This window comes from Methylobacterium sp. EM32, assembly GCF_040593685.1.
Classification (GTDB): domain Bacteria; phylum Pseudomonadota; class Alphaproteobacteria; order Rhizobiales; family Beijerinckiaceae; genus Methylobacterium.
This window is the reverse complement of record NZ_JBEXZS010000056.1, coordinates 1-57381: the sequence shown is the minus strand read 5'-3', so window position 1 is coordinate 57381 and position 57381 is coordinate 1. Positions and strand designations below refer to the sequence as shown.

Below are 57381 nucleotides of genomic sequence, written 5' to 3'. Positions count from 1 at the left end.
CCTCGCATCGATGGAGAAACTCGCCCGGCAGACCCTGCCCGACGGCATGAGCTTCGAATGGACCGAGATCGCCTTCCAGGAGAAGGCGGTCGGCAACACGGCGATCTACGTCTTCGCCCTCGGCGTGCTCCTGGTCTTCCTGGTGCTGGCCGCGCAGTACGAATCCTGGGCGCTGCCACTCTCGATCCTGCTCGTGGTGCCGACCGGCGTGCTCGCGGCCTTGGCCGGCGTGCAGTTCCGGGCTCAGGACAACAACATCCTGACCCAGATCGGCCTGATCGTGCTCATCGGTCTGGCTGCCAAGAACGCGATCCTGATCGTCGAGTTCGCGCACCAGATCGAGGAGAGCGAGCGCCGCGGGCCCGTGGCGGCGGCCGTCGAGGCGTGCCGGCTTCGCCTGCGGCCGATCCTGATGACCGCCTTCGCGTTCATCCTCGGCGTGGTGCCGCTCGCCTTCGCCACCGGCCCCGGCGCCGAGATGCGGCAGGCGCTCGGCACCGCGGTGCTGTTCGGCATGCTCGGGGCGACGATCTTCGGCCTGTTCCTGACCCCGGTCTTCTACGTGGTGATCCGCAACATCTCGATCCGGATCAACCGCTGGCGCGGGGTGGACGACCACCATGGCGAGCCGGAGCCGGCGCGGTAGCGCCCGCTCCGCGACACGCTGACGTCATTCGGCGCCCCCGGACGAACCCGTCCGGGGGCGCCGTCGCATTCTCCGCTCCCGTGATCGTTCGGAACCGATCTCTTCGACACCTGATCGCCGGCGCCTCAGGATGAGGTCGCGGGCGGACCAGGATCGTGTCCTCGAACGGTCGCGTCAGGCGCGACCGCTCAGCGGCGTCCGCCCTTCCATTGCGGCATCATCATCGTGAGCACGGCGCCGAGGATCATGAAGGCGCTCGTCGCCAGCATGCCGCCATTGGTGCTGTGCGTCGTTTCCCGGATCCAGCCGACGGCGAACGGGCTGACGAAGCCGGCGATCGCCCCGATGGAGTTGATCACGGCGATGCCCGCGGCCGCCTCGACGCCACTCAGGAACAGCGGCGGGAGGATCCAGAACAGGGCCGTCACGGTGTAGCACCCCGCAGCCGCCACGCAGAGCGCGATCAGCGAGGCGGTGACGTTGCCGGTAAACAGCGTGCTCGTGGCCAGGCCGAGGGCGCCGACCAGGAACGGGACGACCAGGTGCCAGCGGCGCTCGTTGTGCCGGTCCGAGCTCCGGGCGGTCAGCAGCATGCAGACGATCGCGACGCCGAACGGAATGGCGCTGAACAGGCCGATGGCGAGCGGACCCTTCACGCCTGCCTGCGCGATGAGCGTCGGCAGCCAGAACGACAAGCCATACTGCCCAATCGCTTGGCAGAATGCGATGATCGACAGCAGCGCCACGATCCCCGACAAGACGCCGGACAGGCCGGCAGGCTTGGCCGATTTCGGCGCGTCCCCGCGGATGTCGGCCTCGATGACGCTCTTCTCCGCCGCCGTCAGCCAGCGGGCCTTGGCGGGATTGTCGTCGAGGAAGAACAGGACCACGACGCCCAGGATCACGGAGGGGAGGGCCTCGATCAGGAACAGCCACTGCCAGCCGCGGAAGCCGCCGACGGTGTGGAACGTCTCGAGGATGTAGCCGGACAGCGGTCCGCCGATGAGCCCGGACAGGGGAATGGCGCAGATGAACAGGGCGACGACCCGGGCCCGCCGCACGGCCGGGAACCAGTAGGTGAGATACAGGATCACGCCGGGATAGAATCCCGCCTCGGCGGCGCCGAGCAGGAAGCGCAGCGTATAGAAGTGCCATTCGGTCTGCACGAAGGCGAAGGCACCCGAGATGAGCCCCCACAGGATCATGATGCGCGAGAGCGTCAAGCGCGCGCCGATGCGATGCATCAGCAGGTTGCTCGGGGTTTCGAAGAAGAAATATCCGATGAAGAAGAGCCCGGCGCCGAAGCCGTAGGCCGCTTCGCTGAATCCCAGATCGCCGAGCATCGTCAGCTTCGCGAAGCCGACATTCACGCGATCCAGGAATGCCGCGACGTAGCACAGCATCAAGAGCGGGATCAGCCGGAACATCACCTTGCGATAAGGATCGGGTGCGCTTTCGCCGGCAATCGGCGCGGTGTTCCGTGTAGTGTCCGTCATCATATCGTATGCCCCCTAGGTTATGGACGATTGTCCATTTTTGGCATCGGACCGCTGGCAATATTCGTGCCAGGATGGAAAGAAGCCGTACTTGCTTTTTGCTAGAAAAATACTTCTCATTAGCGAATGAACGGCAATATCGCGCCGACTCGACTGAGTCGGCGCGTTGCAAGCTATGCTATCGGTGATTGAATACGGGCAAGGAGGTGCCCCAACGGTTCAGTGTGCCTGGAACAGCCCGTCAAGGGACCGGAAGCCCTTGATCTCGATGGGATTGCCCGACGGGTCGCGGAAGAACATCGTCCACTGCTCGCCGGGCTGGCCCTCGAAGCGCACCATCGGCTCCAGCACGAAGGCGACGTTCTGGGCCTTCAGCCGCTCGGCGAGCGCCTTCCAGTCCTCGAGCTCCAGGGCGACGCCCAGATGCGGCATCGGCACCATGTGCTCGCCGACGCGCCCGGTGCTGGCCACCGCGAACGGCTCGCCGAGGTGAAGCGAGATCTCGTGGCCGAAGAAATTGAAGTCGACCCAGGTCGGCGCGCTCCGCCCTTCCTGACAGCCGAGCACGCCGCCGTAGAACCGGCGCGTCTCGTCCAGGTCGCGGACATTGTAGGCCAGGTGGAAGAAGCTGCGCATGATGTGTCCCATGGTTGCAGGTCGAGCGCCTGCGACGAGCCGGGCCTGCCCCGGTCGGACGTCCGTCGTCGGCGAGGTGCGGCGCGACCTGGCTGCCCGCCTCTTGTAGCCGCGCAGGAACAGCTGATAAGTTCAGTGTTGCCAGTTTCAGAGCCAGCTGGAGGCTTGGTGTGGAGACGCGGTTCCTGGAAACCTTCGTCGCCGTCGCCGAGCGCGGATCGGTCGCGGCGGCGGCCCGCGCCCAGGGGCTGACCGCGACGAGCGTGGCGCAAAGACTTCAGGCCCTGGAGGACGACCTCGCCGTCGGCCTGGTCACCCGCGTCGGGCGAGAGATCAAGCTGACCCCCGTGGGTGACCGCCTGCTGGACCAGGCGCGGCGCATCCTCGCCGAGGTCCAGGCGCTCAAGGCCGACGCCTCGGCGAGCATCGGCGACGCGCTCGTCGGAACCCTGCGCATCGGGGCGATCTCCACCGTGCTGACCGGGCTGCTCCCGGACGTTATCGGTCGCTGGGCCACCGAGCACCCGGGCCTCGACCTGCAGATCTCCCCGGGCTCGTCGGCCCTGCTGCACGAGGGCCTGATGGACGGCCGCTACGACGTGGTGATCGCGGCGGCGCCGCCCTTCGCCCTGCCCAAGACCCTCCGCTCGCATTGCCTGCGGGTGGAGCCCCTGATCTGCCTCTTTCCCGACCGCGTGAGCGTCGCGGCGCAGGCCGGCGAAGACGCGATCCGGCACATCCTGGCGACCGAACGGTTCATCCGCTACGACGTGTTGTCCTGGGGCGGCCGCCTCTGCGATGCGTATTTGCGCGACAGGCGCATCGGGACGCGGGACGTGTGCTCCCTGGACGCCCTGGAGGCGATCGCCCTCTTGGTCGAGCGGGGCGTCGGGGCGACCCTCGTGCCGGACTGGGCGCCGCCCTGGCCCGACGTTCCGTCCTGCCGGAAGATCGCGGTACCCGATCCGGCCTATGCGCGCCGGATTCAGCTGACCCATCCCGCCACGACGCGCTACGGCCACATCATCGACGCCCTGATGAGTGTCCTCGCCCCCGCCGGCCGGCGGGCTCACGCCCCGCGACCGACCCCTCCGGGCCCGGGCGGGACGCGGCCGTGAGGCCGCGACCCACCCCGGGACCAAGCGACGCGACGGGAGAGAGGCGATGTCCGATTTCGTCCCGGACCTGAGAACGATCCAGATCTTCTACTGGACGGCGGCCCTCGGCAGCTTCAGCGCCGCCGCCAAGCGGCTCAACACCACGCAGCCGGCGGTCTCGCACCGGATCGCCGCGCTGGAGCGCGCCTTCGGGCTCACGCTCATCAACCGCCTTCCGCGCAGCCTCAGCCTGACGCCCAAGGGCCACGAGCTGATGGGCTATGCCGAGCGCCTCCTGCGCCTGCACGGTGAGATGGTCGGCGCCATCACCGCGCCGGCGAGCCGCAGCGGCAGCCTGCGTCTCGGCGTGTCCGAGACCATCGTCCATACCTGGCTGACGGCGTTCATCGACGTCATGGGGCGGACCTATCCGGGCGTCGCCATCGACCTCGCGGTCGACGTCTCCCCCACCATGCGCGAGGCGCTGCTGCGGCGGGACCTCGACCTCGCGTTCCTCGTCGGCCCGGTCACGACCCCGAAGCTGGTGAACGTGTCCCTCGGCCAGTTCGCCACCGCCTGGATCGCCTCACCGAGCCTCGTGAGCGCGCCCGGCCCGATCGGGCTGGCGGAGCTCACGCGCCATCCCATCATCACCTTCCCGCCCAACACGACGCCCTACGCGCAATTGCGCGACCTACTGGTCCAGGCGGACCTGCCCCCGCCGCGCCTCTACACCAGCGCCTCCCTCTCGGCGATCATCCGCATGGCGATCGAGGGAACGGGGATCGGGGCCATGCCGGCGGACGCCGTCCTGCCCGAGATCGAGCGGGGCCAGCTGCGCGTGCTCGAGACCTCGGTCGGCCTCCCCGCCGTCGGCTTCGTGGCGGCCTACGAGAATGCCCCCGACAACCGGCTGAGCGCGGCAGCGGCGGAGATCGCCCGATCGGTGGCGGCCGACTGGCTTGCCATGAAGCGGGATCATGGACTCCCATGAACAATCATGATTTGCCATCATCTGCCCACGGGCTAGGCTTGCCGAAATCTTGAGCGAGAGAGGCCGACGATGACCCCTCATCCGACACGGGACGCCGCCGATCGGGCGTCCGCCACAGGCACCGACATCCGCCTCGCCTGCCGCAGCGGCGCCATCGCCGGGTGCACCGCCGGGATGGCGAACGGTTACGTGCAGGGCAACCTCGCGGTCTTTCCCGAGCGGATCGCGGACGATTTCCGCCTGTTCGCCGAGCGCAACCCGAAATCCTGCCCGATCATCGGCGAGTCCAGGCCGGGCCGCCGCGACATCCCGGAGCTCGGCCTCGATCTCGACATCGCGACCGACATCCCGATGTACCGGGTCTGGCGCGGCGGGGAGATGGTCGACGAATTGCCGGACGTGACCTCCGTCTGGCGCGACGACCTCGTGGCCTTCGTGATCGGCTGCTCGTTCTCGTTCGAGGCGGCGATGCTGGAGGCCGGCCTGCCCCTGCGCCACGTCGAGCGCGGCACGCATGTCGCGATGTACCGCACCAGCATCGCGTGCGCGCCGGCCGGACCGTTCGCCGGGCCGATGGTGGTGTCGATGCGGCCCCTGACCCCCGCCCAGGCCATCGAGGCGGTCCAGGTTACGGGACGCTACCCCCGGGTCCACGGCGCCCCCGTGCATCTCGCGCGGCCGGACCTGATCGGCATCGAGGACCTGGAGCGGGTCGATTACGGCGATCCGGTGCCCGTCGGCTCGGACGAGATCCCGGTCTTCTGGGCCTGCGGCGTCACCCCGCAATCCGTGATCGCCGCGGCGCGTCCCGACTTCGCCATCACCCACGCGCCCGGCTGCATGCTCGTCACGGATCGTCTCAACACGGAATTCGCGACGGGCTGACGATGACCGAGACCGAAACACGACGTCGGACCGACATGCCCCGTCTCCTCGATGCCGGCGAGGCCGCGCTGGTCGCCGAATTCGGCACGATCGTCGATCCGGCGATCAGCGACCGGGTCCTCGCCCTGGACGACGCCCTGGCCGCCCAAAACCTGCCGGGCATCCGCGAGACGGTTCCGACCTACCGCTCGCTGATGATCCACTACGACCCGCTGGTGCTCGACCGGGAGACCCTGGCGGGGCACGTCCGCGGCCTGACCGGCGGGACCATCCGGCGGGCCGCCGCGCCGGCCCGCTGGATCCTGCCCTGCTGCTACGACGCGCCCCACGGCGAGGATCTGGCGGCCGTCGCCGAGCTGATCGGGCGCACGCCCGCGCAGGTCGCCGCCCTGCATCAAGGGGGGACCTACCGGGTCTACATGTACGGCTTCGCGCCGGGCTTCGCCTATCTCGGCGGCCTGCCGGAGCCGCTGGCGGTCAAGCGGCGCCCGAGCCCGCGCCCGCCCCACCCGACCAACGCCGTGATGGTCGGCGGCGGCCTCGCGGCCGTGGCGACCGTGCCGATGCCGACCGGCTGGTACGTGCTCGGCGCCACGCCGTCGAAGCTCTACGCGCCCGAACGGGCGGAGAGCTTCTTCGTGCGGCCGGGCGACGAGATCCGCTTCGAGGCGATCGACGCCGCTTCCTATGCCGGCCTCGCCGCCCGGGAGGCGGCCGGCGAGCGGGTGGCACGGCGCGAGGAGGCGTCACGATGAGCGTGCTGACGATCGAGGCCGCCGGGCCGGGGGTGACCCTTCAGGACGGCGGCCGGCACGGCTATCTCCGGTTCGGCATCACGCCCGCGGGCGCGATGGACCCGCTGATGGCCGCCACCGCCAACCGGGCGGTCGGCAATCCCCTCGACGCCACGGCCATCGAGATCTCGACGGGCGGCCTGACCGTCGGCGCCGCCGACGGACCGCTGAGCCTCGCCGTGGTCTCGGCCGGTTTCCGCTCCGCCCTCGACGGCGAGGCGCTGCCCACCTCCTGCGCCCTGACCCTGGAGCCGGGGCAGACCCTGACCGTCCGGGCCGGCCGGGAGGGCGCCTGGGGCTACCTCGCCGTGGCGGGCCGCCTCGACGTGGCGCCGGTCCTCGGCTCGACGGCGACCCATACCCGCTCCGCCCTCGGGGGCCTCGACGGGCGCGGGCTCCAGGCCGGCGATCGCCTGCCGGTCGCCGGAGCCCGGTCGGGCGGCAGGGCGCCTGAGCGCCTGCTCGCGCCGTGGCTCGACCGGGACGCGTCGCGGATCCGCGTCATCCTCGGTCCGCAGGACGATTACTTCTCGCCCGACCAGATCGCCGCCTTCCTGACCCGCTCGTGGACCGTCTCGCCCCGGGGCGACCGCATGGCCTGCTTCCTCGACGGAACGCCGCTCACGCACGCGAAGGGGCACGACATCGTGTCCGACGGCGTCGCCAAGGGGGCGATCCAGGTGCCGGGCAACGGCCTGCCGATCATCCTGATGGCCGACCGCCAATCGACCGGCGGCTACCCGAAGATCGCCACGGTGATCGGCCCCGATCTCGGGCGGCTCGCCCAGCTCCAGGGCGGTGCGCAGGTCGTCTTCGCTGCAGTCTCGGTCGCGGATGCGGTCGCGGCGCGGCGGGCGGAAGCCGACGCCCTGCGCGGCGACGTCGCGCGCGAGCCGGTGGTGCGCACGGATTTCGCGGCGGAATTCCTGCTCGGCCTCAACCTGGTCGGCGGCGTCGTGGACGGGTTCGCGTAGTCGCCCGTCCTCGTCTCATCGACCTGCTTCCGTAATCCGACTGGCATTCCTGCCCGCCGCGGGAGGCAGCGACCTCCCGCGGCGGCCTCATCTCGCGGACCCGTTCAGTACCCCTGCGCACTCCCGGTATTCCGCCGCGGATCGTTGGCCCCGTAATACCGGAACGCTCCCACCGGCTGGCCGCCGAGCGTCGGCGCGCCGATCAGGATCGCCGCGAGGTGGTTGGCCGGCTGGGCCTGCCCGAATTTGTGGCCCATCCCCTCCAGGATCGCGCGGGTGTCCGGCGACAGGGCGAAGCGCTCGACATTGGTCACGTCGGGCATCCACTGGTTGTGCAGGCGCGGCGCGTCGGCGGCCTCCTGGATGTTCATGCCGTAATCGATCACGTTGAGGATGCTGTGCAGCACCACCGTGATGATCCGGCTGCCGCCGGGCGTGCCCGTCACCAGGACGGGCTTGCCGTCCTTCGTGACGATGGTCGGGCTCATCGAGCTCAACGGGGTCTTGCCGGGCGCCACCGCATTGGCCTCGCCCTGGAGCAGGCCGTAGATGTTCGGCACGCCGACCTTGGCGGTGAAGTCGTCCATCTCGTTGTTGAGGAGGACGCCCGTGCCCTCGGCGGTGATCCGCACGCCGAACCAGTCGTTGAGGGTGTAGGTCACCGAGACCGCGTTGCCCTGACTGTCGACGATCGAGTAGTGGGTGGTGTTGCTGCCCTCGTGCGGCGGCGTCCCGGGCTTGAGTTCGGCCGAGATGCCGGCTTTCTTCGGGTCGATCGCCGCGCGGATCTTGCCCGCATAGGCCTTGTCGGTCAGCTGCGCGACCGGGTTCTTCACGAAATCCGGATCGCCCAGATAGGCGTTGCGGTCGAGATAGGCGTGGCGCATCGCCTCGATCTCGTAATGGACGGCCTGCGCCGAGCCCCAGCCGAGCTTGGCCAGGTCGTAGCCCTCGAGGATGTTCAGCATCTCGCAGATCACCACCCCGCCGGAGCTGGGCGGCGGGGCCGAGATCACCCGGTAGCCGCGATAGTCGCACTCGATCGGCGGCAATTCGCGGGTGGCGTAGCGGTCGAGGTCGGCCTGGACGATGAGGCCGTCATGCTTGCGGCTCGACGCCGTCAGCGCGTCGGCGACCGTGCCCTTGTAGAACCCGTCCTTCCCCCGCTCGGCGATCGTCCGCAGCGTCCCGGCGAGGTCCTTCTGCACGAGCCGGTCGCCCACCCGGTAGGGCTGCCCCTGGTTGAGGAAGATCCGGGCCGAGGCGGGGTCCTTGCCGAAATCCTCCGTGGCGGTCGCCATTATGTCGACGTCGCCCTGGTCGAGGGTGAAGCCCTCCTCCGCCAGCGTGATCGCCGGGGCGATCAGCTCGGCGCGGGGCCGCGTGCCGTACTTCGCCAGCGCGTCCTCGAGGCCCGCCACGGTGCCGGGCACGCCCACCGCCAGGAAGCTCTTGGTGCTCAAGCCCTTGACGACGTTGCCGTCCTTAGCCAGGAACATGTCGCGGGAGGCGGCGAGGGGCGCCTTCTCGCGGAAATCCAGGAAGGTCCGGCTGCCGTCGGCGCGCTGGATCGTCATGAAGCCGCCGCCGCCGAGATTGCCGGCCGCCGGATAGACCACCGCCAGGGCGTAGCCGACCGCGACCGCCGCATCGATGGCGTTGCCGCCCCGCTTCAGCACATCCACACCGACCTGCGTCGCGTAATGCTGCGCCGTGACCACCATGCCGTGCTCGGCCGCGACCGGCGCCCGCGAGGCGGCGTGCGCGGCCTCCCGCGGGACCGCCACGACGAGGAATGCCGTGAGAAGTCCGATGCCGACCGAAACGATCCTGTGGCCTGAAGGAATCCACTGGCCCAAAGTAATCCTGTGCCCCATGAGCGTCCTGCCCCCTTGGTGATTCGCCGCTACGGTACACGACGAGGGCGCGCGGCTGTATCGCGCGCGCGATCGATCGGTGTGAGACCCTATCCCCTTCCGCGCGCCGCGCTCTAGCTGCGAGGGCAGACGCTCAGGGAGGCCTTCCATGTCGATGAACCGTCGCACCCTCATGGCCGGAGGCGTCCTCGCCGGCCCGATTCTCACGAGCGCGCCCGGCCTCGCCGGCGGCGGCTCCGCCCCCGCCGGCGACCTGCCGGGGGTCTACCGCTACCGCCTCGGCGAGGCGACGGTGACGGCCCTGCACGAGGGCGGGGTGAAGCGCCCCCTCGACGCGGGCTTCGTGCGCAACGCGCCCCTCCCCGAGGTGCAGGCGGCCTTGCGCCAAGCCTTCCTGCCGACCGAAACCCTGCCGATCACCTTCACGCCGCTCCTCCTCACCCTCGGGGGCAAGCGGGTGCTGGTCGATGCAGGCTTTGCCGATCAGGGTCCTCCCGGCACAGGCGGGGCGCTGCGCGGGCTGGCGCTCGCCGGGGTCGATCCGGGCACAATCGACGTGGTGGTGATCAGCCACTTCCACCCCGACCACATCCTCGGCCTCAAGCGGAAGGACGGCTCCGCCACCTTCCCGAACGCGCAGGTCCTGGTGCCGGAACCCGAGTGGCGGTTCTGGACCGAGGACGGCCGCGTGGCGAACCCGCCTGAGGCCCTGAAGGCCAATGTCGGCGCCGTGCAGAAGACGCTCAGTAGCGGCCTCAAGGTCGAGCGCTACGGGTGGGACAAGGAGGTGCTGCCGGGCCTCACGGCGCTGGGCACGCCGGGCCACACCCCGGGCCACACCTCGTTCCGGCTCGAATCCGGGGGCAGGCGGCTGCTGATCGCCTCCGACATCACCAACCACCCGGCCCTGTTCGTGCGCCACCCCGACTGGTCGGCCCTGTTCGACATGGATGCCGACCAAGCCCGCGCCACCCGCCACCGGATGCTGGCGCTCGCCGCCGACGAGCGGCTGCCGGTGGCGTTCTACCACGCTCCCTTCCCGGCTGCCGGGCACATCGCCCGCTCCGGCGGATCTTACGAGTTCGTACCGCTGCAATGGGGGCTGGACCTCGCCTGATCTTTTCGGACTGTGATTGGAACGGCTCGTTGTGCGGATTGACGAGGTCTCGGCGCCCTCGCAATAGTATGAAGATAAAAAAGAGGAAGAATGTGCGTACGTCAGTCACAGCCTATACACCTGACGGGAGGCGCCAGCTCCTCTCGTCAGGTGTGCATCCTGTTACGGATAGTATCATAAAAATATTACTTTAATCAACGCATATTATATAAAATATACTGTATTTCATATTAAATCTTGATATAATTTTCTTTGATTTTAATCAAGCCATAAGTTTTCCGGCTTGTATCGGCATGGAAGCGGAATATATTTTCTCCGCCATTGCTATTCCAGCCAGCATCGTTTAGCGCATGTAGTAATTTTTTCCCCATATCAACGTCTGCTCTCGTGCAAAACGTTATAGATAATGAATATTTGATATTGAATGGTGTATATTTTCCGTTATCTATATGACCAATATATCTCCATTCTTGTTCATTTGACCAATCCGTGTGCTTTGTCAGCATTCTCGATTCTTCCGAAGTTTGGATGATGGTGGACGTATCTAAGGTCGGCGGAATATCTCGATACTTCACTTTGGAGAGCGCACGAAGCGGACCACTTGTCGTAGCGAATTCCAGGCATACGCCCTTGTTATTATCCGCGTAATTATAGCACATCAGGGGTGAGCTTGCGCTTTCCGAAAATGAGAGGACTGTTATATTTTTTAAATCTATCTGTCGCTGCGATTGACGGAAATCTTCTGTTTGATTTTCAATTTGATTGGACATCATTCTGCAGGCCTGTATGAAATCACTCTCTGGAAGATTTTTTAGTTCTTCGAGCATTGCAACTATCTCCACACCGTGTATCTTTATCAGCTCATCCTTTGTCTCTTTAGAAATGGAATAGGCCCGCATATGTCGAAACATGCTTTTCAGCGCGTCATCAGTCACCGTCATTTTGACGTTGTAAAAGCCTTCGCATGGATCATTTAATTCGGAGAAAGTCGGCATATAGAACCTCTGCTCTCGAATTGTGTTAATTAGATTTTCCGAAAGTTTCGTATATCTGTATACTTTTCCTGGAATAGGGCGGGAAAGCAAAGAATTTTCAAGAGTTTTGATGCATTCCTCTTTGTCGAACGTTTTGTCGAACATTTTTCTTATGATATTCCAGACCATTTTGCTGACCTTCCCTTGAAATCCCATGCACAACGACATAACATAAAATAATATAACAATCTAGCGAGTCAACAATTTCGCATATAGCAATATATAAGTAGAAATATAGTTTTGAATGATATATCATTAAATTATATAATTTTTACTTGTATTATATACTCATTCAGAAAGCAAACTTAGACAATAAATCGGTACACAGATTTTCGCATCTAGGTATTGTGAAAGATTTCGTCGGTCTCGGGCGGGACTTGATGAGCGGCACCGCTCCGCTCCGCTGGATCGCATCCCTTCCGTCATAAACCGAGCGCATCCTCTGAAGTACGCTAAAGTAGGCAGCGAGGCGTTCGCGCACCATCGCCTCTCCGACAGTGAGCGCCGCGGAGGCGTCGGAGAACGTGGTTGTAGACGAGGAGCGGACGCTCCATGCTATGCCTCTCCCGACGCGGCCGGCGACGGCCCGGCGGCCGTTCGCGTCACGGGAGGCGTTGGGCGGGACCGTCTCTCAAGGTGGTCGGGACACCCCTCATGGCGCGGCGCTTCAACCAGATCGCCTTCATCGCGAGCCCGACGCCCGACGCCCGCCAGGCGGCCGAGCTCCTGATGCAGCGCTACGACCACGTGCCGCCCGAGGAGGCGGACGTGGTGGTGGGGCTCGGGGGCGACGGGCTGATGCTCCAGGCGCTGCACCGCTTCATGGGCACGGGCAAGCCGATCTACGGCATGAACCGCGGCACCGTCGGCTTCCTGATGAACGAGTTCCACCTCGACGACCTGATCGAGCGGCTGGAGGTGGCCCAGCGCAGCATCGTCCACCCGCTCCTGATGATCGCCACCGATGTCGGCGGCCTCACCCACACGGCGCGGGCGGTCAACGAGGTCTACATGCTGCGCCAGACCCACCAGACCGCCAAGCTGAAGATCTCGATCGACGGCCAGGTCCGCCTGCCCGAGCTGATCGCCGACGGGGTGCTGGCGGCGACCCCGGTGGGCTCGACAGCCTACAACCTCTCGGTCGGCGGGCCGATCCTGCCGATCTCGTCCCAGCTCATCGCGCTCACCCCGATCTCGGCCTTCCGGCCCCGGCGCCAGGGCAGCGTGCTCCTGCCCAACCACGTCCGCATCCGCATCGAGGTCAAGGACCCGGAATACCGGCCCGTGGCGGCGGTGGCCGACCACACCGAGTTCCGCCGCGTCGCCCGGGTCGAGACCCAGCTCGACCGCTCGACCGACCTCGTGATGCTGCACGATCCCGGCCAGGGCATGGACGAGCGCATCCTGCGCGAGCAGTTCGGCTGAGATCCACCGGACAAGACCCTACGGCAAGGCGGCGCACTGGCAGCCGGCCCATCCCCTCATAGATCCGTCGCCGGGGCCGGCCCTGCCCCGACGGAGCGCCCGGATGCCCGACCACCCCCTGTTCCCCACTGCCGCCCCGCTCCGCGCCCTCCGCCGGGCGGGCGCCCGATGAGCGAGGGTGTCCTGCGGGAGGACGATTACCGCAACCTCGCCGAGTCGCTGCCGCAGCTCGCCTGGATCGCCGAGGCCGACGGCGCCATTGTCTGGTACAATCAGCGCTGGTACGACTACACCGGTACCACCCTCGACGCGATGCAGGGCTGGGGCTGGCGCGCCGTCCACCACCCGGACCATCTCGACCGGGTCGAGGCGCGCTTCCGCCGCGCCTTCGCCACCGGCGAGCCGTGGGAGGACACGTTTCCACTCAAGGGCGCCGACGGGGTCTTCCGCTGGTTCCTGTCCCGGGCCCAGCCGTGGCGCGATGCCTCCGGGCGGATCGTGCGCTGGTACGGCACCAACACCGACATCACCCGGCGGCGCGCCACCGAGGAGCGCCTGCGCCACGCTCAGGACCGCTTCCGCGCCCTCGTCGACAGCGCCGCGGCGATCATCTGGTCGGCGGATGCCAACGGCGAGCTCTCGATCGGGCAGTGGCGCTGGACCGCCTATACCGGCCAGAGCGACGAGGAGTGCCAGGGCTGGGGCTGGGTCGAGGCGGTGCACCCGGACGACCGGGCCAAGGCCGCCGATGCCTGGTCCCGCGCCGTCGAGGCGCGCACGCCCTTCGAGATCGAGTACCGGATGCGCCGGCGCGACGGCGCCTGGCGCCACATGGAGGTGCGCGCCGCCCCGGTCATCGCCGAGGACGGGGCGGTGCGCGAGTGGGTCGGTATGCATGTCGACATCACCGCCCGCAAGGAGGCCGAGGCCGAGATCGATCGCGCCCGCCACGCCGCGGAAGCCGCCAACCGCGCCAAGAGCCAGTTCATCGCCAACATGAGCCACGAGCTGCGCACCCCGCTCTCGGCGGTGATCGGCTATTCGGAGATGCTGGCGGAGGAACTCGAGGATCTGGGCCAGGCCGAGCTGCTGCCGGACCTGCGCAAGATCGAATCGTCGGCGCGCCACCTCCTCGGCCTCATCAACGACGTGCTCGACATCTCGAAGATCGAGGCCGGCCGGATGACGGTGGCGGCCGAGGATTTCGCCGTCAAGGAGATGATCGGCGACGTGGTGGCGGCGACCGAGTCGCTGGTGGGGAAGAAGCGCAACCGCCTGGTCCTCGACATTCCCGACGGGATCGGCGCCATGCGCCAGGACCAGGGCAAGGTGCGCCAGTGCCTGGTCAACCTGCTCGGCAACGCCGCGAAGTTCACGGAGGGCGGCACCATCACCCTCTCAGCCCGGCGCGACGAGGAGGAGGGCGCCGAGTGGCTGACCTTCGCGGTGACCGATACCGGCATCGGGCTCACCGCGGAGCAGTGCGGGCGCCTGTTCGAGCGCTTTGCCCAGGCCGACGAATCGACCACCCGGCAATTCGGCGGCACCGGCTTGGGCCTCGCCATCACCCGCGCCTTCTGCCGGCGCATGGGCGGCGACATCGCCGTGACCTCGACCTACGGCGAGGGCGCGACCTTCACCATCCGGCTGCCGGCCGTGCTGACCGCCCAGGACGACGAGCCGACGCCGGAGGAGGTGCGGGCGCTCGACGAGGCGAAGGCGGAGGCCGCGCGCCACGACGTGGTGCTCCTCGTCGACGACGACCCGGCGGCGCGGGACCTGCTCTCCCGCTTTCTCGAGCGCGAGGGGTTTCGCGTCCGCACGGCGAGCGACGGCAAGGCGGGCCTGGCGCTCGCCCGGGCACTGAAACCCCGGGCGATCCTCCTCGACATCGAGATGCCCCGGATGGACGGCTGGTCGGTGCTGCACGCCATCCGCAGCGACGCGGACCTCGCCGCGACCCCGGTGATCATGACCTCGGTGGTCGCCGAGCAGGGCCTCGGCCGGGCGCTGGGCGCCACCGACTACCTCGTCAAGCCGATCGACTGGGACCACCTCAAGGGCTTGATGGAGCGCTACCGCCCGGCCGATTCCCCCGGCACGGTGCTGCTCGTCGACGACGACGCCGATGCCCGCGAGCGCCTGCGCCGCAGCCTATCCCGGGACGGCTGGACCGTGCGCGAGGCGGAGAACGGCGCCGTCGGCCTTCAGCGCCTCGACGAGGGCCGGCCCTCCCTGATCCTCCTCGACCTGATGATGCCGGTGATGGACGGCTTCGCCTTCCTCACGCGCCTGCGCGCCCGGCCCGACGGCACGGACGTGCCGGTGGTGGTGCTCACCGCCAAGGACATCACCCCGGCCGAGAAGGAGCGGCTGGGCCGCGACACCGAGCGGGTGATCGTCAAGGGCAGCGTATCGCTGAACGAGATCGGCCGCCTCTTGCGCAACATGTACGCCGACCGGGTGAACGACGCGGTGCCGGCCTCGTTGCAGGGGCTGATCGACGAACTGGCGGCGCGGACGGGGCCGGAGGGGGGGTGAGGGTACTTTCTGATGCGGCGACATTCATCAATTCGAAACAGGTGGCGCTAAATCTCGTCGTCGAGGAGGTTTAGTTGCTCGGGAGCGTCGATTTGTCGACTGGCAATCGCTGCCTGACTCGTAGTTGCTCCAATATTGAGACAATAGACGCTTGTTGGTATAAATGTAATATTTTTGTCATCAATATTTATTGTTCCGAAATTAGTTTTAGAGGTTGTTATGGCGGCGTCGATATTATATTTATGCATGAAATATAGAAGGCCTTTTAGTTCCGTCCTGGGATGTTTCGCGCTGCGATCTGACCATTTGATCTCAACCGGGTCTATCGGCTGGAAAGTTCCAGCCTCCAAGCCAACAGAGTCCACCTCGTTGCCGAGGCCATCCCGATAGTAATATTTCTGTCGTTGTCGCGATAAGTGATCCCATTGAGATAAGATCGCCGCTTCGGCGAGGTGGCCTAAAGTTTTGTGATCCGTGTCGGAAACAGGAGAAAAAAGCGCAGCCCTCATTGAGGGATTTGTCAGAAATATCTTAAAATTCCTCTTGCGAACGATCTGCTTTCCAGACGTCGGTAGCTTGTCATGCCGAGATATTAGAAAGGCATTATCGAGATATTCTATGAAGCTTTTGATATGGAGTTTATTGATTTGTGATTGCTGTGCAATCGCTTCCAGTCCAACTTCTTGCCCATTGTTATAAGCAAGGAGTTTAAATATGTTATTTAAGTCCTGAATGTTCTGAATACCATACAGATTTGGAAGATCTTTCAGGAGAACCTTGTCGATGATATCGTTTTTTACAAACTGATCAATATTGTCTTTCATCTTTTCTATCATGGCAACTTCGGGAAATCCGCCATAATTAATATATTCGATAAAATATTTGTTGAGTGCTGAAATATTGTGAGCTTGATAAAGATCGTTTTCAAGCGATACGCAATTATCAAGATGGCCGATGAATTTCAAGAATTCTAAGAATGTAAGAGGCGGCAGCATAAAATCAGTAAACCGACCTGCTCCGGACTCTCTGCTCTTAAGCCTGAGTGCTGCGGCTGCCGATCCGCTAGCAATAAATCGTATGTTTGAATATACGTCTGTTAGATCTTTTAAGTGCGTTTCCCAATTTTTTAAATATTGTATCTCATCAAATATAATGTAGCATCGACTGTCCTCGCTTAGATTGTTGATTCTAAAAAGCACATCGACGAATTTTTCTAAACTTATATCGGTATAAACGGGTGTGTCTATTGAAATGTACATAATCTTCAAGGGGTCGAAATCACTCGATATCAGCTCATATATAAAATGATGCAGCATGACCGTCTTTCCGACTCGGCGCGGTCCGAGGAGCACGGTCGACCTTCTAACTGAAGAATCCGTCGAAATTTCATAGAAGGCGCGAAAATAGTCTCTTCGCGCGAACTCGTTCCACTTGAAAGGGCGCTTCTTGTTCTCCCACCATGGATTGTCGCGCCTGATGCGGCGTTCGATATCCTCCTGCGAGATGGCGAGCATCAGGGCCTTCTAAAGTTAAGATCGGGAAAAAACCTTAACTCTCGGGCGGATGCTAAGCAACTGAGAAAATACCGATTTTTTCGGTATTTTAAGGAGGGCAGGCGCCTATCCGGTGTCTCGCTCCTCCTTGTCATAGCCCCCGCCTCGGCCCGGTCCCCTCGTCCCACACGCTCCAGCGAAACACCTCGGTGCCGGCGCCGTCGACGATGCGCACCGCCTCGGCTGACGGCCCCGAGCGCTGCGGCACCCGGGCGCGGCGGAACAGGCGCAGGGCCCGCTCGCGGGCGCCGTCGAGGTCCGCGGTGCGGATCGAGGCGCGCTGGACCGGCGCGTCCTCGGGGCCGATGATCTCGATGTGGTAAGTTTCGCGCAGCAAGGGTCTGGGGGCTCCGGTCGGCCCCCTCAATAGGGGAGCCGGACCGGCGAGCGCCAGAGGCTGCGCGTCGCGAATGGCGGCGCGCATCGCGAAGGGGGCCCCGTCGCGAAGGGGGCCGGGCCTCGCAGTCTCAGGTCTTCAGCACCGGCTCGCTGACGTCGCCGCCGCCGCGCCGGGCGAGGTAGGCCGGCTGGAACATGCACATCCGCACCGCGTCGCGGTACTTGCCGTTGACGAAGAACTCGTCGCGCAAGATGCCCTCGGTCTCGAAGCCGCAGGCCTCGTAGATGCCGATGGCACGGCGATTGTCCTTGTCGACGTGCAGGTAGAGCTTGTGGATGTTGAGAACCTTGAAGGCGTAGTCCATCGCGATCCGGGTCGCCCCCAGGGCGTAGCCGCGGCCCTGGAAGGACGGGTGGATCGCGATCTGGAACTCGCAGGAGCGGTGCAGGTGGTTGATCTCCACCAGCTCGACCAGGCCGGCGCGCTCGTTCTCCGGCGTGGCGATGATGAAGCGCCGCTCGGTCTGGTTGTGGATGTTGCGCTCGTAGAGCTGCGCCAGCTCGGCGAAGGACTCGTAGGCCTCCTCGAACCAATAGCGCATGATGCTGTCGTTGTTGTTCAACTGGTGCACGAAGAGCAGATCCTCGCGTTCCAGCGGTCGCAGCTTGATGGTCGGGCCCATGGTCGTTCGAAAAGTGCCTGTCGGAAGGCCCCGATCCTACTCCTCCGGCGTTCCTTCGTCACCCGCCGACAGAACGGCGACGGCTGCCGCGATGCGGTCCCAGCCCTCCGCCAGGCGCGTGACCTCGACGATCAGCCGGTCGAGGGAAGCCGCCGCCTCGGCGCCCTCCGGGGTCGCCCGTGCCTCGGCAGAGACCGGGTTCTCCCGCAGGGCCGCGAGCTGGTTGCGCAGCTGGCCCCGCAGGGCGGCGAGGCGCCGGCGGCCGGCCTCCCCCGGCAGTGGTCCGTCCGCACCGTTCCCGGGTGCATCCTCCTCCACCAGCCGCAGCCAGCGTCGTCCGGTCTCGGGCATGGCAGCCTCCGTCCATCCGGGCCCCGTCGCGGGGCGTGACGGCCGATGCTGCGCGCCAGGAACGAACAAGAGATTAACGAAACCTTGAGAATACCGTACGGGCGAGGACGTCTCCGACGAAAAGATTCCTCTAGCCCGATGCGATCGAGACGGGATTGTCGTGGCGGGCCCGCTCTCGTCCACAGATTCTTAGCGCGAAAACCGCCACATTGCCGTGCCAGGCATGGGGCGGGCGTGCGGAGGGAGCGACGGGACATGGCCTTGCGGGGGCGGACGATCCTGGGCGTGGCCGGCCTCTCGGCGACGCTCCTTGCGGGCGCTCTCCCCGCTCACGCGGTCCCCAAGCACCTCGCCCCGGTGCCAGCCGCGACGGTCGCCGTGATGGCGGCGCGCGGCATGGCGCCCTCGGCGCCGGTGCTGCTGCGGGCCTACAAGCAGGAATCCGAGATCGAGGTCTGGAAGCGGGCGGCGGACGGCCGCTTCGTCCATCTCAAGACCTTCCCGATCTGCCGCTGGTCGGGCCAGCTCGGCCCCAAGACCCGGACCGGCGACCGGCAGGCGCCGGAGGGCTTCTATGCGGTCGCCGCGCGGCAGCTGAACCCGAACTCGGCCTATTTCCTCTCCTTCGACGTCGGCTATCCCAATGTCTACGACCGGGCCCATGGCGGCACCGGCTCGGCCCTGATGGTGCACGGCACCTGCTCCTCCGCCGGCTGCTTCGCCATGACCGACCGGCAGGTCGGCGAGATCTATGCGCTCGTGCGCGACGCGCTCGCCGGCGGCCAGGCGGCGTTCCAGTTCCAGGCCTTCCCGTTCCGGATGACCGCCCGCGCGATGGCGCGCCACCGCACCGACCGGCACATCGCCTTCTGGCGCCAGCTCAAGGAGGGCTCGGACCGCTTCGAGGCGACGGGCCGCGAGCCGCTGGTCGGCGTCGAGGGCGGGCGCTACGTGTTCGCCCCCTATCCCGACCCGGCGGTCGAGGCCCTGGCGGCGGCGCGGCGCAACGAGGAGGAGGCGCGCATCCGGGCCCTGGTCGAGGGCGGGGTGGAGGCGGTGCGCACCACCTACGCCGATGGCGGCCAGCATCCGAGCTTCACCGCGCTGCTGCGGCGCGCCTCGGCCTTCAATGCCGCCGCCGTCACCGGCACCACGGCCCCCGTGACGAACGCCACCGCCTACGCCCCCGAGGGGGCGCCGGCGGCGAGCCCCTTTTCGGCCTTCATCGTCCCGGCCGGCCTCGGCGACGTCAGCCGGCCCGAGGCCCTGGCGATGGCCGGGCGCGAGGTGGTGGTGATCCCGGCCCGCCGGCGCCCGCCCGCCCCGATCCACCCGATCCAGGTCGCGGCCGCCTTCGTGCCGCTGCCGGTGATCGAGACCGAGCCGTCGCCGTTCTCGCGCCTGCGCCTGGCGGAGGAGCCGTCCCGCCTCACCCTCGCGGCCTCGCCCGAGCCGGCCCGGCCGCGGTTCCTGACGGCGAAATTCGCGGCGTTGCCGTAGAGTCTTCTGAATCCCGCAGGATCGGCGTCGGTGCGGACAGGGAATCGCCGGGTCGGCGACGGAACGGGGACGTCCCGGCGCAGCGACGCGCTCCTCCCACGTCGCCGACCGGGCGCACCGGGCCGTCGCCGAGGGCGGGCCTTCCGGGATCGAGACCGGCGGTGGGGGTGGACGTGTGGGGCATCGTCGTGCCTGCCTTGCGGCGGGGCATTCTCCTGCGGAATGAATCTCGTCTCCACCGGCCGCACCTCAGGATGAGGGTGTGGGTGGGGCATGAATCGTCTTCGTCACGATGGTCTCGGTGACGCGCGGTGCGTCACCGCCGCACCCGAACCTCTCGCCCGCTCCCCGCATTGCCCGGCAGCTTTTCAAGCCTTCGGGAGGTGCGCGTGGCGCGGGTGGCAGTGGTGACGGGCGGCACGGCGGGGATCGGTCTGGCGACCGCCCATGCCTTTGCCAGGGAGGGCTGGTCGGTCGGCATCGTCGCCCGCGACGAGGGGCGCCTGCGCGACGCGGAGGCCGCGCTTCGCCGGCACGGCGGCGCCGTCCTGGCAATCTCGGCCGACGTCGCCGACGTGGAGGCGGTGAATGCCGCCGCCGACCGGTTCGAGGCCGAGCTCGGGCCGATCGACACCTGGGTCAACAACGCGATGTCGTCGATCGTGGCGCCGGTGCCCGAGATCGCGCCCGAGGAGTGGCGGCGGGTCACCGAGACCACCTATCTCAGCCAGGTCTGGGGCACGCTCGCGGCGCTCCGCCACATGCGGCCGCGCAACCGCGGCACCATCGTCCAGGTGAGTTCGGGCCTTGGGCTCCGGTCGATGCCGCTCCAGGTGCCCTACTGCGCCGCCAAGCACGCGGTGACAGGCTTCACCGACGGCCTGCGCTCGGAGCTGCTGCACGAGCGCGTCGAGATCGGCCTGACGGTGGTCTACCTGCCGGCGGTGAATACGCCGCAATTCGGCTGGGCCCGCACCCGCACGGGCGCCGAGCAGGACATCCCGGCCCCGGTCTTCGACCCCCGGCTCTGCGCCGACGCGATCCTGTTCGCCGCCAACAACCGGCGCCGGGACATCTGGGTCGGGCGCTCGACGGTGCAGATGGGGCTGATGCAGGTGGTCTCGCCGGCGCTCTCCGACCGGATGATGGCAAGCGGCTGGGACGCGCAGATCGGCGAGGCGGCGCCCGACAAGCCCGGCAACCTGTTTAAGCCCGCCCCCGGTCCGGCGGCGATCGACGGAAAATTCTCCGACAAGACGACGCCGACCCGCAGCGAGTTCTTCACCGACCGCCAGCGCGACGTCCTCGTCGCCGGCCTCGCGGCGGCCTGCATCGGCGGCGCGGCGGCGCTTGCCCTCGGCGCGGGGGCGGCGCGCCGTCTCGGCCGGCGCCGCCGGCTCCTGCCGCGGCTGTTCTGACGCGCGGCGTCGCCGGCGGAGGGGCGGCGCCCTATCTCGGAACTCTCCTCAAGGCTGCCCGATAGGTCTCGCGTGCCCGGTTACCTGCCCTTCGCGGGCGCCCTCAAGCTTCCGAGCTTCGTCTGCGACAATTGCGGCTTCTGGCAGCGCCACTTCGCGGCCCCGCCGAGCTGCCCGATGTGCCTCGACGCGCGCCACGTCGTGCCGCAGGATGGCTGGCGCTTCCGCGACGTCGCGGAGGCGCAAGCCTCGTTCCCGTGCCACTGGGAGGAGGTCGAGCCGGGGGTGTGGAAGTTCTGGAACGAGCCGGTCACCGGCATCGGGCCGATCGCCTACCTGATCGTCACGCCCGACGGCAATATGGGCTTCGAGGGCTGTCCGGTCTTCAGCGAGGCGGCGCTCGACCACATCGCGTCCCTGGGCGGCATGAAGATCCTGTCGGCCTCGCATCCCCACAGCTACGGCGCGCTGCCCCAGCTCCAGGACCGCTTCGACCCCGAACTCTGCCTGCCAGCCGCCGACTTCACCTGGAGCGCCGCGCTCCAGGTCTCCTGGCCCTACGACGACGTGCTGGAGCCCCTGCCGGGCCTCACCCTCCACCGCACCGCCGGTCATTTCGACGGCCACGCCGTGCTGCACGACACGACCCGCGGCATCGTGTTCTGCGGCGACGCGCTGAAGTTCGAGCTGAACCGGAAGAACCCGCGCGAGGCCCTGACGATCTCGGCCCACAAGGCCTTCGTGCGCGGCGTGCCGCTGACCCCCGCCGAACTGACCCGCTACCGCGCGGTCTTCGCCGCGCTCGATTTCCACCAGACCTGGACGCCGTTCGAGCAGGCGGCCAATGTCGGGCGCGCCGAGGTGCTGGCCCTCATCGACGCGATGCTGGCCTCGCGGCCGCACGCCTACCCGGTGCCGGTCGCGGAACTGGCGTGAGGGCCGGCAGCCTAGGTCTTCGTCGACGCCCGGACCGGCGCCTTGCCGGTTCCGGTCGCATGCCCTAAGGGCAGACCGGTGCCCATGAATGCCGGGACTCGCGATGCCGCACATGATCGGGTTGCCAGAGGCTGCTGCGCTGCTGCGCTGCTGCGCAGGGCTCGACGCGTGTTGGTCTTCGGCAGCTCCGGCGCCGGAAAGTCGACGCTCTCCTCTGCCCTCGGTCACCAGCTCGACCTGCCGCACCTCTCCATGGACCGGGACTTCTACTGGCTTCCCGGCTGGGTGGCTCGGCCCCGCGAGGAGTCCCGTGCTCTGATCGCAGCAGCGGTCGCGAGCGAGCGCTGGATCATGGACGGCAGCTTTCCGTCGAGCCTGGATCTGCGCCTGCCGCGCACCGATCTCGCGATCTGGTTGCGTCTGCCGCGACTGACCTGCCTCACCGGCGTGATTCGCCGTGGGTTCGTGCATCGCGGTCGGACCCGGCCGGACATGGCGCCGGGTTGCCCCGAGAGACTGCCGGACCGGGACTTCCTGAGCTACGTCTGGAACTTCGAACGGGACACGGTCCCCGCCATCATCCGCGGCCTCGACGCTCACGGTCCGCGCGTGCCGACGCTCGTGATCCGGTCGCGCCGCGAGGCCGACACGCTTGTCGCCGCGGTCGCGACCCGGTCGATGTGCCCGGATCACGCGACGGCGTAACCAGGCTCGAACGCCCGGGTTCTTCGGTTCACAGCCCGAACTGAGCGCCCGTATCGCCCGGGGTGACGAGGCTCCGGGCCCGGCTGCGCGAGGGCAGGAAGGGCAGGGCGGCGCAGGTGGCGCCGACGCTGTCGCAGAGCCGCTCGACCGCCCGCACGATGTCGGGCGGGCCGGCGACGTGAACGGTGTCGCTGCCGCGCAGGGTCGGCAGGTGAGCGGTGACGGGGCCGTGGCGCACGTCCGTCTGGCCGCGGCGGTCGCGGCTGGCCGCCAGGGTGAGCTGCTGCACGCCGGTGGTGCGCAGCCAATCGAGGCCGGGGCGCATGTAGAGGTCGTCGGCATCCGCTGCGCCGGCCACCACCACCATCTCGCGCCCGATCTCGAGGTGGCGCGCCGCCCGGGCGATGGCCCAGATCGGCGCGAAGCCGGTCTCGGCCGAGACCAGGATCAGGCGGCCGGGGCCGGGCCGGTACGGCGTGCCGCCGGCCGGTCCCTTGATCCGCACGGCGTGGCCGGGATGCACCGCCTCGCCGAGGGCGGGGCCGAGCGCCCCGCGGTCGCGGCGCAGGTGGAAGACGAGTTCGTTGAGCTCGGTGTTGCCGTCGATGCGCTGGGTCGGGCAGTAGGGCCGGGCCGGCAGCCCCGCAAAGGCGACCTCCACGGCCTGGCCGGGGGCGACGTCGAGGCTGCGCGAGACCGTGACCACCACCTCCATCACCGCGCCCGAGAGCGGGGTGGCGGAGAGCAGCGTGCCGGCGCGCTTGGCGGTGCGCAGGACCGCGAGGGGCGAGGGGGCGGGGCCCGGCCGGGTCGCGGCGCCGTCGCCGAGGCGGGGCCGGGCGCGGCTGGTGTTGCGCAGGCGCGGCAGAGCCTCCTGCAGCATGGAATCCTGGATCACGCCGTCGCGGCCGGCCGCGACCGTCCGGGGCAGCGCGGCATCGAGGGGCGTGTCGCCGGTCGCCACACGGACGGGCTTGCCGTTGACGACGAGCGAGCAGCGGGGGCTCATGGCCGTCTCCGTGCGACTGATCTGGCTTTGGGGCGTGACGGGGGGAGGGGCCACGCGCGTGTCAGCGCGGTGCGAACAGCAGGCGCTCGACCAGGGAGGCCCAACGGTCGCGGTCGGCGCGCAGATCCTCCTGCGTGTCCTCGTCCTGGGCTTGCTGGATCGACAGGGCCGCGACCTGCGCGCGCAGCTCCGCCGCAGCCTCGCGCTCGGAGCGCAGCACGGCCTTCATCACCTTGTTCTCGGCCTCGAGCTGGGCGACGAGATCGTCGACCTCCTCGAACTCCTCCTCGTCGGGCAGGGGCAGCCGGTAGGGCCGGGGGCCGAGCCAGCCCGGCGGGAGGAGCAGGCGCCGCACCAGATCGAAATCCGGGCCGGTCCGCCCCTTGAGATCCGGGCCGCTCCTCTCCTGGCCCGAGATGTCAAATGCCGCCTCGCCCATCGCCGCCTCTCCGCGCCTCGTGCCGTCCGTCCGGATCGCACCCGTTCGGGGTGCGCCGCCTCCGATCACGGCCAGGCTGACGATGCTGTCGTCATGGTTAAGGAGCGTTTAAGCACGACCCTCGCATTCGCGCGATTGACCGAACGGAGCCGGCGACACACTCTCGCCCCGCGACCCGGAGCGGACGGTGATTCGCTCGCCCCAGAACCCTTGGAGATCGCGATGCTGGACGGACGACGGGTGCTGATCGTCGAGGACGAGGCGCTCGTCGCCCTGGAGCTGACCGAGATCGTGACCGGCTCGAACGCCCACGCCGTCGGCCCGGCCCGCACCAACCGCGAGGCCCTGGCGCTGATCGACCTGGAGGAGATCGACGTCGCGATCCTCGACCTCAACCTCGCCGACGGCGAGGCGACGCCCACGGCCGAGTGCCTGATCGGCAGGGGCGTGCCGGTGCTGATCTGCACCGGCGGCGTGCTGCCGCGCGCGATGCGGCTGATGTGGCCGGACCTACCGATCCTGCGCAAGCCCCTCAACCCCGACCGCCTGGTCGAGGCCCTGGGCGCGCTCTGCGCCGAGCCGGTGGGCGGGGGGCGGATGTAGGGCGCGCGCCGCGCGATCCGACTCCCTACTCGCCCCACCGCAACGCCGCCGCCGCCGCCAGCGTCCCCACCACGCCCGCCGCGAGGCTGAGCGCCGCCAGGATCGCCAGCGGCGTCGCGAACGGCACCGTGCCGCCGAGTGCCGCATCCGTCGCGGAGACGCCGAAAATCAGGGTCGGCACCATCAGGGGCAGCACCACCACGGCGAGGATCAAGCCGCCGCGGCGGATCGAGGCGGTGAGCGCCGCCCCGACTGCGCCGATGAAGGTGAGCGCCGGGGTGCCGACGAGGAGAGTCAGGCTCGTCGCGGCCATGCCGGTGGGGCTGAGCGCGACGAGGAGCCCGAAGAGCGGAGTGGCGAGCGCCAGCGGCAGGCCGGTGGTGAGCCAGTGCGCCGTGACCTTGGCGAGCACCAAGAGCTCCAGCGGCGCGGGCGCGCCGGAGAGGAGGTCGAGGGAGCCGTCCTCCTCGTCGGCCTGAAAGAGCCGGTCGAGGCCGATCAGGGTCGCCAGCACCGCGGCGATCCACAGGATGCCGGGCCCGATCCGGGCGAGCAGGTTGAGGTCGGGCCCCAAGCCGAACGGCACCAGGGCGACGATCATCAGGAAGAACACCAGGGACAGGGCCCCCGAGCCGCCGATGCGGCCGGCGAGCCGCAGGTCGCGGGCGACCACGGCCAGGAAGGCGCGACCCATCAGAACGCCTCCGCGAAGGGATCGGCCAAAGGATCGGCGACCTGCTCGGACCGGGCGGCGCGGAACGCCTCGATCGAGAGGTCGCGCGCGCCCTCCAGCCCCAGGGCCTGGTGGGTGGCGGCGATGACGAGGCCGCCTTCCGCCAGGTGCTCGCGCATCAGCCCGGCCAGCGCCGCTTGCGAGGCCACGTCGAGGGCGGCGGTCGGCTCGTCGAGGAGCCAGAGCGGCCGGCGGCAGACGAGGAGCCGGGCGAGCGCCACCCGCCGACGCTGCCCGGCCGAGAGATAGGCCACCGGCAGGCCCGCCGCATGGGCGAGGCCGAGGCGGGCGAGCGCCGCGCGGGGCCCGAGGTTGGCGTCGCCCAGGAGGTCGCGGGCGAAGGCGAGATTCTCCTCCGCGGTCAGCGCCCCCTTCAGCCCGTCGCGGTGGCCGACGACGTGGAGGCATTCGGGGATCGTGCGCTCGCCCACCTCCTCGGCGACGAGGCGCCCAGCCTCCGGCCGCAACCGCCCGGCGAGGATCGCGAGCAGCGACGACTTGCCGGCGCCGTTGCGGCCGGTGACGGTCAGCGCTTCACCGGCCTCCAGGGTGAAGGAGAGCCCGGAGAAGATACGGCGGCCGGAGCGCCGGCAGGCGAGGTCCTCGGCGATCAGGCGCAAGGGCGGGGATCCAAGGGCAGGGGGCTCCGCGAGGGCGAGGGGATCGTCCGCGTTTACGCTATGGCTGCTCCGGCGAGAATGCGTGATTCCGCGGCCACCAGACCCGTAGCGGCCAGTTTCGAAGTGTTCTATACGCATCCCCGGCTGCGCCGCGCGACCTTCAGAGGCGTCCAAACCGTCCTTCGCGCATCCCAGTCCGGGCACCCCCGGGGCGGCGCGCGCACCGTCCGATTCTCGGCCGCAAGGCGAGAACGGGCGGCACACGGGTCTTCCCTGCGTCAGCCAGGGTCGAACCCGCAGCGCATCCGGCCGAACACTGACGTGTGGCGCAGGTCCTGCCTGCGCCGTGTTCGACAACCCCTCGCGAGGACCACGCCGTGGCATCGATCGACAGCTTCAAGGCTCGCCAGACCATCCAGGCCGGCGCGAAGACCTACACGCTCTATTCCATTCCCGAGGCCGAGAAGAACGGCCTGCCGGATGCGAGCCGGCTGCCCTTCTCGATGAAGGTGCTGCTCGAGAACCTGCTCCGCTACGAGGACGACCGCTCGGTCAAGAAGGCCGACATCGAGGCCGTGGTCGGCTGGCTGGAGAACCGCGGCAAGACCGAGGTCGAGATCGCCTTCCGCCCCGCCCGCGTGCTGATGCAGGACTTCACCGGCGTGCCGGCGGTGGTCGATCTCGCGGCGATGCGCGACGCCATGGTGGCGCTCGGCGGCGACCCGCAGAAGATCAACCCGCTCGTCCCTGTCGACCTCGTCATCGACCACTCGGTCATCGTCGACGAGTTCGGCACCCCGAAGGCTCTCGCCGACAACGTCGCGCTGGAATACGAGCGCAACGGCGAGCGCTACACCTTCCTGAAGTGGGGCCAGTCGGCCTTCGACAATTTTTCCGTCGTGCCCCCGGGCACCGGCATCTGCCACCAGGTCAATCTCGAGTACCTGTCGCAGACCGTCTGGACGAAGCCCTTCGAGGGCCATGAGGTCGCCTACCCGGATTCGCTCGTCGGCACCGACTCGCACACCACGATGGTCAACGGCCTCGCGGTGCTGGGCTGGGGCGTCGGCGGCATCGAGGCCGAGGCCGCGATGCTCGGCCAGCCGCTGTCGATGCTGATCCCCGAGGTCGTCGGCTTCAAGCTGTCGGGCAAGCTGCCCGAGGGCACCACCGCCACCGACCTCGTGCTCACCGTGACCCAGATGCTGCGCAAGAAGGGCGTGGTCGGCAAGTTCGTGGAGTTCTACGGCCCCGGCCTCGACGACATGTCGGTCGCCGACCGCGCCACGATCTCCAACATGGCGCCCGAATACGGCGCGACCTGCGGCTTCTTCCCGGTCGACCAGAAGACCATCGACTTCCTGAAGGTCACCGGCCGCGCCGACGACCGCATCGCCCTCGTCGAGGCCTACGCCAAGGCGCAGGGCATGTGGCGCGACGCCCAGACCCCGGACCCGGTCTTCACCGACACGCTCGAACTCGACATGGGCGACGTGAAGCCCTCGCTCGCTGGCCCGAAGCGTCCCCAGGACCGGGTGCTCCTCGACGGCGCGAAGCCCGGCTTCGCCCAGTCGATGGAGACCGAGTTCAAGAAGGCCGCCGACATCGCCAAGCGCTACCCCGTCGAGGGCGCGAACTTCGACATCGGCCATGGCGACGTGGTGATCGCGGCGATCACGAGCTGCACCAACACCTCGAACCCGAGCGTGATGATCGGCGCCGGCCTGCTCGCCCGCAACGCCGTCGCCAAGGGCCTGCGCTCGAAGCCGTGGGTGAAGACCTCGCTCGCCCCCGGCTCGCAGGTGGTGGCGGAGTACCTCGACAAGGCCGGCCTGCAGCCGAGCCTCGACGCGCTCGGCTTCAACCTCGTCGGCTTCGGCTGCACCACCTGCATCGGCAATTCGGGCCCGCTGCCGGCGGCGATCTCGAAGTCGATCAACGACAACGACGTCGTGGCCGCCGCGGTGCTCTCGGGCAACCGCAACTTCGAGGGCCGGGTGAACCCGGACGTGCGGGCGAACTACCTCGCCTCGCCGCCGCTCGTCGTCGCCTACGCGCTCGCCGGCTCGATGCAGATCGACATCACCTCCGAGCCCCTCGGCACCGGCTCGGACGGCAAGCCCGTCTACCTGAAGGACATCTGGCCCTCGACCGCCGAGGTGCAGGAGTTCATCGAGGCCAACATCACCTCGACCCTGTTCAAGTCGCGCTACGCCGACGTGTTCGGCGGTGACCAGAACTGGAAGGACGTCGAGGTCACCGAGGCCGAGACCTTCGCGTGGAACGGCGGCTCGACCTACGTCCAGAACCCGCCCTACTTCGTCGGGATGGAGAAGACCCCGAAGCCGGTGGAGGACGTGGTCAATGCCCGCATCCTCGGCCTGTTCCTCGACTCGATCACCACCGACCACATCTCCCCGGCCGGCAACATCCGGGCCGCGTCCCCGGCGGGCGCCTACCTGCAGGAGCACCAGGTCCGGGTGCAGGACTTCAACCAGTACGGCACCCGCCGCGGCAACCACGAAGTCATGATGCGGGGCACCTTCGCCAACATCCGCATCAAGAACCAGATGGTGAAGGACGAGTCCGGCAGCGTGGTCGAGGGCGGCTACACCCTCTACCAGCCGTCGGGCGAGCGGATGTTCATCTACGACGCGGCGATGCGCTACGAGCGGGAGGGCACCCCGCTGGTGGTGTTCGCCGGCAAGGAGTACGGCACCGGCTCGTCGCGCGACTGGGCGGCGAAGGGCACCAAGCTGCTGGGCGTCCGCGCCGTGATCGCCGAGAGCTTCGAGCGCATCCACCGCTCGAACCTCGTCGGCATGGGCGTGGTGCCGCTGGTGTTCCAGGGCGACACCTCCTGGGCCTCCCTCGGCCTGAAGGGCGACGAGACCGTGACCATCGAGGGCCTGGCCGGCGAGCTGAAGCCGCGCCAGACGCTCACCGCCAAGATCACCTCGGCCGACGGCTCGGTGAAGGAGGTCCCGCTGACCTGCCGCATCGATACGCTCGACGAGCTCGAGTACTTCCGCAACGGCGGCATCCTGCCTTACGTCCTGCGCCAGCTCGCGGCGTAAGGATTGGTCCTCTCCCCTCGGATGAATCCGGAGGGAGAGGTTCCGCAGACCCGGGAGCCCGTGACAGGCTCCTGGGCAACCGCCACATCACGGGGGCCTTTTCCGGCGGGAAAGGCCCCCGTCCCATTCTCGGGAGAGCCGCGATGAGCCCGGACGACAAGATCAACGGCCTGACCACGCTCTCGGCCCGCCACGGCGAGATGATCGCCCGGCTCTCCGAGGCGCAATCTGACGTCGCCGCCAAGCAGGTGGCGCTGCAGATGGCGGTGCGCTTCGTCGCCGGCATCCTACGCGGGGTCGATTCCGACCATTACCGCCACCAGCTCGGCGGCTTCCTCGCCATGCTGGAGGATGCGCTGACCCGCGAGGATCCGGATTCCGACCTCGCCCGCCGGGTGCTCGACACCGTGAAGGCGACCCTGGAGCCGGAGGAAGAAGAGGACGCGTGAGGCGGCCTCGCGCGATCACTTGTGCGCGAGACGATGGCCGGCACCGGGGGTGCGGACCATAACAGCCGGGGCTCCTCGCATCCGGAGCCCCGACTCCCCGGAGCTTTCATGACCATCCTCAGGACGATCGCGGCCGCCGGCCTGACCCTCGCGGCAAGCGCCGCCGCCCTGGCCGCGCCGCAGGTCGAGCGCCTGCGCGGCACGATCGAGCGCGTCGAGGCGGACGCTGTCACCATCCGCACCCGCGCCGGCGCGACGGAGACGATCCGCCTCGGCACCGGCACCCGGGTGTCGCAGCTGGCGCCGGCGAGCCTCGACCAGGTCAAGGACGGCAGCTTCATCGGCACCGCCGCCAAGGCCGGCGACAAGCCCGGCGATCCGCCGGTCGCCCTCGAAGTGCTGATCTTCCCCGAGGCCCTGCGCGGCGCCGGCGAGGGCCACTACCCTTGGGACCGGCTGCCGGACGGCGCCGGCAGCGGACAAGTTGAGACCAGCATGACCAACGGCACCGTCAAGGCGCCCCAAGTCACTCCCCCCGAAGTCGAGACCAGCATGACCAACGGGACCGTCGCGGGCGGCGTCAGCGTCGGCGGCGGCCGCACCATCACGGTCTCGTACAAGGGCCAGAGCCTCGCCGTCGCGGTGCCGCCGGGCACCCCGGTGGTGATGCTGGAGCCGGCCGACCGGGCAGTGCTGGTACCGGGCGCCAAGGTCTTCGCCTCGGCTGTGCGCGACGGCGACCGGTTCGAGGCGCGCAGCATCTCGGTCGGCAAGGACGGCCTGACGCCGCCGATGTAAGGCCGGATCGGATCCTCGATTACGGCCATGGTTAACGGGAATTAACCCACGCGAATCACGACGAGAACGGGTTCGGCCCCGGGCGGAAACGCTCGGGGCTGCACCCGTTCCGTGTGCGTGCCCGAAAATCGGGCGCAACTGCCCCCCGGGAAGTGCGTTGACCAGGGCGAGCCGGGGACCCGGCGCCGGAAATCAACCTCAAGTCGTCGAGCCGCCCGGCGCCGGTCAGCGTCGCAGATCCCATCCCTTTTTCCTGACGGAGCCGGGACCCCCGTTCCCGTAATCGCGCCATGAAGATGATTCAGAGCAATCACGCCGCGAGCTTCGGCCAGACGCACCCGACCGCGTCGTCCCTGGCCGACGCGTTGCTGCTCGCCAAGCTCGGGCACGACTTGCGGGCGATGTACACCGACGTGACCGACGAGCCGGTGCCGCGGGAACTCGACGCCCTGATCGGCCGGCTGCACGCCGTGCTCGGCGACGAGCCGGAGGGGCGGGACTAGATCCGCTCCGAACTCCGTCCTGCTCTCCCGCGGATTGGAGCGTGACTGTACCGCGGAAGCGACAAGCCACAGAACGGTGAGGCTCCGGCGCGATCACGCCTTGAGTGCGGGCGCGAAACAGTGTGGGGTGCGCGTCCCGAGCCGTCAGCCCCCCAGCCTCATGCCATCGCTCTCCCGCATCCGCCTCGCTCTTCCGCTCGCCCTCGCCCTCGCGGTGTTCGGGGCTGCGCCCGGCGCGGAGGCGGCCACGCCGCCCGCCCAGCCGAAGGAGGGGCCGGGAGGCCAAGCCTACGCCGCCGCGAGCGTGGTGAAGCGGGCCCTCGGCCGGGCCGGCGCGGTGACGCTCGCCTATTACGGCAATGGCGCGGCCCCGGCGCAGGGACGGCCGGTGGCGGTGATGCTGCACGCCTGGGGCGCGGTGAACCCACAGGCCTACGGCGCCTGGATCGAGCATCTGGCGCGCTCGGGCTATCTCGTCCTGTTCCCGCGCTTCCAGGAGGTGGGCCGCACGCGGCCGGTGGATGCGAGCGGCCTCGCCGCGACCCTGGTCAAGGATGCGCTCGCCGAACTCGCCGGCGACCAGGAGGCCAAGCCCGACACGAGCCGGGTGGCGCTGATCGGTCACCTCGCCGGCGTGCCGCTGGCGGCGAACCTCGCGGCCCACGCCAAGGAAACCGGCCTGCCGGTGCCGCGGCTGATCTTCGGCGCGATGCCGGGCGGCATCGCCCGGGACGACAAGGCCCGGGGCATCGCGCTCCACGACCTCAACGCCATCGACCCCGCGACGCTGATCGTCACGGTGATCGGCGACCGGGACGCCCGCGCCGCCGACATCGCCGCGCGGCGGGTGATGCGGGAGGCGAGCGCCGTGCCTGTCGACCACAAGCTGATGGTCCGCGCCCTCTCCGACGACCACGGCTTCCCGGCGCTTTCGGCGACCCTGGCCGCGCCGGCCGGCGGCAACCCGGCCTACGATGTCGGCCAGCTGAAGCTGCCGACCCCCGACCCGAAGCAGAAGCCAGCCCCGTTCAAGTGGTCGGCCGACATGACCCTCACCGGCGAGCAGACCGTCCTGGTCGGCCAGATCAACGCCGCCGGCACCGACAGCCTCGACTACCTCGCCTTCTGGAAGACCTTCGACATGGCGGCGGCCGCCGCGTTCTCGGGCCAGAATGCCGCGAGCCTGAAGAGCAACCCGCGCTTCATCGACATGGAGCGCTGGAGCGACGGCTGGCCGGTGCGCCGCCTCAGCCTCGAAACCCCGCGCCCGCCGGCTCCGGCGAAGCCCGCGGCGGCCGGTGCCGCACCGCCGGCGCCGGCCGCGCAGAAGCCCGCCGCGAAGCCGGCGGCCGGGCGGGGGCAGTGAGCAAGGCGAAAAGGATTGTCGGCCAAGAATCGCCGACGAATGGTTTCACCCCACCCAGAACCTCATCCTGAGGTGCGAACGCAGTGAGCCTCGAAGGAGGCCTCCAGAAGTCTCAGTTATCTCTGGAGGCCTCCTCCGAGGCTGCTACGCGCAGCGATCTTCGATCGCCGGTCACCTCAGGATAAGGTCGTGGGTAGGATTGTGTAAGATCAAGAAACAGGAGGAAGTCCCGTGAAGCTCTTCTACGCCAAGACCTCGCCTTTCGTCCGCAAGGTGCTGGTCGTCGCCCACGAGCTCGGATTATTCGAGCGCCTGGAGCTGCTGCCGGCGGCCGCCCATCCGATCAACCGCGACGCCACCATCCGGGCGCAGAACCCGCTGGCGCAGGTGCCGACCCTGATCCTCGACGACGGCACGGCGCTCGCCGACAGCCGGGTGATCTGCGAGTACCTCGACCATCTCGGGCAGGGCGGCGTCTTCCCGGCCCCGGGTCCGGCGCGCTGGGCGGCGCTCACCGCGCAATCGACCGGCGACGGCCTGCTCGATGCGGCCCTGCTCTGCGTCTACGAGACCCGGGTGCGCCAGGAGAGCGAGCGCTCGCCGGCCTGGGTCGGCGGCCAGCGCGAGAAGATCGTCGACGCGCTGGCGCGGATCGAGGCGGCGGCGCCCGGCCTCGGCGAGCGGGTCGACATCGCCAGCATCACGTATGGCTGCGCGCTGGGCTATCTCGACCTGCGCCTGCCCGATCTCGGCTGGCGCGAGCGCGCCCCGGCGGCGGCGGCGTGGTACGCGGGCTTCGGCGAGCGGCCCTCGATGCAGGCGACGCGGCCGGAGTGATACCATGGCCGGAAGGGATCTTCCGGCCATGGTATCACGAGCCCGCGCGGTGAAGCCGTAGGCTTCACACGTTTGAGCGATGCAAAAATCCTGTGAGGAAAGCTCTGGCGCGCCTTTTGCTCCCTCGAGATTGACCGGCTTCGGGCAAGCTTGCCCGGGCCTCATGGTCGCGCCGCGTTCCGCCGGCCGGCGGGATGACGCGGCGGCTTATTCGTCCGCGGGTCTCTCGCTCATGAACGACTTCGTCGCGCTCCTCCTCGCCGCCCTGACCTTCTGCCTCGGCTACTGGGCCGCCGGCCTCGTCGTCCGCTTCGCCGTGCGGCACGAGCTCGGTCACGTCCACCTGGGGGAGGGCAGCCTGGCCCAGCTCTGCTTCGCCCTGGCGGTCGCGGTCGCGGCCTGGCGCTTCTCCAGGAGAGCCGGTCCCGCCGGCGCCTGATCCCCGGGCGCCATCCATGCGGGCGGCGTCTGGCCGCCCTGCTTCGCCGCCCGTTGCGCGGCGCGATCCTTTTGCGAGTCTCCGTCGAGGACGGAGGCTCGGGCCATGTCGACACGCCTGCTGAAGAAGACCGCGATCGTGTTCGGGGCGGGCTCCGCCGGCACCGGCTGGGGCAACGGCAAGGCGGTCGCGGTCGCCTTCGCCCGGGAGGGCGCCCGGGTGATCTGCGTCGATCTCGGGCTCGCCGCCGCTGAGGAGACGGCGCAGATCATCGTCGAGGAGGGCAACGAGGCCGTGGCGCTCTGCGCCGACGTCACCGATTACGACGCGGTGGCGGGTGCGGTGGCGCTCGGCGAGAGCCGCTTCGGCCGCATCGACATCCTGCACAACAATGTCGGCCTGCCGGAGGCCGGCGGCCCGGAGGATCTCGACGAGGAGACCTGGCGGCGGGCGATCGAGGTCAATGTCGGCGGCGTCTGGCGCACCTGCAAGGCGGTGCTGCCGGGGATGCGGGCCCGGCGCTCGGGCGCGGTGGTCAACATCTCGTCGGTCGCCTCGCGGCGCTGGACCGGCACCCCGACCTTCGCCTACGCGGCCGCCAAGGCGGCGGTGAACCAGGCGACGGTGTCGGTGGCGATGCAGTATGCCCGCGACGGCATCCGGGCGAACGCGATCCTGCCGGGCCTCCTCGACACGACGCTGGCCGACGAGTGCCGGGGCGCCGGCACCCCGGAATCCGGCCGCGACCGCCGGGTGCCCCTCGGCCGCCTCGGCGAGGCCTGGGACATCGCCCATGCGGCGGTGTTCCTCGCCTCCGACGAGGCACGCTTCATCACCGGCGTGTGCCTGCCGGTCGATGGCGGCCAGAGCTGCAGCATGGCGGCGCTCGCCTGACCGGTCCCGGTAGGGTCCTGCCCTTCGGAAACAATGTGGCCGAAGCGTTACAGCCGGGGCCGAAGCGCGTGTTCCGGCCAAGCTCGGCTTCCCCGATCCCGCGGCGAAGGTTAGGCTCAAAGGCATAACGGCGCGGCGAGTCCGGACGGGCCCGCCCTTGCGCCGCCGGGAGCCGGCCTTTCGGGAATCCTCGTCGGGATCCCGTGGGTGCGGCTTCGCGCGATCCGGGAAAGCGACCGAATGCGGACGACCATCAAGGCTGCCTTGAACGCGCGGGCCGCCCGCCGCGTCGCGGCCGTGACGACCCTGGCGCTGCTCGCGGGCTGCGCGACGCCGGTGCTGACCCAGACCGGCCTGCTGACCCGCTACGACCACCTGACGGCGAGCGAGGCGACCGCCACCAAGTCGCGGATCTTCATCGACAAGGCGGCGATGGCCCAGGTGCGGACCGTCCGCATCATCCCCACCGTCTTCAGTGCCGCCGTCTCCGGCCCGGGCGTGACCGAGCAGGAGCGCCGGGTCGTCGCCAACGCCGCCGACCGGGCGCTCTGCTACGAGCTGTCGCTGCGCTACGACGTGGTCTCCTCCGGCCCGGCCGACCTGACCGTGCGGGCCAACATCACCCGCGCCAGCCTCACCAACGTGCCGGCCTCCGGCGTCGCGGTCGGCGCCTCGGCGGCGATCACGATCGCCGCTCAGGTCGGCGTCGGCTTCGCCGACACGATCGGCAAGGTGCCGGTGCCGCGCCTGCCGATCGGGCTCGGCGACCTCACGGTCGAGGCCGAGGCCCTCGACGCCCGCCGCCAGCAGCGCGCCGCGATGGTCTGGGCCGGGGGCGCAAACTCCTTCACCAACCAGGCCCGCTTCTCCCCGGTCGCCGACATCTACGACCTCGCCGGCGATTTCGGCCAGGATTTCGGCTCGTACCTCACCACCGGCGTGGACCCGTTCGAGTCCGAGCTCACCATCCCGACCTACGAGCGCATCCGCGTGACGATGCTCGGCGAGATGCCGCGTGATCCCGACTGCCAGGCCTTCGGCCGGGCGCCCGGAATCGACGGCATCGTCGGCGATTCGTTCGGCCTGCCGCCGGACTGGACCGACAAGGGGCCGACGGCCGGGCGGTGACCGGGATGGCTCTAAGATAGGGACGGCTTGGCGGTCATCAGCCAGAGGATCGCCAGCATCGCCGCGAAGGCTGGCCAGCCGCAGGCGAACCAGATCCGGAACAGCCGGTCATAGGCCGGCGGCAGCAGCCCTTCCTCCGCCGCGGCGGCCCGCGCCAGGTCGCGCATCCGCAGTTGGATCGCCACCACCGGCAGCCAGAACAGGCCGACGACGCCGTAGAGCGCGATCGAGGCGAGGAGCCAGCCCTCGCCGAGCGGCCAGCCGACGCGATAAGCGAGGGCGAGGCCGGTCAGCGGCTGCGCGACCGCCGCGGTCGCCGTGAACACGGCGTCGGCGATCACCACGGTGCCGGAGACATGCGCGACGAGACGAGCGTCGCGGGTGCGGTGCGCCACCAGCATGAAGAAGGCGATGCCGGCCGGTGCCGAACAGCACCGTCGCGCCGATCACGTGCAGCCAGCGCAGGAGGTCGGTCCAGGGCACGAGGTCGTCCCACGGCATCGCTCAGCGCTCCGCGGCGAGCGCCAACGCAACCAGCGCCAGGAGCGCGGCGGGCAATGTCTTAACGTAAGTCCCGAGCGGATCGGCCCAGAGGTCGGGGGCGAGCACCGTCCCGGCCGCCAGGTAGGCCAGGGTGCCGCCGATCATCGCCAGCGCGGCGAGCGGCATGAGGCGCCGCACCATTATGGCGGCCCCGAGGACGAGATCGAGGACGATGCCGCCCGCGACCGCCGCCTGGGCGGTGGCCACGCCGACGCCGCGCTCCGTCAGCACCGCCGCCGCCGCGTCGAACCGCAGGAGCCCGACGAGGCCCGAGACGAGCCAGAACAGGGCGAGGCCGCCGACGATCGCCGGCTTCAGGAGCCAGAGCCGGCCGAACCAGCGTTCCTGCACCGTGGAGGGCAGGCGGCGCAGGCTGGCGCGCAAGCCCGTCGGGTCCGGCCCGCCCACCCGGCGCCAGGGGCTTGGATCGCCGGTGACACCGTCGGTGACCTGGACAAGGGCTGTGCTGCGCAGCGGCGAGCACCAGCCGAGCCGGCCGAGCCCGTCGCAGATCGCGACCACCGGCCGCACGAGGAGGCGCGGCACCGCGACGATCGGGGCCGGCTCGTGGCCGAGCCAGGCCCGGAACGCCGCCGCCACGTCGCTCAAGCCGTGGGCCTCATCCTCGACGAGGTCGTAGGCGGCCCTGACCGGAACCCGTCCCTCCAGGCCGAGGCGCACGGCCTCGGCGACGTCGCCCACGTGCACGGTCTGGATCGGCCCCGCGCCGCCGACCACCGGCAGGATCAGCGGCGTGGAGGCGAGCGCCCGCAACAGGGCGGTCCCGCCATAAGCGGTGGGGGCGAGCACGAGGCCGGGGCGCAGGATGATCCAGTCGAGGTCGAGCCGGCCCAGGGCGGCATCGGCCGCGGCCTTGGTGCGCATGAAGGCGGTCCGCGCGTCGGGCGTAGCGCCGACGGCCGAGACCTGCACGACCCGCCGGAGGCCAGCTTCGGCGCAGGCGCGGAACAGGGCCCGCATGGCGGTGTCCTGGACGGCCCGCACGTCGTCGCGGGGTCCGTCCTGCAGCACGCCGGCGCAGTTCACCACCGCGTCGCAGCCGGCGATCAGCGGATGCCACGCGGCCGCCTCGCATAAGGTCGCGATGTCGCGCTCGATCCAGGTCGCCTCGGGAAAGCGGCGCCGCGCGGTTCGGGTGTCGCGCCCGAGGGCGACCACGGCGTGGCCGGCCTCGACTAGGCGTGCGAGCACGGCGGAGCCGATCAGGCCGTAGCCGCCGAGTACCAGGATCCTCATCGGGCGACGGCCTTCGGGTGGTGGACGGCGCCGTGCCGCGTCACGCGCCGGACCCCTTCATGGCCGAGGGGTGGTGAGGAAAATGCGAATAGGGGCCGCGGCGGCGCCGGCCATTCCGAGCTTCGCCGACGATGCAAAGGTGCTGGAACGAGATCGGCGCGGGAATCCCCTCCCTGCGAGCGCAGGGCTGTCCGGGGAAAATTCGTTTTAAAATCAAGCGTGGGATCCCCTCTCCCAAACGGGAGAGGGGAGGGGCGCCATTTCTTTTCCCCAGACAGCCCTGCCACGGGCGGGGAAAGGGAACGCCCTGCGAGGACGCCGAACGCCGCCTAGAAATACGACTTCAGCGGGCCGCGCCGGCGCACGTCGAGCGTGGCGCAGTGGAACGAGCCGCCGAACGGACCGTAGGACAGGAACGGCGTCGGGATCGGGTCGAAGCCCCAATCCTTGAGCGCCTTGATCAGCGTCGGCTGGCTCGCATCGACCACGATCTTCTTCTCGTCGATGGCGAGAACGTTGATCGAGGTCCAGGGCGAGCACATCGAGATCTTGCTCATGAAGCCCTCGACGGGGTCGGGGCGGGGCGCGATCAGCACGTCCCACTTCTTGAGCACCGCCGGCAGCTTCTCGACGTCGATGTAGTCGGGGTTGACCAGCACCTTGCCGGGGGCGAGCGGCATGAACGACGAGTCGATGTGCATCGGCTGCGGGCAGCGGCTCTCGATCTCGTGGATGCGGAAGCCCGGCCCGAGGTGGCGGCGCAGCCACTCGATGCCCATCAGGTTCGTCACGTTGGAGCGGGTGACGAACAGGTCGCGGCCGCAGCGCACGAAGTCGGCCGCGTCGAAGACCGGCTCGAACTCGTTCACCGTGAACTGCATCGGCTCGCCGGCCTTCAGGTTCGGCACCCGGTAATCGTAGTTGTAGAGCTCGTCGGTGAGCTGCGGCCGCGGCGCCGAGGTCCAGCGCGCGCCGGCCCGGAAATACTCCTTGAACAGCGAGCGGTAGGCGTCGCCCTCGAAGTAGCGCGAGCGCCAGCACATCGGGCTCTCGATGATCTCGTCGCCGATCACCAGGTACGGGTCGCGCGGGCAGGCGACGCAGAAGCCGCGCGACGACCAGCGCGGCGCCTTGAACTTCTTCGAGAAGTCGACCGAGTCGGGACGGCGGATCTTCACACCCTCGCCGGCCAGGATCTTGATGAAGCCGTCCAGCTCCTGCTGGGCGAGCTTCTTCATGAAGCCGGGGTACTTCCAGCCCGAGGCGAGCCGGTAGAACGGCTGGGCGGCCCGCGGCAGGTTGAAGATCACCGTCAGGTGGTGGGTCGGGATCGTGGCGCCGTCGAGCGAGCCGACGATCACCTCCTCCAGCGGGTCCCACTCGTTCCAGGCCATCACCGGCGATTGCGGCGCCGGCGCCCGGCCGGGCGCGTCGCCCCCGAAGGCCGTCAGGTCGTGCGCGGCGGCCTCGTCGAGCGCGCCGCCGCGCTCGGCCTCGAAGGTCGTCTCCCGATCCATGCTGTTCATCCCTTGGCGGCCGTCACGAGCGGCCTTCTTTCGCGATTCCGACACCCGCCGGCCGAATCGGGGCGGGGAGGACGATGCGCCGTAATCTAGGCTTGCGGCATTGCTTGGGCGGCGGCGCTTTCGGCCGGCCCGCAGCACCGGTGGTGGATGCCGGTTTCGCCGGCACTGTGTCCGGCCGGTGATAGACAGGGCCCATCAAAGCTGCAACGTGCCGGGATGCAACGGCGCTGCTTTGTTTCGACTCCGTTGCCGGAATGGCGCGCCTCCTGAGGGCCGCTGCCGCTGCGACAGAAAGAGGGTCATGAAGCGACTGACGACACTGGGCCTGATCGCCGGCCTCTGCACCGTGATCGGCCTGTTCGTCTCCTCGGGGCCGGAGGCGGTCGCGGCGGCCTTGTGGGCGTCCGGCTGGGGCGCCGTGCTGGTCGTGGTGGCGCGCTTCGTCGCCGTCGCCTGGGCGGGCCTGGGCTGGTGGGTGGTGTTCCCCCGCGGCGAGAGGCCGCTGCTGCGGGCCTGCGTCAGCGTGCGCTTCGTGCGCGAGGGCATCAACACGCTGCTGCCCGTGGCGCAGGTCGGCGGCGACCTGATCGGCGCCCGGCTGCTGACGCGCGAGCGCGTGTCCGGCGCCCTGTCGGGCGCCTCCACCCTCGTCGACCTGATGGTCCAGGCGCTGACGCAGTTCCTGTTCACGCTGGCCGGCCTCGGCATCCTGGTGGCGCTGGGCGGCGACGGGCCGATCGTGCACTATGTGGGCCTCGGCCTCGTGGTGGCGGCGCCGGCCCTCGTGGCGTTCTACCTGGTGCAGCGCCGCTTCGGGCAGAGCCTGCTCCAGGCGGCGATCAACCGCTTCGCCGGCGGGCGCGAGTGGCGCATCTTCGGCGCCGTCGACGTGCTGTTCGAGCGCCTGCGCGGCCTCTACGCCGCCCGCGGCCGCATTCTGACCGCCATCGGCACGCATCTGTTCGGCTGGATCATCGGCACCTTCGAGGTCTGGATCGCGCTCCGCTTCATGGGCTACGAGGTCGGCTTCCTCGAGGCGATCGTGATCGAGAGCCTGGCGCAAGCCGTGCGCGGCGCGGCCTTCGCGGTGCCGGGTGCGCTCGGGGCCCAGGAGGGCGGCCTGATCGCGCTCTGCGCCGTGTTCGGCATCCCGGCCGAGGCGGCTCTGGCCCTGTCGCTGATCAAGCGACTGGCCGACCTCGCGGTCGGGCTGCCGAGCCTGATGCTCTGGCACGCCATGGAGAACGAGGCCGACCAGGGCCGTCCGGCGGCCGGCCTCGGCGCGGCCCTGCGGGCGTGGGTGCGCCCGCGCGAGACCCCGCTGCGTCAGGCGCCGATGCCTGCTTATGGCTACGCCGCGGCGCCCGCCGACGGCAAAGGAGAGTGACCCGGTGCTGACCCGACGCGAGACCCTGCGCAGCCTGACGATCGCCGGCCTCCTCACGGCCGCGCTGCCGGCCCTGGCCCAGACTCCCGCCGCTGCCCCCGCGGCCGGGGAGGGCGATCCGGCGGTCGCGACCGTGCGGCGCATGACCGACGCCCTCGAGGCCGCGCTCAAGGCCGGCGACGTGCGCGCCCGGGCCGAGACCCTGTCGGGCCCGATGAAGGAGACGTTCGACCTGCCGGCGATGCTGCGCCTCGGCGTCGGCACCCGCTGGAAGGACATCCCGGCCGACAAGCAGCAGGCGCTCGTCGCCGCCTTCGAGGCCTACCTTCCGGCGACCTATGCCACACGTCTCGGCGCCGCGACGGGCAGCAAATTCGCCATCGACCCGAAGAGCGAGCCGCGCGGCAACGGCCACATCGTCCACGTCACGGTGACCGACGGCAGCGGCGACACCTCGCCGGTCGATTACGTGCTGAATGCCGAGAACCGGATCACCGACGTCTACCTCCAGGGCACGGTGAGCGAGGCCGGCACCCTGCGCACCGGCTTCTCCGAACCGCTGCAGGAGGGCGGGGGCGACGGCCTGCTCGCTCATCTGCGCAAGTCCACCGAGACGATGCTGGCCGCGCCGGCCCCGAAGGCCCCGGCCGCCAAGTAGCCCGTCAGGTGGTCCGCTGCGCCGCCGGCCCGTGACGGCCGGCGGTTAACGAAGTGCTCACCCTCCGCCCGCAGCCTCAACCCACAACACAGCCCGCCGCGCGCCTCCCGCGCAGCCAACTCCTCCCAGGGATCGCCGCCACGCCATGGAATGGACCTGGATCTCCGCCCCGCTACTCATCCTGGCGCTCGCCGGATGCGTGTACGGCCTGACGACCGCCTGGCTCGCCGGGCGCCTCGCCAAGCAGCCGGTGCCGCGCCTCGCGCCCGATGCGCCCCGCCCCTCCGTGACCCTGCTCAAGCCGCTCTGCGGCGACGAGCCGAACCTGCACCACAACCTCACCACCTTCTGCGCCCAGGCCTATGCCGGTGCCGTCCAGGTGGTGTTCGGGGTGCAGAACGCCGCCGATCCGGCGATCGCCGTGGTGCACCGGCTCCAGGCCGAGCATCCCGGCTTGCGCATCGACCTGGTGATCGACGCCCGCCAGCACGGAGCGAACCGCAAGGTCTCGAACCTGATCAACATGGCGGGGCTGATCGCCCACGACGTCGTGGTGCTGGCCGACAGCGACATGGTGGTGGCGCCCGACTACCTGGAGCGCCTCGTCGCGGAACTCGCCCGCCCGGGCGTGTCCGGCGTCACCTGCCTCTACCACGGCGTGCCGGCGAATGGCGGCGTCTGGGCGCATCTCTCGGCCCTCGCCATCGACACGCAGTTCCTGCCCAACGTCCTGATGGGCACGGGGCTCGGCCTCGCCGATCCCTGCTTCGGCTCCACCATCGCGTTCCGCACCGAGATGCTGAGCCAGATCGGAGGCTTCGAGGCGATCCGCGACGATCTCGCCGACGACTACACCCTCGGAGCGGCGCTCCGTGCCCAGGGTGGCATCGTGGCGATCCCGAATTTCACCATCGGGCATACCTGCGTCGACACCTCGCTTTCCGGCCTGTGGCGCCACGAGACCCGGTGGAACCGCACCATCCGCAACGTCGATCCGGTCGGGTATGCCGGCACGCTCGTCACCCACGCCTTCCCGCTGGCGCTGATCGCGGCGCTCCTGCCCGATTCGGGCGCCTACGCGCTCGCCACCGCGGCGCTCGCGCTCGCCTGCCGGATCGTGCTGTGCATGCGGGTCGAGCGGGCCTTCGGCCTCGAGCCGCACCCCTACTGGCTGCTGCCGATCCGCGACCTCCTGTCCTTCGCCGGCTTCACCTGGTGCTTCATGTCCGGCGCCGTGACTTGGAAAGGTCATGATTATCGGGTCGTTGCGGACGGTACGCTGATCCCGGAATCCGGCCTCGCCCGCGAATCCGGCGCTCCCTCGACTTAAAAGACCTCATCGGGCCGCCCGGCGGCCTCACCGGCCGTGACCACGGCTTCCTGCTCAAGAGACGATCCACCCGATGATGCGGACCCTCTTCCTCCAGGCCCCCACCTTCGACGGCTTCGACGGCGGCGCCGGCTCGCGCTACCAGGCCAAGCGCGAGATCAAGTCGTTCTGGTACCCGACCTGGCTCGCCCAGCCGGCCGCCCTGGTGCCGAACTCCAAGTTGATCGACGCGCCGCCGCACGACATCAAGCTGCCGGAGATCGTGGCCCAGGCCAACGACTTCGACCTCGTGGTGCTGCACACCTCGGTGCCGTCGTTCAAGTCGGACGTGAAGACGATCGAGGCGCTGAAGGCCGCGAACCCGAAGCTGATCGCCGGCCTGATCGGCGCCAAGGTGGCGGTGGACGCCGCCGGCGCCATGGCCCAGGCGCCCGCCGTCGATTTCTGCGCCCGCAACGAGTTCGACTTCACCGTCAAGGAGGTCGCCGACGGCGTGCCGATGGCGGAGATCAAGGGTCTCTCCTATCGCGACGCCGACGGTGTCGTGGTCCACAACCCGGACCGCGAGATCATGACGGACATGGACCAGCTGCCGTTCGTGACCTCGGTCTACAAGCGCGACCTGCAGATGGAGAAGTACTTCATCGGCTACCTGAAGCACCCCTACATCTCGTTCTATTCGGGCCGGGGCTGCAAGTCGCGCTGCACCTTCTGCCTGTGGCCGCAGACGGTCGGCGGCCACACCTACCGCACCCGCTCGGTCGCGCACGTGATCGAGGAGATCAAGTACTGCCTGAAGGAGTTCCCGCAGACCAAGGAGTTCTTCTTCGACGACGACACCTTCACCGATAACCTCCCGCGCGCGGAGGAGATCGCCCGCGAGCTCGGCAAGCTCGGCGTCACCTGGTCGTGCAACGCGAAGGCCAACGTGCCGCGCGAGACCCTGAAGGTGCTGAAGGAGAACGGCCTGCGTCTGCTGCTGGTCGGCTACGAGTCCGGCAACCAGCAGATCCTGCACAACATCAAGAAGGGCATGCGGGTCGAGGTCGCGGAGAAGTTCACGCAGGATTGCCACGACCTCGGCATCGCGATCCACGGCACCTTCATCCTCGGCCTGCCGGGCGAGACCAAGGAGACGATCCAGGAGACGATCGCCTTCGCCAAGCGGATCAACCCGCACACCATCCAGGTGTCGCTCGCCGCGCCCTATCCGGGCACCTTCCTGTACAAGCAGGCGGTGGAGAACGGCTGGCTCGACAAGGACAACGCCGAGCTGGTCGACGAGAACGGCGTGCAGATCGCGCCGCTGCACTACCCCCACCTGTCCCACACCGAGATCTTCAACTCGGTGGAGGAGTTCTACAAGAAGTTCTACTTCCGCGCCCCGAAGATCGCCTCGATCGTCAGCGAGATGGTGCGCTCGCCCGACATGATGAAGCGCCGCCTGCGCGAGGGCGTCGAGTTCTGGCACTTCCTGCGCGAGCGCCAGGGCGTCGCCAAGAGGGCGGCGTAAGCTCTTAAGACTGACGATCCCGCGTATAAGCGGGTGCGAGCCTCCCCGTCCGGCCGGACGGGGAGGCTCTTTCGCATCGCGAGACATGAAGCCGACCATGACCACGCCCGTGCCCCGCAAGTGCCTTGTCGTCACCTCGGACGATTTCGGCCTGTCGCCGCAGGTCAATGCGGCGGTGGAGCAGGCCCATCGCCACGGCATCCTCACCGCCGCGAGCCTGATGGTCTCGGCGCCCGGTGCCGCCGACGCGCTGGTGCGGGCGCAGGCGATGCCGTCCCTGCGGGTCGGCCTGCACCTCGTGATGGTCGAGGCCTGGCCGACCCTGCCGGCGGCGGAACTGCCCGATCTCACCGACGACGCCGGGCTCATGCGGGCCGACCAGGCGCGGCTCGGGCTCGACTTGGCGCTGAAGCCCCGCGCCCGCCGCCAGCTCGAGGCCGAGATCCGGGCCCAATTCGAGGCTTTTCGGGCGACCGGGCTGCCCCTCGACCACGTCAACGCGCACAAGCACTTCCACATCCACCCGATCATCGCCGGCATGGTGCTACGGATCGGGCGCGAATTCGGGATGCGGGCGATCCGGGTGCCGCGCGAACCGCGCGACCTCCTCGGCCGCGCCGAGCCCGGGGCCACCCTGAGTCTCGCCCTCGACACCGCGCCCTGGTCGGCGCTGCTGCGCGCCCGAGCCCGGCGCGCCGGGCTCCTGGTCCCGGACCGCGTGCTCGGCCTCGCCTGGTCGGGGGCGATGACGCCCGCGCGGGTCCGGGCCCTGCTGGGCCAGTTGCCGAACGGCCTGACCGAGCTCTACCTGCACCCCGCCACCGATGGCGGCTTTCCCGGCGAGGCGCCGGGCTACGCCTACGCGCAGGAACTCGCCGCCCTGGTGGCGCCCGCGAGCCGGGCGGCGCTGGCGGCCTCCGGCGCCGTCTCGGGCGGCTTCTCGGATTTCGCTCGCTGACCGAGGACCGGCTCGGCTACCGAGGGGGCGGGGCCGGGCACGCGGCCCGTTATCCGGGAGCCTCCTGCATGCGCCGCGTCACGATCCCGACCCGATCCCTGCGCCGCCTTGGCGCCGTCTGTCTCGCCCTCGCCCTGGTCGCCCCCGCGCGGGCGGCCGAGATCACGCTCCTGACCACCGGCGCCTACAAGCCCGTCGCGGCCGCCCTGGTGCCGGATTTCGAGCGGCGCACCGGCCACACCGTCACGATCCGCAACGACACCGCCGGCGCGGTGGCGCAGGCGATCCGCGACGGGGCGCGGCCCGACCTCGTGGTGCTGACCCCGGGCGGCTTCGAGGCGCTGATCCGGGAGCAGCGCCTCGCCGGCGGGCCGCCGGTGCCGCTCGCGAAGGTCGGCATCGGCGTCGCGATCCGCGACGGCGCGCCGCTCCCCGACATCGCCACGGTGGCGGGCTTTCGCGAGGCGCTCTTGCGCGCGCGGGCGGTCGCGATGGTCGATCCGGCCTCCGGCGGGTCGAGCGGGATCTACCTCGCGCAGCTCTTCGCGCGCCTCGGCATCGCCGACGCGATGAAGGGCAAGCTCGTCCTCGTGCGCGGGGGTCTGGCGGCCGCGCGCCTCGTCACGGGCGAGGCCGACCTCGCGCTCCAGCAGACGAGCGAGCTCATGGCGGTCGCGGGCGTCCATCTCGTCGGGCCGATCCCCGCCGAGGTGCAGAACTACACCGTCTATGCCGGGATAGTCCCGGCGGGGGCGGCGGAGCGGGAGGCCGCGTCCGCGCTCCTGCGCGACCTCGCCGGCCCGCAGGCCGTCCCGGTCCTGGCGGGGAAGGGCATGGTGTCGCCGGGCCCGTGAGTCTTTCTGGCCCATAGACGAAGGGCGCGGCTCGCGCCGCGCCCTTATGACGTCGTGTCCCTCAGAACCGGTAGGTGAAGCTGCCCTTCACCGCGTGGTCCTCCGCCCGCGCCCCGACCTGGCCGGTATACGACACGCCGAGCGTCGTCGCCGACGACACGCGCAGGTCCACGCCTGCCGAGGCGACCAGCGCGTCCCGGGTGATCGGGATCCCCGCCGTCACGAAGCTCGGGCCGGTGCCGAAAGCCAGCAAAGCCGTCGGGATCACGTCCCCGAACGCCCGCCGGTACCCGACGAGGCCGTGCAACGACACCGGGGCCCCGAAGCCGAGATCCACCTCGGTCCGACCCCGCACGCCCGCCGTCAGCGTCGGGATCTCCGACAGCCGCGCCGCGCCGGTCAGGGCCGCGACGCCGCCGGTCTCGGCGAACCGGTCGCGGTCGATGCCGACGTAAGCTCCGCCCACGAACGGCTCGATATACGAGGCGGTGACCGGCGCTGCTTTGCCCAGCACGCCCGCCCCGAGCGCGATCCGGTAGCCGACCTCGCCGAAGCCCTGCACCACCGAACCGCCGTAGCGCGCAGCTTCCGTCTCCGAGACGCCGGGGAAGACCACGCTGCGGCGCAGCCGCAGGCTGTTATCGGCGTAAACCGCGCCGAGCCGCAGGGCGAACGGGCCGGCTTCGTAGCCGCCATAGATGCCGCCGAAGCCGCTCTCGATGGTGCCGCTCGCGGTGCGTCCGGGGGCGTCGAGGCTGGTGCTGGTATAGCCGCCGGCCACGCCGAGCGTGATCCCGTTCTCCAGCCGCATGTCGGCGCCGAGCACGAAGCCGACGGTTTCGCGGTCGAGCGTCGCCGCGTTGCCGTCGCTGCGCGCCCTGCCGACGCTGCCGAAGCCCTGGCCCCACAGGCCGAACACCCGGGGATCGAGCACCCGCACCGGCACCGGGGCGATCGGCGCGGCGCGGCCGGGCAGGTCGGCGGTGTAGGTGGCGGGCAGGGGGCCGTAATCGCGGTTGGCGTCGCCGGCCCAGCGGAGGCGGTCGAGGATGGCCTCGCGCACGAAGAAGGCGGTCTCGTAGGACGCCGAGACCGAGCTGGCGTGGATGTCGCCGGTGAGCGCCTGGAAGGCGGCGACGGCCTCCGGCGTGGTGAGCCCGACCGTGCGGCCATAGAGGCCCGCGCCCGCGCCGGCCCCCTGGATGGCACCCGCGACGGCGGCCTGGTTGCGGGTCTGGGCGATGGCGGCGAAGGGGGTGTCGTTGCGGGTCAGCGTGAGGTCGACCTGCGTCGGCTGGTAGCGCAGCGTCGGGGTGAGGAAGGCGAGGTTGGAGGAGACACCCCCGAAGGTGCCCGACACGCCGGTATTGGCGGACAGGATGGTGTACCGGGTGCGCGGGTCGTAAGCGCCGTTTTGCGCCAGCACCTGGACGGTGCCGCCCTGGATCGTGGCGGCGCCGGTGGCGGAGAGGCGGTCCGCCTGGCCCGCGGCGTTGGCCTCGACCTGGAAGGCGGAGCCTGCCGCGAAGGTGACGTTGCCGGCGACCGTCAGGGTACCAATGGAGTTGCCGGGGGCGATCGTGCTGCCGGATTGAGCCACGACCCCGCCGACCACGCCGGTGCCGCCGAGGCCGGCGCCCGGGCCGACGGTGACGACCGAGCCGGCGAGCGACCCGTTCACCGCGAGGCGCCCGCCGAGAACCGCCGTCGCGCCGGTGAGGCTGCTCTGGCCGGAGAGGCTTAAGCTGCCGGCATTGAGCTTGGTCAGGCTGCCGGTGCCGGAGATGGCGTTGGCCATGCCGGCATCGCTCGCCTGGTCGAGGACCAGGCTGGACTCGTTGCGGATCGCCCCCGACCCGAAGGCCTGGGCATGGCCGACCAGCGTGCCGCCCGAGACGGTAGTGCCGCCCGCATAGGTATTGGTACCGGTGAGAACCAGGGTGCCGGTGCCGGCCTTGGTGAGCGCGCCCGATCCCGCGATGTCGTTGCGCCAGGTGTCGAAGGCCGAATATCCGCCCTGGGCGGCGTCCATCGTCACGGTGACATTGCGGGCGAAGGCGCCGTAGCCGTCGAACGCGGCGTAGAGGTTGAGCCGGCCCCAGCCGTCATAGGTGTTGCCGCCGAGCACCGGATAGCCGGAGGGCAGGCCGGTGCTCGCCAGCACCTCGGTGCGCTGCGCGTCGGTGAGGTAGGGGAAGCGGGTGAGCAGCAGCACCTGCGCCTGGAGCGGCACGTCGGCGGTGGTCATTGGGTCGACCGTGCCGCTCGGCGGGAAGCCGTAGGTCAGGCGGGCGGTGTAGTCCGCCTTGTTCTGCGCCGCGTTGCCGAAGGCGTCCTGGGTTCCGGACGCCGCGTTGAGGCAGGCGGTGACGCTCGACGCGCCGCAGGCGGAGGCCAGATAGGACTGCGTCTGCCGGTAGGCCTGGTAGACGCCGTAGGCGGCCGCGTTCGCCGGGTCGGTCCAGTCGAGCCGGTTGCCGCTCGCGTCGTAGAGCGCGCCGTAGAGGTTGGTGGCGACGATCGCCGAGGATTCGATCCGGCCGCCCATCACGTCGAAGGGCGAGTGCATGCCCGAGAGGACCCGGTTGTTGCCGAGCTCCGAGGCCCGGGTCAGGAGCTGCTGGCCCCGCTGCGGCACCAGGAAGGCGGTGGCGAGTGCCTGCAGGGTGCCCGAATTGGTGTGGCCGCTCGGATAGGCGCCGTCGGCATAGGGATTGGTGCTGTTGATGACCGGCTGCAGCAGGGTCGGGACGGCGACCGCGGTCGAGACCCGGTAAGGTCGCGGCGAGGTGCCGATGCCCGGAACGAAGTCGCCGACCCCGAAGGTCGCCGGGGTGAAGACGCCGCCCGAGAAGGTGCCGATATTCGGCGCGGTGAGCGGCCGGCCGCCATTGGCGTCGATCATCGCTTGCGTGACGGTGAAGCCGCGCACCCATTGCGCCGTCGTGCCGTAGACCGCCGGCACGGAGAAGTTCGACAGGTAGGTCGGCACCACTAGGCCCGCGGTGTCGCGGGTCGTGAGGCCGGCCTTGTTCGTCGTCGCGCTGTAGGTGTTGAAGCGGGCGTCGAGCGGGTCAATCGCCGGGTTGGGGGCCTGGGTGCGGGCGAAGATCCGCTTGGCCGGCTCGGTCGAGGCGTTGGCGCGGGCAATGGTGTTGATGAAGTCGACGGCGCTCGCCAGCGGCGTCGCGGTGCCGTTGCCGAAGGTCGTCACGCCCGCATTGGCGTTGTTGCCGGTGTTGATGTTCGCCGCGTAATCCGCGAGCGTCGTCGTGACGTAAGCGGTCGGCGTCAGGCTCGCCAGCGTCGTGCCGGTGAAGGAGGCGCCCGCCCCGGTGAGGTAGGACGAGGTCAGCGGCCCGAGGCCGTTGAGGATGCTGTAGGCCTGGCCGGTGCGGTCGTCGTGGATCGCCGCCAGGGTCTGCGCGTCGGTCCGTCCCCGCGTCAGGGTAACGACGGTCTGGTAGTTCCGGGTCAGTGCCGCCGGGTCGCCCGTGAGGAGCCCGGTATAGGAATCGAGCACGCGGTTCATCACCGTGCCCGGATTGACCGAGGTGCTGTTGGAAAATCCCACCGACGGCGAGGTCGGCACGCCTTGCGCCCACGCATCGGCCGGGAAGAGACACGTCGCCGCGAGCAGCGCGGCGCTGAGTTTCGGATTCATGAGCCCCTCGAAGATTCGTCTTCCGTTCGGAGCCGGCGCCTAGCTTGGCCGTATGAAGAGCCGATGACGAGACGCAAACGGATACGTTGGGGAAACACGGTCCAGTCATAGCGACATTCGTCAGTGTTCGGGAGGTCACGATCGATGTGCGGTCCGCCCGAACAAGACTTCGGCAGTCGAGGTGAGCGTCACTCCGTCGTCGGTGACGCGGCGACCGGGCCGGCAAGCAGCGCGCTCGGACGGGTTGCAGGCGGGTGTTTCCGCGCCATCGCCTTCCGCGCGCCGCGCCGGTGACGCCCGACCGTCGCGAGAATCATTCCTAGGCTCATCCGCCGGCCTGGCGCAGGTGTCTTCAGGTTGTGCCGAACAACTTCCGGCAGCAGGTCTGGAGCAGGCTGTGCCGCCGGGCCCCGATGACGCCAGGGGGGCGGTTCGACCGGCCGTGATTGCGGATAACGGCAGGTTTTATTTCCTTCCTGTCGTTGCTTCGCCGCTCCGCCGCGCTTCGCCGTAAGCATTTATTCGGGACTAGACCCGTATTCGGGAGGGGCAGTGGAGGCCGAGCGGCCGCCGGGAGGGACGCGATGCCCGACGAGAGGACCTTCGTCCTCGTGACCGACAGGCCGGACCGCAGCGCCGCGATCAGCGCGGCCCTGCGGGGAATCGGGATCTGCGACGTCGTCGGACCCGAGGAGACATGGCGGGACCGACGGGCGCTGGCGGGGGTCATCTCCGACCTGACGCTGTCGCGGCCGGAGGCCGACCATTGCCTGCGCGCCCTCCAGCGCCGCTTCGCCAACCGGCACCTGCCGGTGATCTGCCTCCTCCGCAAGGCGAGCCAGGACGCCCTGCGCCACGCCAAGACCCTCGGGGCGACGGTGTGCATGCCGGCCTACGTGCCGCCCGAGACGGTCGTGGCGGCCCTGGCCAACCAGGTCGGGATCATGGCCGGCCAGGCCGAGCAGGCGGTGAGCCAGGGCGTGGTCCGGGCCGGGGAGGCGCTGACCGGCCTGATGGCCGAGACCCGGGCCGGCCAGCCGGTCCGCATGGGCGCCGTCGAGGCCGGGCTCGGCCCGATCCTCACCGCGGTGCAGGAGGGCGGCCTCGCCCGCTGGCTCGACACGGTCTGGACCCACGACGACGCCACCTACCAGCACTGCCTGCTGGTGGCTGGCCTCGCCGCGCAATTCGCCCTGCATCTCGGCTTCCGACACGAGGACCAGTTCCACTTCGTGCGCGCCGCACTGATCCACGACGTCGGCAAGGCCCGCATCCCCCTCGAGATCCTCAACAAGCCCGGCCGCCTCGATCCGGACGAACTGGCGGTGATGCGCACCCACGCGGCGATCGGCCACGAGGTCCTGTGGGCGGGCGGCGAGCGCGACCCGGTCACCCTCGCGGTGGTGCGCCACCATCACGAGATGCTCGACGGCTCGGGCTATCCCGACGGCCTCGCCGGCGGTGAGATCGGCGACATGGTCCGCCTGCTCACCATCTGCGACATCTACGCCGCCCTGACCGAGCGCCGCCCCTACAAGTCGCCGATGCCGATGGCCGACGCGATGGCGATCATCGCCGCCATGGACGGCAAGTTGGAGGCGCGGCTGGTGGAATCCTTCGGCGAGGCGATGAAGGCGGCGGTTTGAGCACCTGTTTGACTTGCGAACCAGCGCAAACAGACATTGTCCTTTCCCAACCCACCGCCTCATCCTGCGGTGCGAACGAAGTGAGCCTCGAAGGAGGCCTCCAGCGACCTCATAGACTTCTGGAGGCCTCCTTCGAGGTCAGTCGATTTTCAATCGACTAACACCTCAGGATGAGGTCGTGGTGGGACAAAATACAACTGTCAGTTGAGCGGTCTCTGAGCGCGGTCTGGATGCGCGGTAAACTAGTGGCAGCAGGCCAAAAATAGCTGCCTTCACTTGTCTCGCCGCAGAATCTTGCCGCGAGATCGGCACGCAAATTTGCGAAACATGCTCAGGGGCTGCCGGTCTCGGGCGGCGGGCCGCCCTGCACTCCGCCGCCATGCCGGCGCGCCTCCTCCTCGGCCTTCAGGCGTGCCGTTTCCGCAGCCCGCGCCGCTTCGGCCGCGCGCGCCGCCGCCTCCGCCGCCCTCGCGGCCTCGGCAGCCCTGGCCGCGTCTTCCGCCCGCTGCCTCTCCTCGGCGCGCTGCTTCTCCTCCGCCCGCTGCCGGGCCTGCCGGGCCTCCTCGACCGCCCGCGCGCGGTCCATCTCCAGGCGGCTGCGGCGGCGGGCGAGCTCGTTGCGGTCGGCCTCGACGGTCTCGATCTTGTCGAGCTCGCGCTGCAGCACCACCGCGGCCAGGACGTTGCTCAGCGGCACGAGGTCGAGCTCGCGCTGCGGCCGGGCCAGCGGGCCGACGAGGGCGAGGCCGAGACTGGGCGAGGGCGCCGTCCAGCCCCGGGGCGTCGCGGTGGCGGCGAACGTGCCGCGGGCGTCGAGGCGCATGGCCTTGGCATCGACCTGCACCAGGCCCGTCCAGGTGGCGGGGCCGGGATCGAGGGTGAGGCTCGCGGTGCGCAAGGTGCCGCCGACCATCGAGGCCTGCACCGAGACGGGTCCCGCCAGCTCCAGCGGGCCGCGGTCGAACTCCTCCGTCACCACCCGCTCGACCCGGCCGGCGCGCAGCGGATCCTCCTCGGCGAGGAGCCGGGCGAGGGCGCGCTGCACCGCCGCCGGGTCGAGGTCGCGAAGGGTGAGGCCGGCGAGCTCCAGGGTGCCGCTGCCGGCGAGGTTGCCGACCAGGGCAGCCGGGCTGTCCCCCGCCGCGCCGAGGCGGAGCCGCAACGACACCTGCCCCCGCAGGGCGTCGCCGCCGATGAGCGCTGGGAGCGCGGCTGCCGTCAGGCCGCCCTCGGCGGCCAGCGTCGCCTGGGCGCCCTGACGGGCCAGGGTGGCGCTGCCGGAAAGCCGCCCGCCCGCGAGGCCGGCGGCGAAATCGCGGAACGTCAGGCCGTCGCGCCCGAGCCCGAGATCGAACCGCGCCCAGTCCGCTGCCAGGCCGCGGCCGAGATCGAGCCGCCGCACCGTCATGGCGACCTGACCCGTGACCGGCACGGACGGGGCCGGCCCGAAGCGGGTGGCGGACCAGACGTCGGGCCCGGACGGCGCCCCGGGATTCAGCACCAGCGCCCCGGCGAGCCAGGGCAGGGAGAGCCGTTCGAGCGAGACGCTGCCGGAGACCTCGCCGCCCTCCGGCCGGGTCAGGGTCGCGTCGATCGAAGAGCCGGCGAGGGTGCCGGTCACGACGAGGCGCGGGGCGTCGCCGGCGCGGGACAAGCCGAGGCTCAGCCGGGCCGGCACCGGGTCCGGCAGGGCCGGGTCGGCGCCGAGGAGGCCGGCCACCGGCCGCAGGTCGGGCGTGGCGAGGGTGAGCGCGCCGTCCTGGAGCGGACCGGCCACCGGCAGCACCAGCGGACGGGTGGTCGCGATGGCGGCCCCGGCGATCTCGGCGTCGAGGGTCAGGGCGAGGGGCCCGTTCGCCCCAGTCCCTTTCGCCTCTGATCCGTTCGTCCCGGTCCCGTTCGTCGCCTGCCGGCGCCCGGCGAGGTGCAGGCTCGCGGGCATCGCCAGGGCCGGATCGGTCGGCCGGCCGAGCCAGCGGCCGGAGGCCACGCCGTCGAGGCGCGCGTCGAGGTCGTCGAGGCGCCCGGCCCGGGCGGCCAGCGACAGGCCGAGGCGGCCGCCGGCGGCGCTGCCGCGGGCCTGGCCGCGCAGGCGGCCCGGCTCGGACCCGGAGTCGCGCTCCAGCAGCACGTCGAGGGCGACCGGGCCGTCGCGCAGGAAGCCCGGCAGCAGCCGCGCCTCGTCGACGAAGGTGCGCGCGACGAGGTCGATCAGCGGCGCGGCCACCGGGGCGCTCACCCGCCCGGTGATGCGCCCGGCGCCGTCGGCGCCGATCCGGCCCGAGAGGCTGGCCCGGGCCCCGGCGAGATCGCGCACCTCCAGGCTGTCGAGGCGGAGCGCAGCGCCCTCGGATTGCAGGCTGGCGGCGATCTCGCCGGTGCGGGGGCCGGTCGGCCCGTAGCGCAGGTCGCGGGCGAGCAGGGTCAGGCCGACATCGTGGTCCTGGAGCGCCGCGACGGCGCCCCGCATCGGCGGCAGCTCCACCACGTCGAGCCCGTCGGCGATGATCTGGGCGTCGAAGCGTGGGCGGGTCTGGTCCGGCCCGGCCGGGCTGTAGCGGGCGCTGCCGGTGATCTTGGCGGGGCCGAGTGTCACCCGGGCGTTGCGCAGCGACAGCACCGGCAGGGCCGCCGCCACGTCGGCCTCCGCCGAGAAGGGCCGGCCGTCGAGGAGCCCGGCGAGCGGGCCGTGAAGCCCGAGCCGGTCGAGGAGCCGGGCGAGCCGGTCCGAGGCCGGGGCGTCGACCGCGGCGTGGCCCGAGAAGCCGCCGCTCGGAGTCACGTCGCCGGACAAGGCGAGCGCCATCCCGCCGGCGGCGGTGCTGGCGAGCCGCCGCAGGGTGACGGCGCCGGAGGGCCGCAGGGTGGCGCTCAAGGCGGCCCCGTTCCATTCCTCGCGGGCCAGCGTCAGGCTGTCGGCCGCGACGTCGAGCGCCAGGATGCCGGGCAGGGAGGCGGGCGCCACGCCGCGCCCGAGCAGGGCCTGACCGGTGGCGCTCATCAGGAAGGCGTCGAGGTCGAGGCGGCGGGCCTCCAGGCTCATCGTCGCCCGGGCGGTCGCGAGGTCGAGGCTGCCGCGGCCGGTGAAGCGCAGGGGCGCCTCACCCGGCACCTCGACGCTCAGGGTCTCGAAGGTGGCGAGCCGGCCCTTCGCCTTGAACCCGCCCTGTACCGAGACCGGCAGCACGGCGCCCGCGGCCTGGGCCGGCGGTCCCACCACCAGGCGGGCCGTGCCGCTGGCCTCCGGCACCCCGCCGCCCTCCGGGCCGGCCGCGACGCTCACCCGGGCATCGAGATCGAGCCGGGGCACCGTGTCGCCGCCCGCGCCGAGCTTGACCGGGATCGTCCCGTCCGGGGCGGGCGCCCCGGTGGTGAGGCGGAACGGCACCGCCTCGACGCTGCCCTCCGCCCGCCACGGGCCGGCGAGGCGCGGCGCGGAGAGCCGAACGTTCTCGGCATAGACCTGGTCGGTGCGCCCGGTCGCCGCCACCCGGGTGGTGACGAGGAGCTGCGAGACCCTGAGGTCTTCCACGGCGAGGTCGCGTCCCTCGCCGAGGAAGGGCGGCGGCAGGAAGCTGCCGGCCTCGGTCATCGGCAGGGTGACCTCGCCGCGTCCCATCCGGGTCTCGGTGAAGCGGATCTCGCCGGAGAGGAGCGGGGTGAGGGCGATCTCGGCCTTGACGAAGCGCGCGTCGAGGCTCGGCCGGTCCCGCCCGGTCGCGAGCCGCAGGTGATCGATTCGCAGGCGCGGCGAGGGCAGGAGGCGCACCTCGAGGCGACCGTCGCTGTGCGCCTCGACCCCGAGCGAGCGGCCGAGCGCCGCGTCGAAGCTGCTGCGGTAGGATTCCCACGGGATGAAGGGCGGCGCTATCAGGGCCGCGGCGAGGATCAGGATGACGAGGCCCGCCAGGGCGGTCAGGATGTCGCGCACCGTGCTGTCCGTGCCGCCCCGCGAGGAGAGCGCCGCCTCATGTTCGTCCGACGGCCCGACGGGCCGTACCCCGATGACTGCGCTAGCATATCGGCATCGGAAACGCGGGCGAAATCCGGCGGGATCACGCAGCGAGAGCGGCGCCCCGATGCACCCGCGCAACGCTTCTCCCCCGCCTGACAGGGGGAGCCGACACTGTTAGAGCGGCGGCGTGACCAGATCGACGGATCCGATGCGCTACTATCTCGGCCTCGCCACCACCTTCCACGACCCGGCCCTCGCCCTGGTCGGGCCGGACGGCGCGGTGCTCTTCGCCGAGGCGACGGAGCGCTACCTGCAATACAAGCGCGCCCCGAACTGCGAGCCGGATTCGGCGCCCCGCATGGCCGGCCTGCTCAAGGCCCACCTGCCGCCGGGCGCCGAACTCGTGATCGCCACGACCTGGGGGCCGGATTTCAGCCGCTACCTCGCCGACCAGGCCGGCACCGGCGCCTTCGCGTTGGAGGCCTTGAGCGGGCATTCCCCGGCGCTCAACCGCTCGCTGGTGCCGGAGCGGGCCGAGCGCACCTTCATCGCCGAGCTGGCGCTGGCTCAAGGGCGCGCCGGCTATGGCACGCTCCTCGGCCTCGACCGGGCGCATGGCGGCCGCTCGACCATCGTGGGCCTCAGGCGCTACCCCCACCACCTGACCCACGCCGCCTATGGGTTATGGGGCTCGCCGTTCCGGGACGCCACCTGCCTCGTCGTTGACGGCATGGGCGAGACCGGCGCCTCGGCGATCTACCGGATGGAGGCGGGGCGGCTCGTCGAGGTGAAGCGTCATCGCGGCCGCGAATCGATCGGCTTCTTCTTCGGCCTCGTCACCGATCTCGCCGGGTTCGACCAGACCAAGGGCGAGGAATGGAAGATCATGGGGCTCGCCCCCTACGGCCGCCAGGACCCCGAGCTGATGGCGCTTCTGCGCCGGCTCTACCGGGTCGAGGGCGGCCGCCTGCGCTTCTCCGACGCCGCCACCGTGCAGGCGGTGGCGGACGAGATCCGCGCCCGGCGCCCGGCCGACGCCGACGCGGACGGCTGGGCCGACCTCTCGGCCTGCGGCCAGGCGATTTTTTCGGAGTTGATGGACGTGCTCGTCGCCGAGGCCTGGCGGCTGGCGCCCCATGAGAACCTCGTCGTCACCGGCGGCTGCGCGCTCAACTCGTCCTATAACGGCCGGCTGCTGCAGCGGTGCGGCTACCAGCGCCTCCACGTCCCGTCCGCGCCTGCCGACGACGGCAACGCGCTCGGCGCGGCCTGGCTCGCCTTCCAGGAGGACAACCCGGACTGGACCGGGCCGGGGCAGCTCGCCACCCCGTATCTCGGCTCGCGGGTCTCGACCGAGCCCCTGGAGCGGATGATCGGCTGGGAGCCGCGCCTGCGCCATCTCGGCCATGACGGGGTGACGCAGGCCGCAGCTGACATCCTGGCGGCCGGCGGGCTCGTCGGCTGGGTGCAGGGGCGGGCGGAGTTCGGACCGCGGGCGCTCGGCAACCGCTCGATCCTGGCCGATCCGCGCCCAGCCGATGCCAAGGCGATTCTCAATGGCAAGGTGAAGTACCGCGAGGCGTTCCGGCCCTTCGCGCCCTCGATCCTGGCCGAGGCCGGGCCGGACTGGTTCGAGGATTACCAGGACAGCCCCTACATGGAGCGCACCCTGGTCTGGCGGCCGGAGATGCGCGCTCACGTGCCGGCGGTGGTGCACGAGGACGGTACCGGCCGTCTCCAGAGCGTGACGGAGGAGCGCAACCCGGCCTACGCCGCCCTGATCCGGGCTTTCGCGGCGCGGACCGGCGTGCCGATCCTGCTCAACACCAGCTTCAACGTGATGGGCAAGCCGATCCTCCACACCGCGGAGGACGCGATCCTGATGTTCGCCACCACCGGCCTCGACGCCGTGGTGATCGAGGACTGGATCCTGGTGAAGGACGGGGTCATGCCGAAGGCCGGGTGAACCAACGAGAAGGGCCGGCCCCGTCCCCGGGTGCCGGCCCCTGATCGTGTCCGACGCTTGCGAGGCCTACTCGCAGACCTCGACGCGCTTGTAGGTGAAGGATTCGTCGTCGAGCCACACCTTGCGGCGCTCGAAGTGGCAGATCGGGCCGCGGCGCGGGCGCACGATCACGGTCTCGGGCTCCTCGACGTAGACCCGGCGCGGCGGGGGAACGGCGTAGGCCGGGGG

48 protein-coding genes and 1 pseudogene (1 of these 49 only partly in view) are annotated in these 57381 nt (G+C 69.8%); 31 read left to right on the top strand and 18 right to left on the bottom strand.

Translation table 11 applies throughout. The features are described from left to right. On the top strand, window positions 1-646 hold the end of the coding sequence (locus ABZT49_RS08765; protein WP_355285415.1) for a multidrug efflux RND transporter permease subunit. 2543 nt of this gene lie to the left of the window's left edge; only the last 646 of its 3189 coding nucleotides appear in the window; the start codon falls outside the window, past its left edge; its stop codon occupies window positions 644-646. A gap of 188 nt (window positions 647-834) precedes the next feature. Here the strand turns inward: ABZT49_RS08765 and ABZT49_RS08760 are convergent, their stop codons facing one another. Further along, complete coding sequence (locus tag ABZT49_RS08760; protein ID WP_407943464.1) at window positions 835-2145, bottom strand: MFS transporter; 1311 nt, start codon at window positions 2143-2145, stop codon at window positions 835-837. Between the two features lie 216 nt (window positions 2146-2361). Beyond that, the gene (locus ABZT49_RS08755; protein ID WP_355285412.1) at window positions 2362-2778 is read right to left on the bottom strand and encodes a VOC family protein; all 417 of its coding nucleotides are present in this window, start codon (window positions 2776-2778) and stop codon (window positions 2362-2364) included. A 170-nt stretch (window positions 2779-2948) separates the two neighbouring features. Between ABZT49_RS08755 and ABZT49_RS08750 the strand changes: the two genes are divergently transcribed. The 5 genes from ABZT49_RS08750 (at window position 2949) to ABZT49_RS08730 (ending at window position 7522) form a co-directional block, all read left to right on the top strand. Next, a complete protein-coding gene (locus tag ABZT49_RS08750; RefSeq protein WP_355285410.1) occupies window positions 2949-3896 on the top strand; it encodes a LysR substrate-binding domain-containing protein in 948 nt (315 codons plus the stop codon). 46 nt (window positions 3897-3942) lie between these two features. Beyond that, window positions 3943-4869 carry a LysR family transcriptional regulator gene (locus ABZT49_RS08745; protein WP_355285408.1) on the top strand — a complete coding sequence of 309 codons (927 nt, stop codon included), beginning with the start codon at window positions 3943-3945 and terminating at the stop codon, window positions 4867-4869. A gap of 69 nt (window positions 4870-4938) precedes the next feature. Continuing rightward, window positions 4939-5754, top strand: a complete 816-nt coding sequence (locus ABZT49_RS08740; RefSeq protein ID WP_355285407.1) for a putative hydro-lyase — start codon at window positions 4939-4941, stop codon at window positions 5752-5754. 35 nt (window positions 5755-5789) lie between these two features. Continuing rightward, window positions 5790-6509 (top strand): allophanate hydrolase subunit 1, encoded by a 720-nt coding sequence (locus ABZT49_RS08735; protein ID WP_355285405.1) that lies wholly within the window; start codon window positions 5790-5792, stop codon window positions 6507-6509. Then, a complete protein-coding gene (locus ABZT49_RS08730) occupies window positions 6506-7522 on the top strand; it encodes a biotin-dependent carboxyltransferase family protein (RefSeq protein ID WP_355285403.1) in 1017 nt (338 codons plus the stop codon). Before ABZT49_RS08735 ends, ABZT49_RS08730 begins: the two co-directional genes overlap by 4 nt. A 104-nt stretch (window positions 7523-7626) precedes the next feature. Here ABZT49_RS08730 and ggt read toward each other — a convergent pair whose 3' ends face one another. Further along, window positions 7627-9399, bottom strand: coding sequence for a gamma-glutamyltransferase (gene ggt, locus ABZT49_RS08725; RefSeq protein WP_355285401.1), 1773 nt, complete (start codon window positions 9397-9399; stop codon window positions 7627-7629). Window positions 9400-9547: 148 nt separating this feature from the next. Here ggt and ABZT49_RS08720 point away from each other — a divergent pair, with 148 nt between their 5' ends. Then, complete coding sequence (locus tag ABZT49_RS08720; RefSeq protein ID WP_355285399.1) at window positions 9548-10516, top strand: MBL fold metallo-hydrolase; 969 nt, start codon at window positions 9548-9550, stop codon at window positions 10514-10516. Window positions 10517-10746: 230 nt separating this feature from the next. On the opposite strand, the gene ABZT49_RS08715 is transcribed toward ABZT49_RS08720, so the two are convergent. Together ABZT49_RS08715 and cutA are read right to left on the bottom strand one after the other, a co-directional pair. Next, window positions 10747-11679, bottom strand: a complete 933-nt coding sequence (locus ABZT49_RS08715) for a DUF2971 domain-containing protein (protein ID WP_355285397.1) — start codon at window positions 11677-11679, stop codon at window positions 10747-10749. Between the two features lie 163 nt (window positions 11680-11842). Continuing rightward, window positions 11843-12109: a divalent cation tolerance protein CutA gene (gene cutA, locus ABZT49_RS08710; RefSeq protein WP_407943467.1), complete on the bottom strand. Its 267-nt coding sequence runs from the start codon at window positions 12107-12109 to the stop codon at window positions 11843-11845. Window positions 12110-12204: 95 nt separating this feature from the next. On the opposite strand from cutA, the gene ABZT49_RS08705 reads away from it, so the two are divergent. Further along, the gene (locus tag ABZT49_RS08705; protein WP_355285393.1) at window positions 12205-12975 is read left to right on the top strand and encodes an NAD kinase; all 771 of its coding nucleotides are present in this window, start codon (window positions 12205-12207) and stop codon (window positions 12973-12975) included. A gap of 168 nt (window positions 12976-13143) precedes the next feature. Beyond that, entirely contained in the window at window positions 13144-15516 is a 2373-nt protein-coding gene (locus ABZT49_RS08700; protein ID WP_355285391.1) for a response regulator, read from the top strand. 47 nt (window positions 15517-15563) lie between these two features. Here ABZT49_RS08700 and ABZT49_RS08695 read toward each other — a convergent pair whose 3' ends face one another. The 4 genes from ABZT49_RS08695 to ABZT49_RS08680 form a co-directional block, all read right to left on the bottom strand. After that, window positions 15564-17030, bottom strand: a complete 1467-nt coding sequence (locus ABZT49_RS08695) for an ATP-binding protein (protein ID WP_355285389.1) — start codon at window positions 17028-17030, stop codon at window positions 15564-15566. Between the two features lie 130 nt (window positions 17031-17160). Further along, the gene (locus tag ABZT49_RS08690) at window positions 17161-17403 is read right to left on the bottom strand and encodes a hypothetical protein (RefSeq protein WP_355285463.1); all 243 of its coding nucleotides are present in this window, start codon (window positions 17401-17403) and stop codon (window positions 17161-17163) included. A 133-nt stretch (window positions 17404-17536) separates the two neighbouring features. Then, a complete protein-coding gene (speG, locus tag ABZT49_RS08685) occupies window positions 17537-18091 on the bottom strand; it encodes a spermidine N1-acetyltransferase (RefSeq protein WP_355285387.1) in 555 nt (184 codons plus the stop codon). A 36-nt stretch (window positions 18092-18127) separates the two neighbouring features. Next, window positions 18128-18442: a hypothetical protein gene (locus ABZT49_RS08680; protein WP_355285385.1), complete on the bottom strand. Its 315-nt coding sequence runs from the start codon at window positions 18440-18442 to the stop codon at window positions 18128-18130. Between the two features lie 255 nt (window positions 18443-18697). On the opposite strand from ABZT49_RS08680, the gene ABZT49_RS08675 reads away from it, so the two are divergent. From ABZT49_RS08675 to ABZT49_RS08660, 4 genes are all read left to right on the top strand, one after another. Continuing rightward, complete coding sequence (locus tag ABZT49_RS08675) at window positions 18698-19942, top strand: L,D-transpeptidase family protein (RefSeq protein ID WP_407943463.1); 1245 nt, start codon at window positions 18698-18700, stop codon at window positions 19940-19942. Between the two features lie 389 nt (window positions 19943-20331). Continuing rightward, complete coding sequence (locus ABZT49_RS08670; RefSeq protein ID WP_355285383.1) at window positions 20332-21360, top strand: SDR family oxidoreductase; 1029 nt, start codon at window positions 20332-20334, stop codon at window positions 21358-21360. Between the two features lie 72 nt (window positions 21361-21432). Next, entirely contained in the window at window positions 21433-22296 is an 864-nt protein-coding gene (locus ABZT49_RS08665) for an MBL fold metallo-hydrolase (RefSeq protein WP_355285381.1), read from the top strand. A 168-nt stretch (window positions 22297-22464) separates the two neighbouring features. Further along, entirely contained in the window at window positions 22465-23001 is a 537-nt protein-coding gene (locus ABZT49_RS08660; protein ID WP_355285380.1) for an AAA family ATPase, read from the top strand. 28 nt (window positions 23002-23029) lie between these two features. On the opposite strand, the gene ABZT49_RS08655 is transcribed toward ABZT49_RS08660, so the two are convergent. Next, window positions 23030-24010: an oxidoreductase gene (locus tag ABZT49_RS08655; RefSeq protein WP_355285378.1), complete on the bottom strand. Its 981-nt coding sequence runs from the start codon at window positions 24008-24010 to the stop codon at window positions 23030-23032. 61 nt (window positions 24011-24071) lie between these two features. After that, entirely contained in the window at window positions 24072-24449 is a 378-nt protein-coding gene (locus ABZT49_RS08650; RefSeq protein ID WP_355285376.1) for a hypothetical protein, read from the bottom strand. 222 nt (window positions 24450-24671) lie between these two features. Here ABZT49_RS08650 and ABZT49_RS08645 point away from each other — a divergent pair, with 222 nt between their 5' ends. Beyond that, on the top strand, window positions 24672-25052 hold the full coding sequence (locus ABZT49_RS08645; RefSeq protein ID WP_355285374.1) for a response regulator: 381 nt from the start codon (window positions 24672-24674) through the stop codon (window positions 25050-25052). Between the two features lie 25 nt (window positions 25053-25077). On the opposite strand, the gene ccmB is transcribed toward ABZT49_RS08645, so the two are convergent. Both ccmB and ccmA read right to left on the bottom strand, forming a co-directional pair. Further along, on the bottom strand, window positions 25078-25746 hold the full coding sequence (gene ccmB / locus ABZT49_RS08640) for a heme exporter protein CcmB (protein WP_093568823.1): 669 nt from the start codon (window positions 25744-25746) through the stop codon (window positions 25078-25080). Next, complete coding sequence (gene ccmA / locus ABZT49_RS08635) at window positions 25746-26405, bottom strand: heme ABC exporter ATP-binding protein CcmA (protein WP_355285372.1); 660 nt, start codon at window positions 26403-26405, stop codon at window positions 25746-25748. Before ccmA ends, ccmB begins: the two co-directional genes overlap by 1 nt. A gap of 377 nt (window positions 26406-26782) precedes the next feature. Between ccmA and acnA the strand changes: the two genes are divergently transcribed. The 9 genes from acnA (at window position 26783) to ABZT49_RS08590 (ending at window position 35896) form a co-directional block, all read left to right on the top strand. Further along, window positions 26783-29482: an aconitate hydratase AcnA gene (acnA, locus tag ABZT49_RS08630; RefSeq protein ID WP_355285370.1), complete on the top strand. Its 2700-nt coding sequence runs from the start codon at window positions 26783-26785 to the stop codon at window positions 29480-29482. A 143-nt stretch (window positions 29483-29625) separates the two neighbouring features. Continuing rightward, window positions 29626-29931 carry a hypothetical protein gene (locus ABZT49_RS08625; protein WP_093568820.1) on the top strand — a complete coding sequence of 102 codons (306 nt, stop codon included), beginning with the start codon at window positions 29626-29628 and terminating at the stop codon, window positions 29929-29931. A gap of 108 nt (window positions 29932-30039) precedes the next feature. Beyond that, window positions 30040-30729 (top strand): metal ABC transporter permease, encoded by a 690-nt coding sequence (locus tag ABZT49_RS08620; protein ID WP_355285368.1) that lies wholly within the window; start codon window positions 30040-30042, stop codon window positions 30727-30729. 290 nt (window positions 30730-31019) lie between these two features. After that, window positions 31020-31232, top strand: a complete 213-nt coding sequence (locus ABZT49_RS08615) for a NepR family anti-sigma factor (protein ID WP_355285366.1) — start codon at window positions 31020-31022, stop codon at window positions 31230-31232. A 160-nt stretch (window positions 31233-31392) separates the two neighbouring features. Continuing rightward, window positions 31393-32598, top strand: coding sequence for an alpha/beta hydrolase (locus ABZT49_RS08610; protein ID WP_355285364.1), 1206 nt, complete (start codon window positions 31393-31395; stop codon window positions 32596-32598). Between the two features lie 231 nt (window positions 32599-32829). Then, on the top strand, window positions 32830-33435 hold the full coding sequence (locus tag ABZT49_RS08605; RefSeq protein WP_355285362.1) for a glutathione S-transferase: 606 nt from the start codon (window positions 32830-32832) through the stop codon (window positions 33433-33435). A 232-nt stretch (window positions 33436-33667) separates the two neighbouring features. Beyond that, window positions 33668-33874 (top strand): hypothetical protein, encoded by a 207-nt coding sequence (locus ABZT49_RS08600; RefSeq protein ID WP_355285361.1) that lies wholly within the window; start codon window positions 33668-33670, stop codon window positions 33872-33874. 105 nt (window positions 33875-33979) lie between these two features. Continuing rightward, window positions 33980-34768 (top strand): SDR family oxidoreductase, encoded by a 789-nt coding sequence (locus ABZT49_RS08595; protein WP_355285359.1) that lies wholly within the window; start codon window positions 33980-33982, stop codon window positions 34766-34768. Between the two features lie 240 nt (window positions 34769-35008). Further along, window positions 35009-35896 carry a DUF3313 domain-containing protein gene (locus ABZT49_RS08590; protein ID WP_355285357.1) on the top strand — a complete coding sequence of 296 codons (888 nt, stop codon included), beginning with the start codon at window positions 35009-35011 and terminating at the stop codon, window positions 35894-35896. Window positions 35897-35907: 11 nt separating this feature from the next. Here the strand turns inward: ABZT49_RS08590 and ABZT49_RS08585 are convergent. The 3 genes and pseudogenes from ABZT49_RS08585 to ABZT49_RS08575 form a co-directional block, all read right to left on the bottom strand. After that, window positions 35908-36397 (bottom strand): annotated as a pseudogene (locus ABZT49_RS08585) (DUF2269 family protein). A gap of 3 nt (window positions 36398-36400) precedes the next feature. Continuing rightward, on the bottom strand, window positions 36401-37696 hold the full coding sequence (locus ABZT49_RS08580; RefSeq protein WP_355285356.1) for an SDR family oxidoreductase: 1296 nt from the start codon (window positions 37694-37696) through the stop codon (window positions 36401-36403). Window positions 37697-38025: 329 nt separating this feature from the next. Next, window positions 38026-39090 (bottom strand): amidinotransferase, encoded by a 1065-nt coding sequence (locus ABZT49_RS08575; protein ID WP_407943466.1) that lies wholly within the window; start codon window positions 39088-39090, stop codon window positions 38026-38028. A 433-nt stretch (window positions 39091-39523) separates the two neighbouring features. On the opposite strand from ABZT49_RS08575, the gene ABZT49_RS08570 reads away from it, so the two are divergent. The 6 genes from ABZT49_RS08570 to ABZT49_RS08545 all read left to right on the top strand — a co-directional run bounded on the left by ABZT49_RS08570 (window position 39524) and on the right by ABZT49_RS08545 (window position 45922). After that, complete coding sequence (locus ABZT49_RS08570) at window positions 39524-40609, top strand: lysylphosphatidylglycerol synthase domain-containing protein (RefSeq protein WP_355285352.1); 1086 nt, start codon at window positions 39524-39526, stop codon at window positions 40607-40609. Window positions 40610-40613: 4 nt separating this feature from the next. Beyond that, window positions 40614-41267: an ABC transporter substrate-binding protein gene (locus ABZT49_RS08565; protein WP_355285351.1), complete on the top strand. Its 654-nt coding sequence runs from the start codon at window positions 40614-40616 to the stop codon at window positions 41265-41267. 145 nt (window positions 41268-41412) lie between these two features. Further along, entirely contained in the window at window positions 41413-42597 is a 1185-nt protein-coding gene (hpnI, locus tag ABZT49_RS08560) for a bacteriohopanetetrol glucosamine biosynthesis glycosyltransferase HpnI (protein WP_355285349.1), read from the top strand. Between the two features lie 76 nt (window positions 42598-42673). Beyond that, window positions 42674-44110: a hopanoid biosynthesis associated radical SAM protein HpnJ gene (gene hpnJ, locus ABZT49_RS08555; RefSeq protein ID WP_355285460.1), complete on the top strand. Its 1437-nt coding sequence runs from the start codon at window positions 42674-42676 to the stop codon at window positions 44108-44110. Between the two features lie 97 nt (window positions 44111-44207). After that, window positions 44208-45068, top strand: a complete 861-nt coding sequence (hpnK, locus tag ABZT49_RS08550) for a hopanoid biosynthesis-associated protein HpnK (protein WP_355285347.1) — start codon at window positions 44208-44210, stop codon at window positions 45066-45068. A 68-nt stretch (window positions 45069-45136) separates the two neighbouring features. Next, the gene (locus ABZT49_RS08545) at window positions 45137-45922 is read left to right on the top strand and encodes a substrate-binding domain-containing protein (RefSeq protein WP_355285345.1); all 786 of its coding nucleotides are present in this window, start codon (window positions 45137-45139) and stop codon (window positions 45920-45922) included. Between the two features lie 61 nt (window positions 45923-45983). On the opposite strand, the gene ABZT49_RS08540 is transcribed toward ABZT49_RS08545, so the two are convergent. Continuing rightward, entirely contained in the window at window positions 45984-49586 is a 3603-nt protein-coding gene (locus ABZT49_RS08540; RefSeq protein ID WP_355285343.1) for an autotransporter domain-containing protein, read from the bottom strand. 584 nt (window positions 49587-50170) lie between these two features. On the opposite strand from ABZT49_RS08540, the gene ABZT49_RS08535 reads away from it, so the two are divergent. Next, window positions 50171-51232 carry an HD domain-containing phosphohydrolase gene (locus ABZT49_RS08535; protein ID WP_355285341.1) on the top strand — a complete coding sequence of 354 codons (1062 nt, stop codon included), beginning with the start codon at window positions 50171-50173 and terminating at the stop codon, window positions 51230-51232. 331 nt (window positions 51233-51563) lie between these two features. Here the strand turns inward: ABZT49_RS08535 and ABZT49_RS08530 are convergent, their stop codons facing one another. After that, complete coding sequence (locus ABZT49_RS08530) at window positions 51564-55163, bottom strand: AsmA-like C-terminal region-containing protein (RefSeq protein ID WP_355285339.1); 3600 nt, start codon at window positions 55161-55163, stop codon at window positions 51564-51566. A 232-nt stretch (window positions 55164-55395) separates the two neighbouring features. On the opposite strand from ABZT49_RS08530, the gene ABZT49_RS08525 reads away from it, so the two are divergent. Then, window positions 55396-57153, top strand: a complete 1758-nt coding sequence (locus ABZT49_RS08525; protein ID WP_355285458.1) for a carbamoyltransferase C-terminal domain-containing protein — start codon at window positions 55396-55398, stop codon at window positions 57151-57153. The last annotated feature ends 228 nt before the right edge of the window (window positions 57154-57381 follow it).

Bases quoted from the DNA above. Each gene is read 5' to 3' on its own strand.
- ABZT49_RS08735 (WP_355285405.1), top strand. From the start codon at position 5,790: ATGCCCCGTCTCCTCGATGCCGGCGAGGCCGCGCTGGTCGCCGAATTC.
- ggt (WP_355285401.1), bottom strand. From the start codon at position 9,399: ATGGGGCACAGGATTACTTTGGGCCAGTGGATTCCTTCAGGCCACAGG.
- ABZT49_RS08645 (WP_355285374.1), top strand. From the start codon at position 24,672: ATGCTGGACGGACGACGGGTGCTGATCGTCGAGGACGAGGCGCTCGTC.
- ABZT49_RS08580 (WP_355285356.1), bottom strand. From the start codon at position 37,696: ATGAGGATCCTGGTACTCGGCGGCTACGGCCTGATCGGCTCCGCCGTG.
- ccmB (WP_093568823.1), bottom strand. From the start codon at position 25,746: ATGGGTCGCGCCTTCCTGGCCGTGGTCGCCCGCGACCTGCGGCTCGCC.
- ABZT49_RS08700 (WP_355285391.1), top strand. From the start codon at position 13,144: ATGAGCGAGGGTGTCCTGCGGGAGGACGATTACCGCAACCTCGCCGAG.
- hpnK (WP_355285347.1), top strand. From the start codon at position 44,208: ATGACCACGCCCGTGCCCCGCAAGTGCCTTGTCGTCACCTCGGACGAT.
- ABZT49_RS08655 (WP_355285378.1), bottom strand. From the start codon at position 24,010: ATGAGCCCCCGCTGCTCGCTCGTCGTCAACGGCAAGCCCGTCCGTGTG.
- hpnI (WP_355285349.1), top strand. From the start codon at position 41,413: ATGGAATGGACCTGGATCTCCGCCCCGCTACTCATCCTGGCGCTCGCC.
- ABZT49_RS08545 (WP_355285345.1), top strand. From the start codon at position 45,137: ATGCGCCGCGTCACGATCCCGACCCGATCCCTGCGCCGCCTTGGCGCC.
- ABZT49_RS08610 (WP_355285364.1), top strand. From the start codon at position 31,393: ATGCCATCGCTCTCCCGCATCCGCCTCGCTCTTCCGCTCGCCCTCGCC.
- ABZT49_RS08595 (WP_355285359.1), top strand. From the start codon at position 33,980: ATGTCGACACGCCTGCTGAAGAAGACCGCGATCGTGTTCGGGGCGGGC.
- ABZT49_RS08675 (WP_407943463.1), top strand. From the start codon at position 18,698: ATGGCCTTGCGGGGGCGGACGATCCTGGGCGTGGCCGGCCTCTCGGCG.
- ABZT49_RS08720 (WP_355285399.1), top strand. From the start codon at position 9,548: ATGTCGATGAACCGTCGCACCCTCATGGCCGGAGGCGTCCTCGCCGGC.
- ABZT49_RS08570 (WP_355285352.1), top strand. From the start codon at position 39,524: ATGAAGCGACTGACGACACTGGGCCTGATCGCCGGCCTCTGCACCGTG.
- ABZT49_RS08600 (WP_355285361.1), top strand. From the start codon at position 33,668: ATGAACGACTTCGTCGCGCTCCTCCTCGCCGCCCTGACCTTCTGCCTC.
- ABZT49_RS08745 (WP_355285408.1), top strand. From the start codon at position 3,943: ATGTCCGATTTCGTCCCGGACCTGAGAACGATCCAGATCTTCTACTGG.
- ABZT49_RS08625 (WP_093568820.1), top strand. From the start codon at position 29,626: ATGAGCCCGGACGACAAGATCAACGGCCTGACCACGCTCTCGGCCCGC.
- ABZT49_RS08705 (WP_355285393.1), top strand. From the start codon at position 12,205: ATGGCGCGGCGCTTCAACCAGATCGCCTTCATCGCGAGCCCGACGCCC.
- ABZT49_RS08740 (WP_355285407.1), top strand. From the start codon at position 4,939: ATGACCCCTCATCCGACACGGGACGCCGCCGATCGGGCGTCCGCCACA.
- ABZT49_RS08615 (WP_355285366.1), top strand. From the start codon at position 31,020: ATGAAGATGATTCAGAGCAATCACGCCGCGAGCTTCGGCCAGACGCAC.
- ABZT49_RS08590 (WP_355285357.1), top strand. From the start codon at position 35,009: ATGCGGACGACCATCAAGGCTGCCTTGAACGCGCGGGCCGCCCGCCGC.
- ABZT49_RS08695 (WP_355285389.1), bottom strand. From the start codon at position 17,030: ATGCTCGCCATCTCGCAGGAGGATATCGAACGCCGCATCAGGCGCGAC.
- ABZT49_RS08525 (WP_355285458.1), top strand. From the start codon at position 55,396: ATGCGCTACTATCTCGGCCTCGCCACCACCTTCCACGACCCGGCCCTC.
- ABZT49_RS08715 (WP_355285397.1), bottom strand. From the start codon at position 11,679: ATGGTCTGGAATATCATAAGAAAAATGTTCGACAAAACGTTCGACAAA.
- hpnJ (WP_355285460.1), top strand. From the start codon at position 42,674: ATGCGGACCCTCTTCCTCCAGGCCCCCACCTTCGACGGCTTCGACGGC.
- ABZT49_RS08575 (WP_407943466.1), bottom strand. From the start codon at position 39,090: ATGGCCTGGAACGAGTGGGACCCGCTGGAGGAGGTGATCGTCGGCTCG.
- ABZT49_RS08620 (WP_355285368.1), top strand. From the start codon at position 30,040: ATGACCATCCTCAGGACGATCGCGGCCGCCGGCCTGACCCTCGCGGCA.
- speG (WP_355285387.1), bottom strand. From the start codon at position 18,091: ATGGGCCCGACCATCAAGCTGCGACCGCTGGAACGCGAGGATCTGCTC.
- ABZT49_RS08540 (WP_355285343.1), bottom strand. From the start codon at position 49,586: ATGAATCCGAAACTCAGCGCCGCGCTGCTCGCGGCGACGTGTCTCTTC.
- ABZT49_RS08755 (WP_355285412.1), bottom strand. From the start codon at position 2,778: ATGCGCAGCTTCTTCCACCTGGCCTACAATGTCCGCGACCTGGACGAG.
- ABZT49_RS08730 (WP_355285403.1), top strand. From the start codon at position 6,506: ATGAGCGTGCTGACGATCGAGGCCGCCGGGCCGGGGGTGACCCTTCAG.
- ABZT49_RS08650 (WP_355285376.1), bottom strand. From the start codon at position 24,449: ATGGGCGAGGCGGCATTTGACATCTCGGGCCAGGAGAGGAGCGGCCCG.
- ABZT49_RS08680 (WP_355285385.1), bottom strand. From the start codon at position 18,442: ATGCCCGAGACCGGACGACGCTGGCTGCGGCTGGTGGAGGAGGATGCA.
- ABZT49_RS08535 (WP_355285341.1), top strand. From the start codon at position 50,171: ATGCCCGACGAGAGGACCTTCGTCCTCGTGACCGACAGGCCGGACCGC.
- ABZT49_RS08760 (WP_407943464.1), bottom strand. From the start codon at position 2,145: ATGATGACGGACACTACACGGAACACCGCGCCGATTGCCGGCGAAAGC.